The 57,671-nt window shown below is 63.4% G+C and carries 51 protein-coding genes and 1 tRNA gene (2 of these 52 cut by a window edge); 26 read left to right on the top strand and 26 right to left on the bottom strand.

The features are described from left to right. The 8 genes from F4X08_11960 to F4X08_11925 all read right to left on the bottom strand — a co-directional run. Positions 1-262, bottom strand: the 5' end (the start) of a protein-coding gene (locus F4X08_11960) for an LLM class flavin-dependent oxidoreductase (protein MYD26517.1). The gene continues 803 nt to the left of window position 1, outside the view; 262 of the gene's 1,065 nt are visible here — the first part of the coding sequence; the start codon lies at positions 260-262; the stop codon falls past the left edge of the window. 159 nt (positions 263-421) lie between these two features. Further along, positions 422-1,669, bottom strand: a complete 1,248-nt coding sequence (locus F4X08_11955; protein ID MYD26516.1) for an LLM class flavin-dependent oxidoreductase — start codon at positions 1,667-1,669, stop codon at positions 422-424. Further along, positions 1,570-2,286: a nucleoside 2-deoxyribosyltransferase gene (locus tag F4X08_11950; protein MYD26515.1), complete on the bottom strand. Its 717-nt coding sequence runs from the start codon at positions 2,284-2,286 to the stop codon at positions 1,570-1,572. Before F4X08_11950 ends, F4X08_11955 begins: the two co-directional genes overlap by 100 nt. After that, complete coding sequence (locus F4X08_11945; protein MYD26514.1) at positions 2,283-3,173, bottom strand: hypothetical protein; 891 nt, start codon at positions 3,171-3,173, stop codon at positions 2,283-2,285. The genes F4X08_11950 and F4X08_11945 overlap by 4 nt, the downstream gene beginning before the upstream one ends. Positions 3,174-3,252: 79 nt before the next feature. Beyond that, the gene (locus F4X08_11940) at positions 3,253-4,275 is read right to left on the bottom strand and encodes an Ldh family oxidoreductase (GenBank protein ID MYD26513.1); all 1,023 of its coding nucleotides are present in this window, start codon (positions 4,273-4,275) and stop codon (positions 3,253-3,255) included. Between the two features lie 117 nt (positions 4,276-4,392). Further along, positions 4,393-5,424: a hypothetical protein gene (locus F4X08_11935; protein ID MYD26512.1), complete on the bottom strand. Its 1,032-nt coding sequence runs from the start codon at positions 5,422-5,424 to the stop codon at positions 4,393-4,395. After that, positions 5,211-6,659: a DUF839 domain-containing protein gene (locus F4X08_11930; GenBank protein ID MYD26511.1), complete on the bottom strand. Its 1,449-nt coding sequence runs from the start codon at positions 6,657-6,659 to the stop codon at positions 5,211-5,213. Before F4X08_11930 ends, F4X08_11935 begins: the two co-directional genes overlap by 214 nt. Positions 6,660-6,776: 117 nt before the next feature. After that, a complete protein-coding gene (locus tag F4X08_11925) occupies positions 6,777-7,643 on the bottom strand; it encodes an EamA family transporter (GenBank protein MYD26510.1) in 867 nt (288 codons plus the stop codon). Between the two features lie 162 nt (positions 7,644-7,805). On the opposite strand from F4X08_11925, the gene F4X08_11920 reads away from it, so the two are divergent. From F4X08_11920 to F4X08_11900, 5 genes are all read left to right on the top strand, one after another. Then, complete coding sequence (locus F4X08_11920) at positions 7,806-10,232, top strand: FtsX-like permease family protein (protein MYD26509.1); 2,427 nt, start codon at positions 7,806-7,808, stop codon at positions 10,230-10,232. 25 nt (positions 10,233-10,257) lie between these two features. Then, positions 10,258-11,292, top strand: coding sequence for a Gfo/Idh/MocA family oxidoreductase (locus tag F4X08_11915; protein MYD26508.1), 1,035 nt, complete (start codon positions 10,258-10,260; stop codon positions 11,290-11,292). 37 nt (positions 11,293-11,329) lie between these two features. Next, positions 11,330-11,403 (top strand) — tRNA-Met (locus F4X08_11910). A gap of 181 nt (positions 11,404-11,584) precedes the next feature. Further along, on the top strand, positions 11,585-13,249 hold the full coding sequence (locus F4X08_11905) for a thiamine pyrophosphate-binding protein (GenBank protein MYD26507.1): 1,665 nt from the start codon (positions 11,585-11,587) through the stop codon (positions 13,247-13,249). A gap of 228 nt (positions 13,250-13,477) precedes the next feature. After that, a complete protein-coding gene (locus F4X08_11900; GenBank protein ID MYD26506.1) occupies positions 13,478-14,344 on the top strand; it encodes a hypothetical protein in 867 nt (288 codons plus the stop codon). A gap of 128 nt (positions 14,345-14,472) precedes the next feature. On the opposite strand, the gene F4X08_11895 is transcribed toward F4X08_11900, so the two are convergent. The 5 genes from F4X08_11895 to F4X08_11875 form a co-directional block, all read right to left on the bottom strand. Next, the gene (locus F4X08_11895) at positions 14,473-15,315 is read right to left on the bottom strand and encodes an SDR family oxidoreductase (protein ID MYD26505.1); all 843 of its coding nucleotides are present in this window, start codon (positions 15,313-15,315) and stop codon (positions 14,473-14,475) included. Beyond that, the gene (locus tag F4X08_11890; protein MYD26504.1) at positions 15,315-16,166 is read right to left on the bottom strand and encodes an SDR family oxidoreductase; all 852 of its coding nucleotides are present in this window, start codon (positions 16,164-16,166) and stop codon (positions 15,315-15,317) included. The genes F4X08_11895 and F4X08_11890 overlap by 1 nt, the downstream gene beginning before the upstream one ends. Before the next feature lie 19 nt (positions 16,167-16,185). Next, on the bottom strand, positions 16,186-16,473 hold the full coding sequence (locus F4X08_11885; protein ID MYD26503.1) for a putative addiction module antidote protein: 288 nt from the start codon (positions 16,471-16,473) through the stop codon (positions 16,186-16,188). Further along, positions 16,470-16,766, bottom strand: a complete 297-nt coding sequence (locus tag F4X08_11880) for a type II toxin-antitoxin system RelE/ParE family toxin (GenBank protein ID MYD26502.1) — start codon at positions 16,764-16,766, stop codon at positions 16,470-16,472. Before F4X08_11880 ends, F4X08_11885 begins: the two co-directional genes overlap by 4 nt. Before the next feature lie 141 nt (positions 16,767-16,907). After that, positions 16,908-17,795, bottom strand: coding sequence for a phytanoyl-CoA dioxygenase family protein (locus F4X08_11875; GenBank protein MYD26501.1), 888 nt, complete (start codon positions 17,793-17,795; stop codon positions 16,908-16,910). A gap of 304 nt (positions 17,796-18,099) precedes the next feature. On the opposite strand from F4X08_11875, the gene F4X08_11870 reads away from it, so the two are divergent. The 7 genes from F4X08_11870 to F4X08_11840 all read left to right on the top strand — a co-directional run bounded on the left by F4X08_11870 (position 18,100) and on the right by F4X08_11840 (position 26,250). Further along, a complete protein-coding gene (locus F4X08_11870) occupies positions 18,100-19,032 on the top strand; it encodes an FAD-dependent thymidylate synthase (protein ID MYD26500.1) in 933 nt (310 codons plus the stop codon). A 22-nt stretch (positions 19,033-19,054) separates the two neighbouring features. Beyond that, on the top strand, positions 19,055-20,032 hold the full coding sequence (rnhC, locus tag F4X08_11865) for a ribonuclease HIII (GenBank protein ID MYD26499.1): 978 nt from the start codon (positions 19,055-19,057) through the stop codon (positions 20,030-20,032). Between the two features lie 51 nt (positions 20,033-20,083). Then, entirely contained in the window at positions 20,084-21,583 is a 1,500-nt protein-coding gene (locus F4X08_11860) for an alpha-N-arabinofuranosidase (protein MYD26498.1), read from the top strand. Positions 21,584-21,607: 24 nt separating this feature from the next. After that, positions 21,608-23,008, top strand: a complete 1,401-nt coding sequence (locus F4X08_11855; GenBank protein ID MYD26497.1) for a sugar ABC transporter substrate-binding protein — start codon at positions 21,608-21,610, stop codon at positions 23,006-23,008. Between the two features lie 85 nt (positions 23,009-23,093). Then, complete coding sequence (locus F4X08_11850; protein ID MYD26496.1) at positions 23,094-24,515, top strand: sugar ABC transporter substrate-binding protein; 1,422 nt, start codon at positions 23,094-23,096, stop codon at positions 24,513-24,515. Next, positions 24,512-25,393 (top strand): sugar ABC transporter permease, encoded by an 882-nt coding sequence (locus tag F4X08_11845; GenBank protein ID MYD26495.1) that lies wholly within the window; start codon positions 24,512-24,514, stop codon positions 25,391-25,393. Before F4X08_11850 ends, F4X08_11845 begins: the two co-directional genes overlap by 4 nt. 23 nt (positions 25,394-25,416) lie before the next feature. Next, positions 25,417-26,250, top strand: a complete 834-nt coding sequence (locus F4X08_11840) for a carbohydrate ABC transporter permease (GenBank protein ID MYD26494.1) — start codon at positions 25,417-25,419, stop codon at positions 26,248-26,250. An 18-nt stretch (positions 26,251-26,268) separates the two neighbouring features. Here F4X08_11840 and F4X08_11835 read toward each other — a convergent pair whose 3' ends face one another. Both F4X08_11835 and F4X08_11830 read right to left on the bottom strand, forming a co-directional pair. Next, complete coding sequence (locus F4X08_11835) at positions 26,269-27,096, bottom strand: hypothetical protein (GenBank protein MYD26493.1); 828 nt, start codon at positions 27,094-27,096, stop codon at positions 26,269-26,271. 309 nt (positions 27,097-27,405) lie between these two features. Further along, positions 27,406-28,329, bottom strand: coding sequence for a DUF4835 family protein (locus F4X08_11830; protein ID MYD26492.1), 924 nt, complete (start codon positions 28,327-28,329; stop codon positions 27,406-27,408). A gap of 245 nt (positions 28,330-28,574) precedes the next feature. On the opposite strand from F4X08_11830, the gene F4X08_11825 reads away from it, so the two are divergent. The 4 genes from F4X08_11825 to F4X08_11810 all read left to right on the top strand — a co-directional run bounded on the left by F4X08_11825 (position 28,575) and on the right by F4X08_11810 (position 32,672). Beyond that, entirely contained in the window at positions 28,575-30,407 is a 1,833-nt protein-coding gene (locus F4X08_11825; GenBank protein MYD26491.1) for a radical SAM protein, read from the top strand. Positions 30,408-30,463: 56 nt separating this feature from the next. Next, positions 30,464-31,081, top strand: coding sequence for a peptidylprolyl isomerase (locus F4X08_11820; protein ID MYD26490.1), 618 nt, complete (start codon positions 30,464-30,466; stop codon positions 31,079-31,081). Positions 31,082-31,084: 3 nt separating this feature from the next. Beyond that, positions 31,085-31,744: a peptidylprolyl isomerase gene (locus F4X08_11815; protein ID MYD26489.1), complete on the top strand. Its 660-nt coding sequence runs from the start codon at positions 31,085-31,087 to the stop codon at positions 31,742-31,744. A 79-nt stretch (positions 31,745-31,823) separates the two neighbouring features. Continuing rightward, positions 31,824-32,672: a hypothetical protein gene (locus tag F4X08_11810; GenBank protein ID MYD26488.1), complete on the top strand. Its 849-nt coding sequence runs from the start codon at positions 31,824-31,826 to the stop codon at positions 32,670-32,672. Between the two features lie 33 nt (positions 32,673-32,705). Here F4X08_11810 and F4X08_11805 read toward each other — a convergent pair whose 3' ends face one another. After that, positions 32,706-34,022 (bottom strand): MFS transporter, encoded by a 1,317-nt coding sequence (locus F4X08_11805; protein MYD26487.1) that lies wholly within the window; start codon positions 34,020-34,022, stop codon positions 32,706-32,708. Positions 34,023-34,084: 62 nt separating this feature from the next. On the opposite strand from F4X08_11805, the gene F4X08_11800 reads away from it, so the two are divergent. Beyond that, positions 34,085-34,363 (top strand): hypothetical protein, encoded by a 279-nt coding sequence (locus F4X08_11800; GenBank protein MYD26486.1) that lies wholly within the window; start codon positions 34,085-34,087, stop codon positions 34,361-34,363. A gap of 81 nt (positions 34,364-34,444) precedes the next feature. Here the strand turns inward: F4X08_11800 and rho are convergent, their stop codons facing one another. The 3 genes from rho to F4X08_11785 form a co-directional block, all read right to left on the bottom strand. Beyond that, complete coding sequence (rho, locus tag F4X08_11795) at positions 34,445-35,695, bottom strand: transcription termination factor Rho (GenBank protein MYD26485.1); 1,251 nt, start codon at positions 35,693-35,695, stop codon at positions 34,445-34,447. 501 nt (positions 35,696-36,196) lie between these two features. Then, positions 36,197-37,156 (bottom strand): ABC transporter permease, encoded by a 960-nt coding sequence (locus F4X08_11790; protein MYD26484.1) that lies wholly within the window; start codon positions 37,154-37,156, stop codon positions 36,197-36,199. Positions 37,157-37,485: 329 nt separating this feature from the next. Continuing rightward, positions 37,486-38,466 (bottom strand): ABC transporter permease, encoded by a 981-nt coding sequence (locus tag F4X08_11785; GenBank protein MYD26483.1) that lies wholly within the window; start codon positions 38,464-38,466, stop codon positions 37,486-37,488. Positions 38,467-39,034: 568 nt separating this feature from the next. On the opposite strand from F4X08_11785, the gene F4X08_11780 reads away from it, so the two are divergent. Genes F4X08_11780 through F4X08_11760 form a run of 5 tightly spaced genes read left to right on the top strand, consistent with a single transcriptional unit; the run spans position 39,035 to position 46,992 of the window. Continuing rightward, the gene (locus F4X08_11780; GenBank protein MYD26482.1) at positions 39,035-39,727 is read left to right on the top strand and encodes an ABC transporter permease subunit; all 693 of its coding nucleotides are present in this window, start codon (positions 39,035-39,037) and stop codon (positions 39,725-39,727) included. Continuing rightward, a complete protein-coding gene (locus F4X08_11775) occupies positions 39,727-40,863 on the top strand; it encodes an ATP-binding cassette domain-containing protein (protein MYD26481.1) in 1,137 nt (378 codons plus the stop codon). The genes F4X08_11780 and F4X08_11775 overlap by 1 nt, the downstream gene beginning before the upstream one ends. A gap of 22 nt (positions 40,864-40,885) precedes the next feature. Then, on the top strand, positions 40,886-41,791 hold the full coding sequence (locus F4X08_11770; protein MYD26480.1) for a phytanoyl-CoA dioxygenase family protein: 906 nt from the start codon (positions 40,886-40,888) through the stop codon (positions 41,789-41,791). Between the two features lie 48 nt (positions 41,792-41,839). After that, positions 41,840-46,462 (top strand): FtsX-like permease family protein, encoded by a 4,623-nt coding sequence (locus tag F4X08_11765; GenBank protein ID MYD26479.1) that lies wholly within the window; start codon positions 41,840-41,842, stop codon positions 46,460-46,462. Further along, entirely contained in the window at positions 46,459-46,992 is a 534-nt protein-coding gene (locus F4X08_11760; GenBank protein MYD26478.1) for a cupin domain-containing protein, read from the top strand. The genes F4X08_11765 and F4X08_11760 overlap by 4 nt, the downstream gene beginning before the upstream one ends. A gap of 28 nt (positions 46,993-47,020) precedes the next feature. Here the strand turns inward: F4X08_11760 and F4X08_11755 are convergent, their stop codons facing one another. The 3 genes from F4X08_11755 to F4X08_11745 form a co-directional block, all read right to left on the bottom strand. Beyond that, the gene (locus F4X08_11755) at positions 47,021-47,416 is read right to left on the bottom strand and encodes a type II toxin-antitoxin system VapC family toxin (protein MYD26477.1); all 396 of its coding nucleotides are present in this window, start codon (positions 47,414-47,416) and stop codon (positions 47,021-47,023) included. Next, the gene (locus F4X08_11750; GenBank protein MYD26476.1) at positions 47,401-47,631 is read right to left on the bottom strand and encodes a prevent-host-death protein; all 231 of its coding nucleotides are present in this window, start codon (positions 47,629-47,631) and stop codon (positions 47,401-47,403) included. Before F4X08_11750 ends, F4X08_11755 begins: the two co-directional genes overlap by 16 nt. Positions 47,632-47,732: 101 nt before the next feature. Continuing rightward, a complete protein-coding gene (locus F4X08_11745; protein MYD26475.1) occupies positions 47,733-48,887 on the bottom strand; it encodes an exo-alpha-sialidase in 1,155 nt (384 codons plus the stop codon). 207 nt (positions 48,888-49,094) lie between these two features. On the opposite strand from F4X08_11745, the gene F4X08_11740 reads away from it, so the two are divergent. From F4X08_11740 to F4X08_11730, 3 genes are read left to right on the top strand one after another with little or no spacing between them, the layout of a single operon-like run. Beyond that, positions 49,095-50,276: a molybdopterin-dependent oxidoreductase gene (locus tag F4X08_11740; GenBank protein MYD26474.1), complete on the top strand. Its 1,182-nt coding sequence runs from the start codon at positions 49,095-49,097 to the stop codon at positions 50,274-50,276. Between the two features lie 18 nt (positions 50,277-50,294). Next, positions 50,295-51,425 carry an amidohydrolase gene (locus tag F4X08_11735; protein ID MYD26473.1) on the top strand — a complete coding sequence of 377 codons (1,131 nt, stop codon included), beginning with the start codon at positions 50,295-50,297 and terminating at the stop codon, positions 51,423-51,425. Between the two features lie 13 nt (positions 51,426-51,438). After that, positions 51,439-52,425 (top strand): TIM barrel protein, encoded by a 987-nt coding sequence (locus F4X08_11730; protein MYD26472.1) that lies wholly within the window; start codon positions 51,439-51,441, stop codon positions 52,423-52,425. A gap of 95 nt (positions 52,426-52,520) precedes the next feature. On the opposite strand, the gene F4X08_11725 is transcribed toward F4X08_11730, so the two are convergent. Further along, positions 52,521-54,485 (bottom strand): methyltransferase domain-containing protein, encoded by a 1,965-nt coding sequence (locus F4X08_11725; GenBank protein MYD26471.1) that lies wholly within the window; start codon positions 54,483-54,485, stop codon positions 52,521-52,523. Between F4X08_11725 and F4X08_11720 the strand changes: the two genes are divergently transcribed. Beyond that, positions 54,469-55,266 (top strand): phytanoyl-CoA dioxygenase family protein, encoded by a 798-nt coding sequence (locus tag F4X08_11720; protein MYD26470.1) that lies wholly within the window; start codon positions 54,469-54,471, stop codon positions 55,264-55,266. The genes F4X08_11725 and F4X08_11720 overlap by 17 nt on opposite strands. A gap of 74 nt (positions 55,267-55,340) precedes the next feature. On the opposite strand, the gene F4X08_11715 is transcribed toward F4X08_11720, so the two are convergent. The 3 genes in view from F4X08_11715 to F4X08_11705 are tightly spaced (at most 16 nt apart) and all read right to left on the bottom strand, a layout consistent with a single transcriptional unit that may run on beyond the window. After that, entirely contained in the window at positions 55,341-56,504 is a 1,164-nt protein-coding gene (locus F4X08_11715) for a cupin (GenBank protein ID MYD26469.1), read from the bottom strand. Positions 56,505-56,517: 13 nt separating this feature from the next. Continuing rightward, positions 56,518-57,639, bottom strand: coding sequence for a mandelate racemase/muconate lactonizing enzyme family protein (locus tag F4X08_11710; protein MYD26468.1), 1,122 nt, complete (start codon positions 57,637-57,639; stop codon positions 56,518-56,520). Between the two features lie 16 nt (positions 57,640-57,655). Further along, positions 57,656-57,671, bottom strand: partial view of a phytanoyl-CoA dioxygenase family protein gene (locus F4X08_11705; GenBank protein MYD26467.1) — the 3' portion only. Its footprint extends 788 nt past the window's final position; 16 of the gene's 804 nt are visible here — the last part of the coding sequence; its start codon lies beyond the right edge, outside the window; the stop codon is at positions 57,656-57,658.

Genomic DNA, 57,671 nt, shown 5'->3' with positions numbered 1-57,671 from the left:
TGGCCACGTGAGCGGGGTGGTGATAGGGCAGGCAGGTGGGCGCGGTGCCGAGCCGGATGGAATGGGTCATGGCCAGGGCCTTGCCGATGAAGGCCTCGGGCAGGACGATGTTCTCGTACTTCATGGTATGGTGCTCGCCGATCCAGAACTCGGTGAAACCCAGTTCCTCGCAGCGCACGATGAGCTCAAGGTCCTCGTCGTGACACTGAGCCGCAGGTTTGACCGGGTCGTGGAAGGGCATGATGAACATGCCGTAGTTCATATTGGGCTCCGTAAGGTTGTTTGATCCCCGTTGTATCTACATTGTATACACTAGCCCGCGGTAAATGCTTCGCTCGCGGTATACACTTCACCCGTGGAATACACTAACCCGAGGTATACACTGGGCTGCGCACATCCCTGCAAAAGCCGCCCGGCAAACTCAGGCGTAACCCAACGACCGGTTGAACCGCGGCATGACTTCTTTCGCGAACAGTTCCAGGCTGTTGATCCAGGCCTCCCGGTCGTCCCAGTCGTGGGCGGTCATGATGAATGTGCCGAATTCGCCCGTCTCCTCCATCATGCGGTGCAGCTGCCGCACGCACTCATCGGGATCGCCGGCGATGACCTGCTCGTCCATCATGTAGTCCAGGGTGCATTCGGAGTCGGGCATGTCCAGGTCCCTCTTCCAGAATGCCCGTCCCGGTCCCAGGTCCGTGAGCTTCATGATGTATTCCAGGCACTTGCCCAGGGAATTGTTCCGCGCCATTTCGCGGGCTTCCTTTGTCGTATCCGCCACGAAGATGTTGCGGGAGATCTTCCACTTGCGCCGGTCCGGCTCCTGTCCGGCGGATTGCGCGCCGCCGGCGTAGGTCTCCCAGTGGTTCGCCAGCACGTTCGCGGCGACCATGTGGTGACTGAAGGGAGAATAGCCCTTCTGGCCCGCGATGCGGGTCCCGGCCGAATCCCGCATGATCACGGGCACGGACAGGGGCGGGTGGGGTTTCTGCAGAGGTTTGAGGTAGACGCCGACGCCCAGGTCCTCCCGGACTTCCCGGCCCACGTGCACCTGCCAGAACCGTCCGTTGATGTCGTAGGGCGGATCGGTGGTCCAGAGGGTCATGATCATCTGGATCGCCTCGCCCACCATGGCGCCCGAGTCCTCGGGCCGGATCCCGAACATCTCCAGGTCGGTCGGGATCGCGCCTGGACCGAAGCAGATGTTCAGCCTGCCGTGGGAGAGATGATCGAGGAAGGCCAGGCGGCCGGCCACATGGGCGGGATGGTGGTAGGGCAGGCAAACGGGCGCGGCCCCGAGCCGCATGCGGCTGGTAAGCCCCAGGGCCTTGCCGATGAAGATCTCGGGCATGACGATGTTCTCGTAGCTCGACGAGTGGTGCTCGCCGATCCAGAACTCGCTGAAACCGAGTTCCTCCGATCGCACCAGCAGTTCCATGTCTTCGTCGTAGCACTGTCCCGGTGGCTTGGCCGGGTCGTGCACCGGCATGAGGAACATGCCATAGTCGATCATGTCGCGCTCCCTTTTCTTATTGGATTCCAGTCCGGGCTGGCTGCGGCTTGTTACCCGGTTTACAACAGCCCTTTGCGACGCTTTTCCTCTATGGTTTTCTCCACGAATCCGGGTCCGCACAGGGTGTCGAACCCGCTGCCCGGAAACTGCGCCGCCCATGCGTAGACTGCGCTGATCCGCGCTTCGTCGCCGCCGAAGGCGGAGGGTTCGGCCCGTACCGCGTCCAGCGTTTCGATGACGGCGTCCGCCATCCGGTTGTAGAGCCGGTCGGACCAGCCGGCCGCTTGTGCACCGTCTCCGGGACCGCTTTCCTCCGTGCCTCCGTGCCCCGTATCGCCGCCCGGGCCGCCGTCCCGGCGCGCTTCCTGGTACCACGCCATGGCGTTGAACTGGACCGTTTGCGACCGGGGATAGAAGGAACACATCAGGTTCCAGGGATCGCCTTCCCGTTCCTGGTCGCCCGACGCCCGGAAATCGGAACGGAGGAGGACGGATGGGATGTCGAGCATCTTGGCCATCATGAACTCCACCACCGTGCCCGAGTCCAGGTCCGTCCCGTCGAAGTTAAAGAGCCCGAGGTCACAGGCCATGACCTGCATGAGGTCCTGGTTCCGTATGTCGACCATGCGTTCCGACGCCTGTTCGAGGTCCTGGGGCAGGACGCAGGCGTAACGACCGGCGGACCGGTGATCGACGGCCCCGGCCAGGAGTTCGTTTCCGGCGAGGTGCTTATGGTCGAAGAGATCGCCGGCGAAGTACACGGTGTAGGTCGTCATGCGCTTCCGCTGCCCGATGGGTCTTCCGAATCGCGCCCGGTATGGCGCTTACCGATTTCGGCGGCCTCCCGGCTGCAGCCCGAGACCATTACGCCCTCGTCGATTCGGTCGGTCACGTTCTCGGGCGTCGCACCGTCCAGGAAGGCGACGCCGTTGGCCTTGCAGGCGTTCAGCACCGCGGTCCGCGCGGCGATCATCTCCGTCGGGTAGGGCGGATCGTGGCGGTCCGGGTACCCGAAGGACATTCCCATGTCGCCGGGACCCCATTCAGCGAAGGCGATGCCGGGTACGGCGAGGCTTTCGTCGACGTTGGCCAGGGCGCGCTGGTTCTCGATTTTGAGACCGAGCATCAGCTCCCCATCCGGGTTCAGGGGCCAGACGTCGGCCTGCTTCACGTAATCCGGCACGGAGAGTTCCCAGTTGCGCGCGGCAAAGCCCTGGCCCCCCGAGCCGCGCTGGCCCACTTCGAGTCCGTCGCCCACGCCCCGGGTATGGAAAGGGTATCGGGCGGCTTCCACGAAGGCCCGCACGGCGCCCGGCGTCTCCGCGTGACACAGCAGGAGTCCGTGTACGCCCAGTGCCAGGAGCTGCTTGACCATCCAGGCATTCGCCCGCATGACGGCCTCGCTGGTCCCGTTCGTGGGCAGCGTGACGATGATGCAGGGTGTCAGGTGCCCGGTAGGCGCGGGACCGCCGTCCACCAGCCCGGTCATGAAAGCCTTGAGACTCGGCAGGTCGAAGAGGCCGTGCTCCATTTCGACGACGAGGTAGTCCTCCCATCTTCCGGAGGCTTCGACACCCTTTTCATAGCTCAGTTCGCCGGCGCCGCCGTAGTAAATGGGTTGGCCCTGCTTGAGCAGCTCGACGGCACGGTTTACGGTGGGCATTTCGTAGTCCTCTCTGCCAGTCGTCTGTACGTCGATCCTGAGGACCGGCCGCGCTCATAGCTTCAACGAACGATGCGCTTCAGGGCAGGTCGAAGGGCAGACTGTCCAAAAGGCCCGTATCTTCGGCCAGGCCCTTGAGGTTCTCCGCCGCCATGCGCGTGAGCGGAACGCCTTCGCGCCGGGAAACCGCTTCGCTGTCGAGTTCCATCTCCCCGGGCACGTAGGTGCGTTGCACTCCGGCCGCTTTCGGTGCGTCCCGCATGCGGCGGATGAGTTCGTCGATGCGGTCGTAGTAGTCGTCGAGCGGCATCATGGTGCCCACGTCGATGGCCATGAAGGTGTGTCCCTCGTCGCAGGTGTCGTCGGAGACCTTGGACCAGGAAAGAATGTCCGTCGTGACCCCCGCGCCGGCCAGCACCCCGGCCAGGGATTCCACCAGTAATGCCAGGCCATAGCCCTTGTGCGCACTGAAAGGTGTCAGGGCGCCGGTGACGGTGAATACGCCGGGATCCGTTGTCGGAAGCCCTTCCGCATCGGTGAGCCATCCCTCCGGGAGCGGTTCGCCGCGGGCCTGGTACGAGGCCACCTTGCCCCCCGCCACCGTGCTCATGGCGATGTCCAGCACGATGGGCGGCTGGGACCGTGCCGGGACGGCGTAGGAGAAGGGATTGTTGCCGATGGCCGCGCCGCGTCCGCCGGGAATGTTCATGACCACGTCGGTATTGCTCATGGCGAGGCCGATCAAGGGTCGGTCTGCATTTTCTACCGCCATGACCGTGTAGGCCGATGCCGCGCCGAAATGGTTGCTCCGGCGAACCGTGGCCATGCCGATCCCACAGCGTGCGGCCTTGTCCATGGCCACCGTCATGCCATAGTGCGAGGCCACCATGCCCACGGCCCGGCGGGCGTCGATCCGCGCCCAGGCGGGACCGTCGTTCGTGACTTCCGGTACGGCGGTTACATCGATCCCGCCGTCGCGCATCAATTGTACGTATCGCCTCAACGCGACCGTGCCGTGCGTGAAGATCCCGCGCATGTCGGTGCGGATCAGGACGTCCGCCGTCAGCCTGGCGTCCACCCGTGAGAGTCCCGCCACGGCCATCGCCGCTGTACAGAAGTCCGCGAGCGGTTCGGGCGGCGTACGCAGAACGTAGAGTTGATCTTCCGATGAAGTGCGGCGGGAATCGGTAGCCAGTCCGATGCCTTTCTGAAGGCGTGCTTAACCGTCGCCGCGGACTCCGGCGGCGACCCGTTCGAAACCACTGATCAGGTAGCTGTAGTCGCAGTCAACCTGTATCCAGTCTACGCCCCGGCTGCTCCAGCGACGGCCGAAGGCGTACTGCGATCCCATGCCCATGCCGATGGAGAGGCCCGCCTCGTGCCCCACGTCGATGATCCGCTCCATGGCGGTCACGATTTCGTCGTCTTCGAGCCGCCCCAGGGTGCCCATGGAACCGCTCAGATCCACGGGCCCGATGACCAGGCTGTCCAGGCCGGATATGGCCGCGATGGCCTCCAGTTCACGGTAAGCCTCTACATGCTCGATCTGGACCGAGACGAAGAGGTCCCGGTTCATGTCGTCGACGTAGGCGTCGAAATCAGCAAACGCCCGTCCGTAGTTCGACGGGCGATGGGGTCCGAAGCCCCGGTCTCCCGAGGGCGGGTATCGACACGCGTCGACCACGCCTCGCACCTCGGCGGCGGAACGGACCTGCGGGACGACGATCCCGGGCGCGCCGGCGTCCAGGATGGGCTTGACATGCCCTATGGCGCTCGAAGGCACGCGGACCAGCGCGGCGGTGCCCCCCGCGCGCGCAGCCATCAGATGCCTCGTGACCGTCTCCAGGTTCATTGCCGTGTGCTCGGTGTCGATCCAGATGAAGTCGGCTGAATCGCACAAAGCCTCGGTCACGGCCGGATCTGTGAAGGTCACGGCGGGACCGAGACACAGTTCACCGCCGGCCAGCCGATCTCTGAATGCGTTGATTTCCCTGGAAAACAATCGTACTCCCTGGACGATGCTATGTCGCCACGGTCCTAGACCGCACCTTTCTGCCAGGGGCCCCAGATGGCGTAGGTCAGCCCGGGCCGCTGCATGTTGACGAAGAGCGTCTCGCCGTCCGGACTGAAGGTCGCCCCGGCGAATTCGCCCCGGTAGGCGATGCCGGCCACGTCCCGGGCCACGTCGAACACGCGGCCGTCGCTGGTCAGGCCCCGGATGTGCTGAATGCCGTTCCGGTTGTCCTCGCACACGATCAGGCCGCCGCGGGGACTCACGCAGACGTTGTCCGGCGCGGCCATGAGCGAGGCGTCGGGCGATTCGAACAGGAGCGTCAGCACGCCTTCGTCGTCACTATCGGGGAGGTATTCCCATACCTGGCCGAGGCCTTCGTCGCCCCCGGTAGTCGCTGTGAAGAAGATGCGTCCGTTGCCGTACCAGCACCCTTCCAGGCGGTCAAAGGCGGCGCCGCCCTTGTCGGCCCCCTCCTGGTACACCAGGTGATTGTCCAGACCTGCCCCCGCGGGATCAGGATCTTCGATCTCCACCCAGGTAACGGGCAGGGCATTGCCTATGGTCTGGCCATCGCGCGTGTCATATCCGGGCCGATCCTTGACGGCAAGCATGCGCAGGCGTCCTCCCCGGGCAAGCTCGCCGGGGTGATCGGGGATGTACTGGAAAAATCCGCTGGGATTGTTGTCTTCGGTCTCGTACACGATACCGGAGGCCGGATCGACGGCGATGGCCTCGTGGACGAACCGTCCCATCCCGGTCAGAGGCTCGGCCTCCACGCTCTCCTCGGCGTCCGCCGGCACTTCGAAGCAGTACCCGTGCTCCTTGTCGTACCCGCCCAGATACTGGAGCCAGCGCGCACTGAAGAACCGGTCCGTACCCATGGTGGTTTCTTCACAGGTGATCCAGGACCCCCAGGGCGTGGGGCCGCCCGCGCAGTTGTGGAGCGTCCCGCCCACGCTGACGAAATCGCGGACCAGTTCGCGGGTTGCGGGATCGACGATCAGCGTGGTGACGCCGCCGGGCGCCGTGGGATCGTAGGCCGCGTCCCGGTTGCCGATGGCTTCCACCGGTTTGCCCGTATTGATCTCGTGGTTTCTCAGGAGCCGAACCATCCCGTTTATGGGAAAGGCGGCCATGCCGTCGTGGGCGGGCGGCGTGGGATGGCCGTCCGACATGAGCCCGCCTTTCTTGCCGAAAACGGTATAGGAGAATCCCTGCGGCAGTTCAAGCAGGGTCTCCCCCGTGTTTTGCGAGGGCACGGGAGAAAGGGGTCCATATCCCCCTTCCCCGCGGGGCGCGACAAGGTGGGCGTACCCGTCGGACATGGCCCGGGCGCGCCGGGCGATCAGGCCCTGCAGCGCCGTGGCGCCGACGGTCAACGCGCCAACGGATATGGCGGTGTTTCGAATGAAGGAACGTCGGTTCAGACGGGACAAGTTCGCAATTCTCCTTGATTGATCATCCTGCGACAGCTGCAAAGCGCGAGGACGGATCGGGTCACGATCGGATCTCGATAGGAATCGCTAGGCAATGTAGTCATTCCTGCCCTCAAAAGCAAGGCGCGTAAATGTGGTGTTTCGCGTCATGCTTCAACCGAATTTAATGAAGACGAGACCGGCGACGATCATCAGCACCGAACCCACCTTCATCGGGGTGACGCGCTCCTTGAGAAAGACGAATCCCAGCACCGCGCCGAGCACTACGGCGAACTCCCGCAACGCGACGATATAGCCCACCTGGCCCACGGTCATGGCGAAGAGGATCATCAGGTAGGCAGCCGTGGATCCGACGCCGATCAGCGCCGCGGGCTTCCAGGTCTCCGCGAATCCGCGCCACCGGATCCCCAGGTGACGGACCGCGACGAAGGGCGTGGCGAACAGGGCGCTCAAAAAAAACATGCCGAAGATGTATACGACGGGATGGACGATACTCACGCCCACCTTGTCGACGAGGGAGTAGCTCACGATCGTGGCGCCCACCACCAGGGCGGATGCGAATCCACGGTTGACGGCCCTCGTGTGCCGGAAGACCGATACGCCCATCAGCAGAATGCCGAAGCAGATCAGGCCGATGCCGGCCACCCCCATCGGCGTCAGTTCTTCGCCCAGCAGCAGCCATCCGAGGAATCCCGTAAGCCCGATGCCCGATCCCCGGGCGATGGGGTAGACCAGGGAGATCTCTCCGTGTTCGTAGGCTCGGGCCAGGAACAGGAAGTAGAACGTATGGATGACGCCGGTGGCGAGCACGTAGAACCATCCGGCTTCCAGCATGGCCAGGAATCCCGCGGGGCCCATACCGGAGGCCACGATCGCCACGAAGGGCAGAAGGAACAGGCAGCTGATCCAGAGGGACCACCAGAAGACGGTCAGATTTCCAGAGCTGCGCCGGGCGACGAAATTCCACGTGGCGTGCAGGACGGCGGACAGCAGGACGAAGACGAAGAGGTCAGTGGGCATGGACGGGTTCTATATGGATGGAAACCGCCGGAGTGTCAAAGGATAATCCACAATCTACCTGGGCAACCCGGTCATCGGTGCCCCAAAACTATTTGAATCGCCGAATAACGTTACATACCTTAGAATCTGCACAGTTCTATCTCTCTTTTCCCAAACACCTCTATGTCTGCTTCCGGTCAACACGGCTCAGCCGATCAGTCGGATTTGACCGAGATACGCAGCGGTGGCCCCATGATTTACCACTACATCATATCCGCAATCCGGCAAATTTCGAAAAACAAAGGCGTGTTCGCCGCGAACGTCTTCGGATTCACCCTGAACTTCATCGTGGTGATTTTCGGGCTGAACTACGTCCTCTTCGAGATGTCCTACGACGGGTTTCACGAAAAGGGCGACCGGATCTACCGCGTGTTGGTGTACAATCCCCAATTCGGACAAACGAGTCCGAACAACTCCGGGCGGGTTGCCCCGACGCTCGTCGAGAACTATCCGGAAGTGGTGTCGGCCGCGCGGATCTATTACCGTTCCAGGTCATTCAGGGCATCAGCCGACGTTCATGCCGAATCCGGTGTATATAATATTGCCTTTGCGGACCCCGACGTTTTCGATGTGTTCTCCTTTGGTACGATTCCGCCGTCGACGATCGCTGAGTTCAACCGGCCGAACACGGTGTTGGTCAGCCGCACCGTGGCCAACCGGTTCTTTGGCACACAGGATCCAGTCGGAAAACTGCTGCATTCAGACGAACTGGAATCGGGACCCGTGGAAGTTATTGGCGTCGTGGATGACGTTCCCCGCAATTCCCACCTGCGGCCGGACATCTTCATTTCCTTTGCCACGTTACCCGATATGCTGGTCGGCCGGGAATCCGATCTCGGCTGGGGGATGCAACAGTTCCTTACCTATGTCTTGCTGGTCGACGACGGGGAAGATACCCTGCGCGGTTTCCTCGAGAAGCTGGAAGCATTCCCTGACACCTTTGTCCCTGACAGATATTCCCAGACATTCTCCCTCGAAGCCCTGTCCGAGATCTACTTTTCGCCATACTGGGCGCCGATGAAGGGAGATATAAACTACGTCTACTTCGCCCTCGTGTACCTGTTGCTCATTTCGTTTATGACGGTGGCGAACTACGTGAACATCAACATCGCCCATCTGATACGCCGGGTGAAAGAGATGGGCCTGCGCAAGTCCTTCGGGGCTGCCAGGACGCAGGTAATCAGCCAGATGGTCGTCGAGACGCTGATGAACTGCCTGGTCGCCGTGGCCGTCTCGGTCGCGGGGGTGCTGATGTTGCGGGCGAGCGGGATTACGCTCCTCGAGCATCTTTCCCGATCCGAAATCGGGGTGGTATACGTCGGGTTACTCGGGCTTGCCTTCCTCGTCATCGGGCTGGTAGCGGGTGTATGTCCAGCCTTCGTGTTTTACCGGATCAACCCGGTGGACATGATGGCGAACCGGGTAGGCACCAACTGGACGGCCAACACGCTGAGGAAGGGACTGCTGTTCTTCCAGCTCGCCATATCCGTCGCCTTGCTGCTGTTGACCGGCCTGGTCTACAACCAGGTTTCCTTCCTGACGGATAAGCCAATGGGGTATGAGAAGGAGAACAAGATCGTTATTCCAGTTGCCGCGGCGGCTGGATTGCAACAGCGGCTTGCCGAAGGTTTCGAAAGGAATTCCCACGTGGTCCGCGTCGGCTTCTCCAGAGGTCACCCGGGGTTCTTCCCGATCATGCAGGTCATGCAGGAGATCAGGGGAACCGAAACCCAGACTACGATCGGGATGCTGTCGGTAGGACGCGGCTTCCTGGAGACACTCAAGATCCCATTGCTTCACGGTAGAGACTTTGAAGAAAACGAGCTGCGTAACGTGGTCATGTTGAACGAAACCGCTTTCAACGTGCTCGGACTGGACGAAGACGACGTTGGGACGGTGCAGGACATCGTGGGAAGGGTGCGCGTCGTGGGCGTCGTATCCGATTTCCACGTCTGGTCGGCCCATCATGCCATCGAGCCCTTGATGTTGGCTTTTTCCAATGAGGGCTTGACCCACCTGATCGTGGATATCCAGCCGACGAACCAGGACGAGACCCTGGACTTCCTGTCGCGTACGTTCCGTGAACTGCTGCCCAACAGCAGGTTCGAATACTTCTTCCTGGATGCCAGGCTGGAAGAACAATACAGCAGCGACCGGCAGATCCTGGACACGCTCCTTCTGCTGGCGCTAGTCGCCTTCGCGCTTGCCATTGCAGGTATCTACAACTACGGGGTGTTCTTCACGCTCAACCGGATCCGGGATGTCGCCATTCGCAAGATCCACGGCGCCTCCGCGGGTGACATCGTCCGGATGAACGTCACCGCCATTTCCCGTTCCGTCGTACTTTCCCTGGTCATCGCGCTACCCGCCGTCTACTGGGTATACGGCCAGTGGATCGCTCAATACGCGTACAGGGCGGATGTTTCTCCGTTACTGGTTGCCCTGCCCGTGCTCGTCATATACGTTCTGACCTGTGCTATGGTTACCCGCGAAACGCTCAAGACCGCCGGCATGAAACCGGCCGAAGTGATCCAGAACGTTCAGCAGTGAGCCGCGTTCCTCGAAAGGAAACCCGATGTCCCTGAAATTCGCCTACCTGGGCCTCTGGCACAGCCACACCGTCATGCATATCCGCGACGCCGCGAGCCGGCCGGACGAGTTCCAGCTCGTGGGCGTCTATGAGCCGGATCCCGAGATCCGGAACGCGAAGCTGGGCGACTGGGCGTCGAATCTGCCGGACATCCCTGTTTTCGAATCGATTGAGCAGGCGTTGGACAGCGATGCGGAAGCAATCATCTGCGAGGGCCGCGTATCGGAAAACCTGGACTATGCCGAGCAAGCGCTGGCGGCGGACAAGCACGTCTTGCTCGAGAAGCCGGCGGGTGTGGACATGGCCCAACTCGAGCGGCTTCACGAAACGGCGCGGCGCAAGCACCTGCACCTGCAGATGGCCTACATGTGGCGTTACAACCCGGCGATCGCCGAAATGATCCGGCTCTGCAGGGCCAGCGCGCTGGGCGATCCCTTCTACTTCAGGGGGCACATCCCGAAGCCCATGGGTTATCACACCCGGCTGGTGGAGGAACTCGACCGGTACAAGGGTTCACTCTATTTCGAAATGGCCGGGCACCTGGTCGACATCATGGTGACGTTCATGGGCGATCCGCGGCAGGTGGACGCCACGTTCGGGCAGTTCCACGGCGAACGGAAACACGTGGACAACGCGGTGGTCGTCCACCGGTTCGACGGCGGCGGCCTCGGGACGATCGACACCGCGTCCATGCACGTGGAGAGCGGGCTGACCCGGCGCATCGAGTTGTACGGGACCCGGGGCACGGCCATCCATACCCCGATCGGTTCAAACAACCTGACACTTTCGCTGGCGGATACCTTCGAAGACTATGCGGCAGGATGGCAGGAGGTGGCCGTTCCCACGCCGCAGGGGCCGCCTTCACTGCTGACCGAACTCGCGGCCTGTATATCCGGCGCGAAGAAGCCGGACTATACCCTGGACCACGATATGGCGGTGCAGCGCACCCTCTTCGCGGGGTGCGGTATCACCGATGGTTCGGCGATGACGGACGTGCCGCATTCGGCAAAAAGCAGTTGACAGAAACCGCGAATTCCGTATATTATTGGATAGACGACGCGGGGTGGAGCAGTCTGGTAGCTCGTTGGGCTCATAACCCAAAGGTCGGAGGTTCAAATCCTCCCCCCGCTACTTCGATCGATCAGGGGCGGTTCCCGAACCGCCCCTGTTTTTATTTGTACCGATTCCGTCGGGTCCGTGCCGCAACAGGGCCACATGTGGCGAAAGATCCGCAGTGAATCTTCTCAGGCGGTGAATCACCTCCGGCCGATCATACAGTACAATATCTCACTGAGGAACCCCGATGGATGAAATGACCGGCTACCGGTACATCGCCGAGATGCTGCACGGCTATGGGATCCGGGCCGTCTTCCACGTTCCCTATGTGCTGGACGGCGCCCTCGTGGAGATGGAGAAACTGGGTATCCGGCGGATCCGGTGCCATTCCGAGAAGGCCGCGGCGTACATGGCCGACGGATACGCGCGGATCGCCCGCGGTCCCGGCATCGCCATGGCGCAGTCCGTGGGCGCGGCCAATCTCGCCGCCGGGCTCCAGGACGCCTGGCTCGCGTGTTCGCCGGTCATCGCCATTACGGGCCGCTGGATGCCCCACTACCTCTACCAACAGGCCTACCAGGAGATCGACCACCGCCCCCTCTACGATCCGGTCACCAAGTTCAATGCCTACGTGGACGGCGTGGAACAGATCGCCTTCCTGCTGCGCCAGGCCTTCCGCGAGGCCACCACGGGGGCGCCCCGTCCGGTCCACCTGGACTTCTTGGGCCTGTCCGGCGATCTCGCGGCAGGCTCTAAGCTCGACGCCGAGGTGACCGTGGAGGCGTCCTTCGCCCGGTATCCGGCCTTCCGGTCCGAACCGGAGCCGGATCGTGTCGTGGATGCGGTGCAACGCATTGCCCGGTCGGAGCGGCCGGTACTGGTCGCGGGGGGTGGGGTTACCGCATCGGGTGCGCAGGCCGAGGTGGTCCGGCTGGCGGAGAAGCTCTCCGTCCCGGTGGCGACTTCGCTAAACGCCAAGGGTACAATACTCGAGGACCACCCCCTGTCCGCGGGCGTGGTGGGCACCTACTCCCGCAAGTGCGCCAACGAGATCGTCTCGGAGGCGGACCTCGTGATCTTCGTGGGCAGCCATACCGGCGGGCAGGTCAGCCACTTCTGGCAGATACCCCGGCAAGGGACGCCGGTCATACAGATTGACGTGGACCCTACCCAGATCGGCCGCAACTATCCCGCCGAAATCGCCATCCAGGGCGACGCGAAAGCGACGCTGGAACGCCTCATCGACGCCGTGGTTCCGGTCCCGGACCGGGCGGCCTGGACGGAGCGCGTGCGCGTGCTTGTCGAACGGTGGCGGGCCGACTTCGACGGATTGCTCCGATCCGGCGCCGTACCGATTCGCCCCGAGCGGCTTTGCCGCGAAATCACCGAATTCCTCCCATCCGACGCCATCCTCCTGTCGGACACGGGCCACGCCGGCATGTGGACGGGCGCCATGATCGAGATCACGAACCCGGGACAGACCTACCTCCGCTGCGCCGGGTCCCTGGGCTGGGCCTTCCCCGCGGCCATGGGCGCCAAGTGCGCGGCGCCGGACCGTCCCGTCATCTGCTTCACCGGCGACGGCGGATTCTGGTACCATCTCGGGGAACTCGAGACGGCCGCCCGGTTCGGGATCAACACCGTCACGGTGATTAACAACAACCGGTCCTTCAACCAGTGCCGGGATGCTTTCGAAGATGCGAGCGGCGAGCGGGGCCAGGGGTCGGACGACCTGTGGGTCTTCGAGGACATCGATTTCTCCGGAGTGGCCAAGTCCTTGGGATGCAAGGGGATACGCGTGGAAGACCCGGAGCGGATCCGGCCGGCGCTCGAAGAAGCGCTTGCCGCGGACGGACCGGTTGTCGTCGACGTGGTCACCGATATCGACGCCATGGCGCCGAAAGCCTACGTACCGGAATAGAACGGGCGATCGCCTTTACCAAATCGTGGTCCATATCACGCATCGTCCACGATGGTCCGGCGGACGCCCAGTCCACGGACGCCCTCCCTCCGGGCATCCCAGCCTTCCACAGAAACTGTTTCCTGTTTATCAAATAATTAGTACATTACAATCAAACAGCGACGCTTTTTCAGTAATCACAGAATCCAATACAGACTATTCCGCGATTCCTAAGACAGGAGGTCTACTATGCGCTGTCTGGTATTCGCATTTGCCTTGGTTATCGCCGGATGCTCGTCGTACTCCCAGCTCGGTTCAGGCGGGTCCGGCGGCTCGCGCGGTTCAGGCACGTCGGACGGATCGGAAACGACGGTAGTCTGGCTGGACAGCCAGGGCGCGTTTCCATCGGTCGGGTACTTCGACGTGCAGACCATCTTCAACGTGTCTGAACTGGGGCCCGGTTCCTACATACGCGTCGCGGCCATCCACATCACGGGGACGGCGCGGGAGGCCCTCGTAAATAAGCTGCGGCTGAGCGCATCGCAGATCGGGGCGAACAGGCTGCTCATCGTCAAAGTGGAGGAGACCAAAGAGGAGGTCTCACTATATTCCGAACTCGAGAACGTGGCCCGGTTTTTCTCCGGTGAGAAAACAGACGCGGACCGGAGTAACGAAGCCTACACGCTCAGGATCGACGCGATCGCGATCCGGCAATCGGATGACCTGACAAACGTCTTAGTACCCCGTCAAGGGGAGGTATGGCCAACCGTCTATCGACCCCGTTCGTACTATGATCGGCCGACCGTTTACCGGCCCCGCCGGCCCCGCCGGTCCTATGACCGCCCGACCGTCTATAGGCCGCCTCGACGGGACTATCGGCCGACGGCGAAGCCGCCACGACGGGATGACCGGCGACCGGTGAATCCGTCGTTACCAAAGAATGAACCGCCGATCGCGGCGCCGCCCCCTCCGAAGAATGAACGGCCGCCGGACAGGACACCTTCGCCTCCGCCACCTCCGAAGGACGAACCGCCCGCCGTGAAGCCGCCGCCACCGCCTCCGGAGGAAGATCGGTCGTCCCGTAAGCAGCCCCGAATGAAGACTCATCGGCCTTGACGAGGCCCGTCGACCCGATCGCCATTGGCAACGAATCATCCCGAGGCCGGTTCTCTCCATTCAACGATCGAACAGGGAGGATCGGCTTTATGTTTTAAGGGATTTCCAAACGGGCGAAGGTTCCAGGGTCAGAAACGGGCACTTTCGGCGTCGGGGAGGATGCCGCCTTCGTCCCTGGGAAGGACCGAAAGGGGCAGCGCGATGGAGGAGCCCGCGTCGACCGGGAGCGTGATCCCCGTGATCCAGCGGGATTCGTCGCCGGCTAGGAAGACGGCCGCGTGGGCAACGTCCCATGCCGTGCCCTCGGTACCCAGCGGCGTGGAGCGCCACCGGAGTTCCCGGTGCGCGTCCGACAGCCCGGCAGTGAAGGAACCGTGCAGGTGACCGGGGGCGATGCAGTTCACGCGGATCCCGTCCCTGCCGTGCTGTACCGCCATGTTGATCGTCAGGGCGATGACCCCGCCCTTGGAAGTCTCGTAGGCGACGTTGTACGACCATCCGCTCCGGAATCCGTCGACGGACGCCACGTTAATGATGGATCCGCCCCCGGAATCCATCATCGCCGGTATGGCGAACCGGCTCGCGAGCATCATGGCCTTGAGGTTCACGGACATGATCTCGTCCCAATGTTCCTCTTGCACGTCCACCACCGTACCCGGATAGCTGAGCCCCACGTTGTTGAAGAGGATGTGCAGCCCGCCGTACCGGTCCACCGCGGTCTCGGTCATGGCCCGGCAGTCCGCCGACCGGGTCACATCCCCGGCGAAGACCGACGCCGTGCCCCCTTCTTCCTCGATGACGGCCAGCGTCTTTCCGGCGTTCTCCGCGCTTCGGTCCGCCAGCAGCACCTTCGCGCCTTCCCGGGCGAGGAGTACGGCGGTCGCCTGCCCGGTGCCCGTCACGTCGCTATGCGCGCCCGCGCCCGTCACGACGGCCACCTTGCCGTCCAGGCGGGGTTTACGAGGACTCATCAGAAGATCTCCGCGCCGCCCGCCACCACCAGGTCCACGGCCGTGAGGTAGTCCGACTCCGGTGAGGCCAGGAAGGCGACCGTTTGCGCCACGTCGTCGCCCCGGGCCACCCGTCCCAGGGGTGAAATACCGGCCTTCTCCTGGATGAACGCCCGGTGGGCTTCGCTGTTTTTCCACGATGTGCCCTGGACGACGCCGTCGGTTACGGCCTCTTCGATGAATCCGAGGCGTTCCGTATCGACCGCGGTGGGCGACACCGAGTTGACGTTGATCCCGTGGGGACCGACTTCCTGTGCCAGGGCTTGGGTGAACCGGATGATGGCCGCCTTGGACGCGCAGTAGGCCGAGAATCGCTTCCGCCCGATCCTGCCCGACGTGGAGGCGATGTTGATGATCTTACCGCCCTCACCCCGTTCGATCATGTGGCGCGCCGCGGCGCGGCACATGAGGAACACGCCCTTGGCGTTGACGTTCATCTCCTTGTCCCAGGCTTCCTCTTCCATGTCGACGACGAGCACGCGGTCCTTGCCCGGCAGGGAGCCGGCGCCGTTCACGAGGATGTCGATGCGGCCGAACCGGTCGATCCCCCCGGATACGAGCCGTTCCACCTGGCCGGCCAGCGAGACGTCGGCCAGGATGGCCTCTGCGCTGCGCCCTGCCGCCTCGATTTCTCTGACCACCGAGGGCAGTCCCTGCCATTCCGACGAGTCGCCGGGATAGGGATTTGCGACCCGGTCGCTGACGATGATGTCCGCGCCTTCCATCGCGAGCCGCGTGGCGACGGCGCGGCCGATGCCCCGTTCCCCGCCCGCGCCGGTGACCAGGGCGGTTTTGCTGTGGAGATTGTACATTATTAACCTTTTGAACTGATCACGCAGTAAACCGCACCTGGAGACCCAGGGCACGCACGATTCGAACTACCGTGGAGAATGCGGGATTGCCGTCCTCCGACAGTGCTTTGTACAACCCTTCCCGACTCATTCCAATCTCACGGGCTAGCCAGCTCATGTTCCCCGATCGGGCGATATCGTTCAGGGCGGCACGAATCAGGCTGCCATCTCCCGGATCTTCTTTCGCGCATGCTTCCAGATAGTGACGAGCGTCTTCCAAGGTGCGCAGGTGCTCCGTCACTTTCCATTTTGAAAATGAAATACTCATTTCCACCTCCATTCCCTCGCCAGCCTGAGGGCGTACGCAATATCCCGCCTTTGACTGTCTTTATCGCCGGCACAGAGTACGATCATCCTCATTCGTTCGCGAAGGACATAGATCCGATAGCCTGGTCCATGATGTAATCTTATTTCGAACAGACCGTGTCCCACGGACTTGACATCCCCTGCATTACCCAGTGAGATGTTTCGCAAACGCGCGTTGATGCGTGCAACCGCGCTACGATCAGACAGGCCACGGACCCATCGCCTGAATACGGCACTTTCAATGATCTCGATCATACGTAATGTAAACTACAGTTCACACTCTGTCAATCTGGACTTGATCGGCAGTGCGACTGAAACAGGATTTCCGCCGCCTTTATTGCAGTCTTACATTACGTGTTAGTCGTTTTTGTTGATTCTGATCTCGCCCTGCAATCCTCACTCGCCCTCTCTCCGAGGCCGCACGACGGTTTCGCCGTCGTCTTCCACGATGGGGTGGTGATAGATGTAGGGCGGTTCCAGCACGGCGCGCTGGGCCTCGGTCAGTTCCGAGGTCCATTCCGGCAGGTTGGTTTCGTAGATGCCGCCGGCGTAGTGCAGGTACTTGGGCGTGTACCGGTACAGGGCGACCCGCCGGTCGTGCTTGCCGTGCCAGGGCAGGGTGCCGTGAGCGGTGGCCTCGTTGAAGATCACCAGGTCGCCAGCCTTCTGTACGATGTGATGGACCAGGTCCTGGTTGGCCTCCCAGGTCAGGATGTCCTCCGGACAGGGGAAGTTGGCCTTGTGGCTGCCCGGGATGACGCAGAGCCCACCCGCGCCGGGGTCCACGTCCGCCAGGGTGAACTGGCATACGATCAAGCCCGAGCGCATGCGCCCGTTGTGATAGTGGTAGTACCGGGATCCGTTGAAGGTCGCGTTTCCCGATCCGTGGATCTTGAGCCCCTCGCAACCCGCTTCGGCGATCAGCACGTCGACGCCGTGGTCGAGCTTCCAGCCGCGGCCGAAGAGGGTGTTGAGATAGGGTATGATCTTCGGATGGGCCAGGAGGTCGCGGAAGGGCTGGCACCAGGGCTGCGGCCAGGTGAGCATGCCCTCGTAATGGCGAAAGGGTGCGTACTTGCCTTCGAAGGGCCTGTCCCGCCAGTCGCCGCTGAGTTCGTTGGGGCCGTCGTATGTTCCGAGCCGGTCGGGATTGGCGTCGAGGGCCGCGTTCATTGCCTGTACTTCGTCCCCGTCCAGGAAACCGCGCACGTGAAGAAAGCCCTGCAGGTCGTACAAGTACTGTTCCTCTTCGCTCATGGTGGAAAAGACCGGCGATTCGGGCATGGAGAAACCCTCCTGACGGAGTAGCAATTTTGATTTTGATTTCGGGTGCTTAAGCAACAGAAGATAGCCCGGCAGATGCGCGGCGCAACGATAAAAACATCGATCTGAATACCCGCTCCGAAGCCTACAAAATGCCTTGACAGCCATGCCCGCCCCGGTTAACGTCCCCAAGTCCATTTCCGTGGTGAATGCCGTGGTGGTGAACGTCGTTGCGCAACCCGGAACGGACGCCGGATTTCCCCTTTAAAACCACGTCCCAAAACTGCGGGATGCCGTGTCCGAAGAACCCGAAGTACCCGAACAGATCGAAGCGCAACATCTCGACCGTCCGGTAGTACCCGAACTGGACGAGATCCTGGGCGAACCCTTCAAGGTGCTCGACGACGGGTTCGTCCGCGTCGTCGACTACATGGGCAGCGATCATTCCATCGTGCAGGCCGCGCGCGTGTCCTACGGCGCCGGAACCCGGCAGGTGCACCAGGACCGGGGGCTGATCCGCTATCTCATGCGGCATCAGCACACCACCCCCTTCGAGATGTGCGACATCAAATTCCATCTCCGGGTGCCCATGGATTGCTGGCGGCAGTGGATCCGGCATCGGACGGCTTCGGTCAACGAGTACAGCACCCGCTATTCGCTGGCGATCGACGCGACACAGACGACGTCGCCCGATGCGTGGAGGTTTCAGGCGGAGGGCAACCGTCAGGGCAGTGGAGGCTTTGTCGACACGGAGCGGGGCGCCTATTTCACCGAGAAGGAACGGGAACTCCAGGAGGCCGCCCGGACCCGTTACGAAGAACGTATCGAGGCCGGAATTGCCCGCGAACAGGCCCGCAAGGACCTGCCCCTGTCCACCTACACGGAAGCCTACTGGAAGGTGAATCTCCTGAACCTGCTGCGGTTCCTCTTGCTGCGCATGGATGATCACGCGCAATGGGAGATCCGCCAGTACGCCCATCTGATCGGACACCGCATCGTGTCGGCCTGGTGTCCCATCGCATGGCAGGCCTTTCTGGACTACAGCGTGAACGCCATGCAGCTGACCCACCTCGACTGGGAAATCATCCGGGCGATCCAGGCGGGCGATAACGAAAAAATCAACGAACTACTGGTGGAATACCGGTACATTTCAAAGTCAGGCAAGCTGCGCCGCAGCCGGGAGCGGGAAGAACTCGAATCCAAGCTTCAGCAGCTGAACATGCCGGTTCCGTGGCGGTCCGGTGACGATCCCGCCTAGCACGATCGGAAAGCGGTGACCGATGAACCGAGGCAGACCGGAACCCGTATCCCGCAGATACGATATCGCCGACGCCGGCACGCGCCGCGGGATCCTCGAGGCCCTGGAAAACCTCGGCCCCACGGAACGCAGGACCGAAGACTGGTGCGACTGGGTGCTGGCCTTCGAGGACGAAGGAGAAAGACTGGTCCTCAAGCAGTACAGGAAGGGCACCCTGATGATCCAGGGCAAGGCGGATCATCTGCTCCAGGTGATCCTGCACGTGCTGTCGCCCTTCCTGGATGAGCCCGCGAAAACGGCCGGCGATGGATCCGGCAGCGCCAACGGATCCGCTGGCGCCGGGACCCGGAAGCTTCCCCTTCCCCACATCGGGACGGACGAGTCCGGCAAGGGCGATTATTTTGGTCCGCTGGTGGTGGGTGGCGTCCTGGTCGAAACCGGGACCCGGGAGCGGCTGGTCACCCTGGGCATCCGGGATTCCAAGAAGCTGGGCGACGCCACGTGCCGCAAGCTGGCGGCCGAGATCAGGCGGATCTGCGTCGGAAAATACCGCGAGGTGATCATACCGCCGGAACGATACAACACGCTGTACGAGGAATTCCGGCGGGAAGGCAGGAATCTCAACCATCTGCTGGCCTGGGGGCACGCCCGCACCATCGAAAGCCTGCTGGAAGGCGCCCCGTGTCAACTGGCCGTGACGGATCAGTTCGGCAACGAAAGCTACATTCGGTCCCGGCTCATGAAAAAGGGCCGTGAGATCGAACTGATCCAGGAACACCGGGGAGAGCGGTACCTGGCCGTCGCCGCGGCGTCCATTCTCGCCCGGGACCGGTTCCTGGAATACCTGGAAAGACTGTCGAGCGAGGCCGGCCTTACCCTGCCCAAGGGCGCGGGCGCGCCGGTCGTCGCCGCCGGACGGAAATACGTCGAACGGCATGGCGTGGACAAACTGCCTTCCGTGGCCAAGATGCACTACAAGACCACGGCCCAGGTGGTGTAGATCCAGGTGGTGTATACCCAAGTGATGTAAACCCGTAGGAACGCGGACTGTATGCGACAGACGACACTATACGCGCACACGAAATTCCAGATCGCGCCGGTCGATCCGAGGATCTTCGGCGGATTCCTGGAGCATATCGGCAGGGCCGTCTACGAGGGCGTGTTCGACCCGGATTGCAGGCACGCGGACGAGGACGGGTTCCGCACGGACGTCATGGATGCGATGAAACATCAGTCCATGACCGTCATGCGGTATCCCGGCGGCAACTTCGTGTCCGGCTACCACTGGATGGACGGCGTGGGCCCGCAGAAGCTGCGTCCCACCGTGCGCGAGCTCGCCTGGCAGAGCATCGAGCCGAACGCTTTCGGTACCGACGAGTTCATCCGGCTGTGCCGTAAAATGGACTGGCAGCCCATGCTCACGGTCAACCTCGGCACGGGCTCGCCCGAGGAAGCCCGGAACTGGGTCGAGTACTGCAACTGTCCCGCGGGCACGAACTTCGCCGACATCCGGGTGGGCAACGGGGAGGAGATGCCCTACGACGTCGCCCTGTGGTGCCTGGGCAACGAGATGGACGGCCACTGGCAGCTCGGTCATGTGCCGGCGGACCAGTACGCGATCCGGGCCCAGCAGGCCGCGAAGATGATGAAGGACGCGGACCGGCGGATCGAACTGGTCGCCTGCGGTTCCTGCTCCGTGGACATGTTCGACACCTACATGGAATGGGACCGCCAGGTCCTCGACTACCTGGGAGATTACGCCGATTATATCAGCCTGCATCGTTACGTGGGCAACCCGAAGGACGATACGCCGGACTACCTGGCGGTCACGAACTCCATCGACCGGCAGATCGAGGAGATGGACGCGGTATGCCGTTTCGTCCAGGCCAAGCGCCGGAGCAACAAGCGCACGTACCTGTGCTTCGACGAATGGAATGTCTGGTACAAGAACCGCGAAACGGACGGAGAGGGCAAGTTCGCGCCGCACCTGGTGGAAGAGGTCTACAATCTCGAAGACGCCCTCGTCGTCGCCGGGTTCCTGAACAGCTTCGTCCGCCACGCCGACTCGGTCCGCATCGCGAACATCGCCCAGATCGTCAACGTCATCGCCCCGCTGATCACCCGGGGAGACGACCTGCTCGTTCAGTCCATCTACCACCCCTTCACCATGTACGCGGGGCGGCAGGAAGGCACGTCGATCCGGACCTTCGTGGACGGCGCGGGATACATGAGTGAAAGCTACGGGCGGGTGAATTACATCGACGCCGCGATGATCCAGAACGACCGCAAACTACATGTCTTCGTCACGAACCGCAGCACGGACACCGACGTGCCCCTGCGTATCGTGCTCGAAGACCGGCCGATCGAATCGCTGGTCAGCGCCGAGATACTCACCGGTGGCCAGGACCCGAAGGCCACCAATTCGTTCGAGCATCCCGACCTGGTCGGTAAGCAGCCCTACCGGGAAATCAAGGTCGCCGGGGGCAGGTGCCAGTGTTTCCTTCCCCCGCTGTCCTTCGCGGCGATGACCTTCGAACTCGAGAAGTGGTAGGCCGCATCAACGCCCATCCATCCCATGACCGGATCAGCCAAACCCAGGAAACTGTCCCGCCGCGATGTCCTTAAAATCGGCGGCGGCGCCCTGCTCGGCGGCGGCGCTCTGCTCAGTGCCGCCGTGACCGGTTGCGGCGGAGGCGGTGACGACGGAGCGGGCCGAACCGGCCAGGCCGGCCGGACTGACCGGAAGACCGTGCGTTTCATGACGGCCCAGACGCGGGAGAAGCACCGGTCTCTGGAACCGCTCATCGCGGAGTTCATGGACATCCATCCAGGTATCCGGATCGAGCACATCAAGGTACCCTGGGACCAGGCCCATTCGAAATACCTCACCGCCATCCTGGGGGGCGCGCCGCCCGACGTCATGGCCATTCCCAGCTGGTGGGTGACCGAGTTCCGGGCCATGGGCGCCCTCGAGGACCTCGGACCCTGGGTGCGGGACTGGCCCCATCTCCAGGGCTATTCAGAACAGGTGAAAAGGCTGACCCGGGCGACCATGGCCTTCGACGGGGACCAGGTATTCGGCCTGCCCACGGAGGTGGCCGTCCGTTCCATGTTCTACCGCACCGAGTGGCTCGACGAACACGGCCTGGCGCCTGCGGAGACGCGCGAGGAGTGGCGCGCGCTGCTTGAAAAGATCACAGATCCCTCCCGCCAGCGTTACGGCTACGCGCTCCGTGGGGCCCGGGGCGGTTTCTGGTCGTGGTGGGCGATCGCCCAGGAATTCGCCGGGTCGAACGCCTGGTTCGACGAAGACCACCGGTGCATCATCAACAGTCCGGACCACGTGGCGGGCCTGTCCTACTGGAACGACCTCTATCAGGACGGCCTCGCCCCGCCCGACTCGCTGAACTGGGGTTTCAACGAACTGGTCCAGGGATTCTGGTCGGGGCTTTGCGGCACGATGGAGCAGGACCCCGAGGTCGTCCGGACCTGCCTGGAGCACGGCCTGGACGAAGACAGCCTCTCCATCACGGTCATGCCTGCCGGTCCCAGGGCCCGCGTGGCCCTGTCCGACGGGGGGTACACGTCCATGTCGTCGGCCTCTCCGCACAAGGATGAAGCATGGACGTTTCTCGGCTGGCTGATGGCGCCCGAACAGCGGCTCAGATATTGCAGGGACGTCAACATGATCCCGCCCTTCGCCGATGCGATGGAGGACCCCGCCTTCGGTCAGGGTCTCTACCGGTCCTTCGTGGAAATGGTCACGGATCCGTCCATCCTGCAGAACTGGTATCCCAACTACCTGCCGGAGATGGGGGAGTTTCTGGAGGTGCGGGTGACCGAGGAGCACCAGAAGATGCTGCTGCGAAGGCAGTCTCCCCGGGAGACGCTCGACCGGTTGGCCGACTTCATGACCCGGGCGCAGCAGAAGTACGTGGACCGGTTCGGCCCGGATACGCCGCGGCCGCCGGCATAGCGCGTCAATAGACCATGCCGTACGACTGTGCGGACAGTACATTGGACCGCCCAGGCGTCCGATTTGCTGTTGCGAAACCCACACGATGCCTCATCACACCAGATCCCTCAGGAGTATCCGTCACCTCACCCGCCGCGACATGCTGCGTCTCGGCGGAACCGCCGCCGCGGGCGCGGCCGTGCTGGGCTGCGGAGGCAGGGACGACCGCCGGACCGTCTCGGTCTTCAGCCCTATGGGCGAGGTGAAGAACCAGGCCCTGGTCCGTCAGGTAGACCGCTTCATGGCCTCGCGGGACGACCTGCGCGTGGAAGTAATGCCCGTGCCGTGGGACCAGGGCCACGCCAAGCTGCTCACCATGATCGCCGGCGGCAACCCGCCCGACGTGATTACGGCGACGGGCCAGTGGATGGCCGAGTTCCGGGCCATGGGCGCCATCGAGGACCTGACGTCCTGGCATGCGTCGTGGCCCTACCGCGACGCCTTCACGCGGACGGCGCTGCTCCGGTGCGAGAGCAGCACGGCCATCGAGGACGGCCGGGTCTACGGCCTGCCCCTGGAACTGACGACGCGGGCCATGTTCTACCGCAGACGGTGGCTGGACGAGCAGGGACTGGAACCCGCGGCGACGCGGGCCGGCTGGCGCGCATTGCTGGAGCGGATCACAGACAAGGACCGGGGCCGTTACGGCTACGCCCTGCGCGGGGCCCGCGGGGGCTTCTGGACCTGGTGGCCCATCCTGGAGGAATTCTCCGGCACAAACGAATGGTTCGACGGGGACCAGCACTGCATCATCAACAGCCCGGAACACGTGGAAGGATTGACCTACTGGAACGATATATACCAGGACGGTCTGGCGCCTACGGACGCGGTGAACTGGGGATACAACGAACTGGTGCAGGGGTTCTGGTCCGGGATCTGCGGGTGCATCGAGCAGGACCCGGAAGTGGTGCGCACCTGCCTGGATCACGGCATGGACGAATCGACCCTGGTCACGGCACCCATGCCGGCAGGACCCCGGGCCCACGTGGCCTCCAACGACATCTGGATCCTGTCGATTTCCAGGGAGGCGAAGAACCCCGACGGCGCCCTGGCGTTCTACGATTGGATGATGTCGCCGGAGCAGCTCATCGCCTACAGCAAGGACGCGAGCGTGCTGCCGACGGTAAATCAGGGCATGGACGACCCCTACTTCGGCCAGGGGTTCCTGCGGCCGTTCATGGACATGGCCACCGATACTACGCTCCTGCAGAACTGGTACCCTAGCTACCTGCCCGAAATGGGTGAATTCATCGAGGTGCTGGTCACCGAGGAACAGCAGAAGATGCTCCTTGGCCGGCAGTCGCCGCGGGAGACGCTCGACCGGCTGGCCGACTTCCTGGGCCGGGCCCAGCGGCGTTACGTGGAACGCCATGGCCCCGATACGCCCCGGCCGCCGCGTCTGTCCGAGCCGTCCGAGCCGCTGGGCATCTCGCAGCCGCCCGGCACTACGCAACCCCTCTCGCCATGAAAAAGGCCGATCCCTACCTGCTCCTGGCGCCGGCCTACCTGCTCATCGCGGGATTCCTGTTCTACCCCATGGCCACGGTGTTCCTGCTGTCGCTGCGAGAATACCAGCTGATGGATCCCCTCAATACGCCCTTCGTCGGACTGGACCAGTACGCGTTCATGCTCGGGGACGAGTATTTCTGGCGGAGCCTGTGGAACTCCGTGGTCTGGGTGGTCGTATCGCTGTTCTTCCAGTTCCTGCTTGGCTTCTGCCTGGCGCTGCTGCTCAACAGCGCGCGGTTCAGGGGCCGGGGGATCTTCCAGGCCATCGTCTTCGCGCCGTGGGCGGTTTCGGGCTTCCTGATCGCCATCATCTGGGCCTGGCTCTTGAACGGGGAATTCGGGCTGGTCAACGACATGCTCATCCGTGCCGGCCTGCTGGATCAGAAAGTCGGGTTCCTGTCCCGCGAGGAGACGGCGCTCCTCTCCTGCGTGCTCGCCAACATCTGGTTCGGAGTCACCTTCTTCGCCGTCATGCTCTTCGCCGCCCTGCAGGCCATCCCGCCGAGCCTGTACGAAGCGGCCGACATGGACGGCGCCACGGCCTGGCAGTCTTTCTGGCGCGTCACCGCGCCCATGGTGAAGCCGGCCATCGTCATCACCATTCTGCTCCGGGCGATCTGGATCTTCAACTGGGCGGACCTGATCTGGGTCATGACCGGGGGCGGTCCGGCCGGGGCTTCCCGCACGCTGGCGCTCTACGTGTTCCAGAAGGCCTTCCTGGGCCTGGATTTCGGGTATTCGGCTGCCCTGGGCGTGGCGTTGACCGTGGTCTCCCTGGCCTTCACCGCCGTATTCCTCCGCTTCACCCGGTTCTACGGCGACGAGGCCGCCATTTGAGGCAGTTATTTAAGGCAGGGACGATGATCCGTATGCATCCATTGCGCCGAGGGGTTCAGTTCACCGGACTGTGCGCGTTCTTCGTCTTCGCCGTTTTTCCCGTGTACTGGATGGTGGCTACTTCCCTTACGCCGGCACAGGACCTCTTTGTATGGCCCCTTCGGTATTTCCCGGCGGCGCCGACGCTGGAACACTACGCCGAGGTCTTCCTGCGCACCGACATCCCCCGGTTTTTCACCAACAGCCTCACGGTCGCCAGCCTGGCCTCGGCCTGCACGCTCACCGTGTCTGTGATGGGAGGCTACGCCCTGGCGCGCTACCGGTTCCGGGGACGCCAGGCCACCCTCCTGGTCTTCCTGGCGACCCAGATGATGCCCGTGGTGGTGCTCATCGTCCCGCTTTTCATCATCTTCCGGATACTCGGCCTGCTCGATACGCTCTACAGCCTGATGATCGTGTATACCGTGCTGAACATCCCCTTCTGCACGCTCATGATGCAGGGCTTCTTCGCGGGCGTCCCATCGGAACTCGAAGAGGCCGCCATGGTCGACGGGTGCAACCGCATGGGGGCGATCCTGCGCGTGGCCGTGCCGCTGGCCCGTCCCGGGCTGATCGCCACCTTTCTCTTTGCCTTTATCGGCGCCTGGAACGAACTGCTCTTCGCGGTGATGTTCCTGAACACGGAATCCACCTTCACCCTGCCCGTGGGCCTGTACAATTTCATCAGCAAGTACGACGTCCACTGGGGCCGCATGATGGCCGGCGCCACGCTGGCGCTGCTTCCCGCGCTGGCCGTGTTCGCCTTCGTTCAGCGGTACATGGTCAGGGGATTGGCCCTGGGGGCGGTGAAGGGATAGGGGTAGGGAGGCGTTAAATCAGGGCAGCAGCACCGGGCGCACCCAGACGAGGTACAGTTGATCGCCGGAGCGGATCACCTGGTTGGCGGTCAGCAGCCCGTAGGCTTCGCGAGCCGATGATCCGGTGAGCGTGCGGTATCCCCGCGGACGCTTCCCCTTCACCTCGGCCAGGTCGATCGAATCCAGCGGCCAGTCCACGGCCTCGCCGGATTGGTCCGCCATGTACCGGGGGAGATGCTGCACGGCGATCTCGACGCGGTAGGGGACGTAGGGTTCGGCCCTCGGATGGGTGAACCCGGCGAGGAAGAGGTTGAACTTGTACATGGCGTTCCACGCCGGCGCGATCACGTCGTTGACGGAACGGGCCTTGAGCAGCGCGGGCGAGTAGGTGTGCAGGCTCGGCGGGGAGTGCATGCCGATCCAGATGGTCACCTTGTCGTTGTTGTCGCGATAGGGCTCCTGTATGCTTCTGGCGTAGGTCAATTCGTTATCGAGCCATTCGTTGGTCAGGCTCGACACGCCGAAGGTAGTCTGCATGACCAGGTACAGTCCGGGCACTTCCTCATCTACCAATCGGACGTAGCGGTGCAGCGCCTGGGCATCGTCGTCCCGGAACACGACGAGGCCGTTGCCGTAGATCACGATCTGCGGCGTACGCGAAAGGAAAACATCGTGCACGGTGGTTGATGCGCGCACCATTTTGCGCCAGATCGCCGGATCGTCTTCGGATCCGTGGGCCGTGGGGGCGCCGAGGAGTGCCGCCAGTACCATCAGGAAGCCCGGAATCAGGCTATTTAGTGTGCCGGTCCTTCCGGTCCTGCCGGACCTGTCAGATACGTTATTCATAAACTGTCTTCCCAGTTTCGATACCCATGCGTTGCAATCGTTGCGACCGAAAGATGATCGAGGAAAAGCGCAGCTTTCACAAGCAGCGCAAGTGGCGGTGTCCTACCTGCGGCCGTAGCCGGTTTCAGCGGAACAGGTCACGGAGATGGTCCGCCCGGTCCGCGAAGTACCGCCGCGGGGACTGAACATTCCAGGGACGGCTCGGATCAGCGCCGTCCGACCTGGAACAGCGCCGTCCGGCCCGGAACAGCACAGCCCGGCCCGGCACGCCCGGCCCGCCGGGTCTTGCCGCCCGCCCGGTCCGCAGATTCATCTGCCCACCTGCTCCGCATGCTCTTCGTAGGTCGCCCGGTGCGTGGGATCGATCTTGATGAGCATGTCGTAGGCTTCCCTGGAAGATTCCGCATCGGGCACTTCGGTGGGTGATTCCGAGCTGAAAACATCCGCCAGCTGCAGGTAGTGGGCGTTCAGGAACTCACTCAGCCACTTGTCTCTCGGGTTCTTCTCGTGGATTTCCGCCATTAAATCCACGGCCTCGCGGCAAAGGGTGCGGGCCTCCACCAGCTTGTTATCCTTTTGCGCCGCCAGCCCCCGGTAATACCGGTTCCGGACCAGGCGGTAGGGCTTGTAGTCTTCGGCCAGAATTCCGTCGATCAGGTCCAGCCGTTCGTCCCACCCCCGCTGGAATTCGCGGCTGAACCGGCCGTCCAGCGCGATGGCATTGGCGCGCTGGAAATGGCTCTGGCCGCCGAAATCCGTGTACTTGTCCAGCGCGTGTCCGATCATGATGTGCACGTAGTAGTCGATCAGCCACGTCAAGGCGTTGAACTGCTGGTCGTCATGTTGCAGATAGTCTTCCCGTTCGTACTCGAAAAACCACCACCGGTCCAGGTATTTCAGGTCCGTTCCGCTGTACACGGTGAGGCGCGAGCCGTACTGGGTCTTTACCGCGCTGCCCATAAAGGCCAGAATGGCTTCGATGCCCACGTGTACCGGTTCGGGCAGGTCCTCTTCCAGCCAGTCCCATTCTTCGATGTAGTCGGCGAGCGTGAGGCCGAAGTCCGCCATCTGTTCGCGGTGCAGGACGGGCAGGGCTTCCAGGTGCGCCATGACGTCGGCTCTTACCTGTTGCCCGCGGGCCTCCAGCGGTGGAATCGCCAGCAGGCAGAGCGCCAGTACGCCGGCCGGTATCCACGGTCTTTTCCGGGTCTTTCGGTGGTTCATCACATCCATGCGCAGGCTCCCGGTATACGGGGTACCGCAACAGCCATCGTTTGTCGGAAAACTAACCGCGGGAACGCGGCGTGTCAAGCCTATCCCGCACCGCCGCAGCCGCGGTGCCTGCCCTGGCGCGAGCCTTGACACCCGGGTCCCGGGACTGTATTTTGGCCGTCCATAGCGGATGGTGACACGGACGATCGGTCCGGTGCGGCCAGGCAAGCGGGACCACGGGGCCGATCAGCGTTTCGGAAGGGTGCATGTTCGGACAATCCCTGGCGGAAACCCTCGCCCGCGAACGGGGGACCATTTACAAGAATCCGGGCGGCAAGGCCGTTCGAATCGCCCTGGTATACCCCAATACCTACTACCTCGGCATGTCGAACCTGGGTTTCCAGACCATCTACCGTCACCTCAACGAACGGGACGACGTCGTCTGCGAACGCGCCTTTCTCCCGGAACCTTCCGGCCTAGAAGCACTTTCCAGATCCCGCAAGCCGCTGGTTACGCTCGAATCCGGGCTGCCGCTCGGTTCGTGCGACATCGTGGCCTTCTCTATATCCTTCGAGAACGACTATCCCAACCTGGTCCGCATCCTGGAACTCGCCCGCGTTCCGGTGCTCGCAGAAAACCGGACGCGCTTCGATCCGATCGTGCTGATCGGAGGCGCAATTACCTACATCAACCCGGAGCCCCTGGCGGATTTCGCCGACGTGATGGTCATAGGCGACGGCGAAGAGGCGGCTTACGCCTACATAGACCGCTACCTCGCGGACCAGGGATTGGACCGGGAACGCCATCTCGCCCATACCATGTCGCTGGCGGGCATGTATGTGCCGTCCCTGCAGACCGCTTCCCCGGGTGAGCGGGAGGGGGCGCCGGCCGTCGGGGCGGTCACGGATGCCGGGATGGCCTCAAATGCCGATTTCGGATGCGATGACTCGGACACCGGATGCGATGCCCCGGCGGCCGAAGCGGAAAGCGCTCCCGTCGGACGGATCGCCAAGCAGCAGGTGCGCGACTTCGAGGACTATCCCGCCCATTCCGCCGTCCTCACGCCCGACACCGAGTTCGGCGACATGCTGCTTATCGAGATCTCCCGGGGGTGTCCCCGCCGGTGCCGTTTCTGCGCCGTAAGTTACGTTTATCCGAAGTTCCGCGCATTGAAGCCGGATACCATACTCGACGTCATCCGGTCGAAGAATGCGTCCCTGGCGCGCGACGGCAAGGAGGGGCTGAAAGCCGTGGGCCTGGTCAGCTCGGCCATGTGCGACTATCCCCACCTCGACGAACTCTGTGCGGGCCTGGAGGAAACCGGTCTCCGTGTGGGCGTTTCGTCGGTACGGGTCGACCTGGTCCCGGACAGCCTGCTGAGGCTGATGCTGAAGACGGGGCTGCGAACCATGACCATCGCGCCTGAAGCCGGTTCGGAAAGGCTTCGCAAGGCGATCAACAAGCCCATATCCTCGGAAGAAATCCTGACCGGCGCACGAAGGATTCTGGAGAAGGGCATCAAGCACCTCAAGGTGTACTACATGGTCGGCCTGCCGACGGAGACCGACGCGGACATCGAGGAACTCATCGAGATGACGCGCCGGCTTGCCCGCCTGCAGCGGGAGTGCGGGGAACCGGGCGGACGGCTGCGGTTGAGCATCAACCCCTTCGTGCCGAAAGCGTTGACGCCCTTCCAGTGGAGTCCCATGGCGTCTCCGAAGGAGGTCAAGCGCAAGTTGAACCGCATTCAGAAGGCTCTGCGCGGAACAGCGGGGGTGGACGTCAAGCACGAAAGCCTGAAGTCCGCCTATTTCGAGGCCATCCTGTCCCGCGGCGGCCGTGAACTGAGTGGATTCCTGATGGAAACCGCGCGGCGGGAAGGCGACTGGAAACGCGCCGCGGCGGAGCTGGGGATGGATACCTCGCAGTATCTCGGGGACATGGCGGACCTGCAGTCGCTTCCCTGGGACTTCATTTCGACGGAGAAGGAGAACCACCGGCTCCAGTGGGAGTACCGGAAGAGTCACCGACTGCCTTACCGCAAACGGCAGTCCGCGCCCAGCGCCGGCCGGCCGGAAGCGGGGCATACCGCGGTCTGACCCCTGGACGGAGAAGCCGGTGTCAGACCATCATTCCAAGTCAGTGGAGGCGAAAGATGCGCATTCCGGGCCTGTTTATGTCCGCATTACTCGTGCTGTTCCTGGCCGCGTCCTGCGGCGAGTCGTCCGACCAACCCGAAACCAGCGGAGAACCCGCAAACATGTTGATCATCGAAACCACCCTGGGCACCATAAAATGCGAATTGTACCCCGACAAGACGCCCATGACCGTGGACATCATCTCGAGCCTGGCCGAAGGCACGCGGGAGTGGATCCACCCGGTAACCAATGAGACCATGTCCGGTACGCCTTACTATGACGGCGTGATCTTTCACCGGGTCATTCCGAACTTCATGATCCAGACCGGCGATCCGGCCGGCACCGGCATGGGCAGCCCAGGATTCGTGTTCGATGACGAGTTGCGCGAGGAACTGCGTTTCGACCAGCCCGGCCGTCTGGCCATGGCGCATCGCGGCCCCAACACCAACGGCGGACAGATCTTCATCACGGTAGCGCCTACGCCCCATCTCGACATGGTGCACACCATCTTCGGCCAGGTCGTGGAAGGACAGGAAGTGGCCGACGCCATTTCGGAGGTGCCCGCGAACCAGTCGCGGCCCATTGAAGAAGTCAGCATCGTGAAAGTGACCGTGGTCAGAGGGGAGGGCGAGTAACCGATGAGAAGGATACGTATCACCGCGATAACCGCCGCGCTGGCGGGGCTCGTCGCCTGTTCCGCATGGGCCGTGGCGAATCCGCCCGTCCAGTCGAACGACGCGGCGCAGTCGGAGACCGGTGAACTGGCCTCCCAGGCCCTGGGGCCGGGTACCTACGCCGTGTTCCAGACCAACATGGGGGTTATCATCTGCAAGCTCTTCGACCGGCTGGCGCCCGCCACCGTGGATAACTTCATCGGGCTTGCCGAGGGCACCCGGGCCTTCAAGGACCCCAAAACCGGGCGGGAGGTAAAGCGTCCGTACTACGACGGGACCCTCTTTCACCGGGTCATACCCAACTTCATGATCCAGGGCGGCGACCCCACGGGCACGGGCCAGGGCGGTCCGGGATATGAAATCAAAGGCGAAATCCGGGGCTCGCTGCGTTTCGACCGCCCGGGCCGGCTGGCCATGGCCAACGCGGGATCGCCGGATACCGCGGGCAGCCAGTTCTTCATCACCCACGGTCCGAAGTCGTACCTGGACGGAGGCTATACCATCTTCGGCCAGGTCATGAAGGGCCAGGAAGTGGTAAACGCCATCGGCCGAGTGCAGACGCGGAGCGACCGACCCCTTTTCGACATCGTGCTGGAGAAACTGACCATAGAGCGGGTTCAGTAAGACCGGACCAAGCCCGGCCAAATCAGGCCAGACCAGACCAGACCAGACCGGTCGAACCACGGACTACAGGGGAATCGGCATGAGGAGCGCAATCCGTGGGTATGCAGGTTACGGCAGGGCGCTCCCGCTGGCGTGGTTATGCGCCAGGGCGCTCCCGCTGGCGTGGTTATGCGCCGCCTGGCTGGTCCTTGCTCCTCCGGGCGACCTGAAGGCCTTCGAACCGGCCACACCCCACCTGGATGCCTTCCTGGCCGAACTGGAACAGCGGGAGCCGCAGCCCGTTCCCCCGGGTCTGCGCGCCTTTGCCGGCGATTCCACGGCCCTCCGGCTGAACGCGGCGGACTTAATTGACATGTTTACCGCTGCGGAACAGGATACGCTCACGCTGTTGCGGGTCAACGTGGTGCTGGCCCGGTGGATCGCCGAACGAAACCTGCCGCTCTACGCCGGCGGGGAGGCGATCGACGAAGCGCTGACGAAGGGGTTTTCCCTGGGCCTCACCTTTCCGCTCCACCACGTTTCATACCTCTTTTTCAGCCCCGATGCCGCCCGGTCAGGCGATTTCCTGGTCCACATTCGCGCGCTCTACGACATGAACTACACGTTCCGCTTCGACCGGGACATCCTGAACGCCGACGTGATCGTCCACGGCGCCGAGACCTCGTATACCGATGACGGCGGACCCCGGACGAGCTACCTGGTGAAGCTGGCACTGCACGACGAACTGGAATGGGCGCGGTACACCGACTTCGAGGGCCTGTCTGGCCGGAAGCGGGGTGTGGCGGGGTTCTTCCAGCGTGTTTTCTTCTTCATTCCCAAGACCCTGGACGGCCTGGAACTCCGGGACGGACACCTCAAGATCAAGGCCTTCGTGGACCAGAACATCGAAGACTTCGAACGGCTGGAGCGCTACCACGTGAGGCGTTAGTCGTCCTGGCCGGGAGCGCTACCGCGTGAGGCGTTAGTCATCCTGGCCGCCGTCCTGGCCGTCTTCCTGGCCGGGATGGATTCCGCCTAAGGGAATGCGGCGGGCGAAGAGGTACCAGGCGACGACGATCACGATGCCGGCCGCTCCCGCCATGAAGGCCACCATGCGCGCCGCCAGGGCGTCCAGCAGCAGGCCGGTCCCCAGGGTCGAAATGGAGAACGCCAGGGTGAACAGGCCGTGGTCCGCGGCGAACACTCTCCCGCGGTAGTCTTCGTCCACCACGAGTTGAAGCCCCAGGGAAGAATAGACCCACATCACCATGCTGCCCGCGGCGGCGAGGATGATGCAGACCGCCGCCAGCCAGATGGACGGGGCCTGCGAGAACAGGATGAAGAAGGCGCCGTAGCCGATCAGTCCGACCAGGATACCCGTCCTCAACTGACCCAGCCGGATCGTGTCGAATAACTTGATGAACACGGCGCCCAGGAGCGTACCCAGGCCCCGGGCCGTGTAAAGGATGGCGATACCCGTGTCGCCCGCGCGGTAGACCTGTCCCCCGAACACGGCGTAGAGCAGCACGGCGCCGCCCCCGGCGAGTCCCCAGGTGGCCTTGCCCGGCAGGTAGACCCGCGTGGGCCGGTCGCGGCCGATGTACTTCAAGCCCTCGATGAAATCCGACAGGAACCGTACCGGCTGTCCCGCTCCGGACGCGGCGGGAATGGCGATCCGGGCCACGAAAACTGCCGACACCAGGAAACTGAAGGCGTTCAACTGAAAGGCGGCGGACCGGCCCAGGTGATCGGCGACCAGGCCGCCGACGGCGGAGCCGATGGTCAACATGGCGGCCCAGGTCGTACTGGACAGCGCGTTGGCCGCCAACAGCGCCTTGCCCCGGGCAATGCTCGGCAGCGCGGCCGTGCGCGTCACGTCGAAGAAGGGCTGCAGGCCGGACAGCAGCGCCATGAAGAGGTAAAGCATCCAGACGTCGTCCGCCGTTTCGACCAGCAGGAATCCCAGGGCGACGCCGGCCCGGAGGATATCGGCGGTAATCATCACCCGCTTACGGTCGTACCGTTCGGCGACGACGCCGGCGAGCGGGGTCATCAGGAAGGGCGGCAGCATCTGGCAGATCGTGACGATGCCCAGGGCGAGACCGGAACCTGTCAGGGCGAGGGTCAGGCCCAGCACGGCGATCGTATTGAACCAGTCCCCCGCGTTGGATACGACCTGCGACAGCCAGACGAACCGGTAGGTCCGGTTCTCCCTGAGCAGCCGGGTGTACGAGAGGGCCGAACCTGTTTTTGTCGTCACGGGCCAGACCTGCGGTTGACAAGGGCGGGTGGTCCGTATACCCTTCGGTTAATCACTTTGATGGTAAGACTGCGGTTGGAGATGTTACAGGAGGCATGCTGATGAGCAAGCTGAAGTCGATCATGCACAACCGGACACACGGCCACCTGGGGGAAACGCGGCGCGACTGCACCGACTGCGTCCACGTCATGCCCGGCATGCACGGGGACGATGTGACCTGCGAGATCTATACCTTCAAATTCGAGGCCTACAAGGTCCCGAGGCGAAGCTCCCTCTCGCCCTCCTTCGCGAACGACTGCGGATTCTACCAGGCCATGACGCCGGTGCAGAAGGCGGAGTCGGAACGTAAATTCAGGGAATTCTACAAGCGCCTGAAGTGAAAGGGCGGCATCCGGCGGCGATACGCCCGCCGGTACCGCGAGGGCCTGGCCGGCCCTCAACTCGAGCTGACGTGCACGCCGCTACTCGTTCATGGACTTGAGGAAATTCACGTTCGTCGGCGTCCGCGAGAGGCGCTCGGTCATCAGTTCCATGGCTTCCACGGGTCCCAGGCCGTCCAGGAATTTCCGCAGGATCTTCACCTTGCCCAGGATATCCGGTTCCAGGAGGAGTTCCGCCTTGCGGGTGGACGACGCGCTCAGGTCGATCGCCGGGAAGATCCACCGGTTCGCCAGCTTGCGGCTGAGCTCCAGTTCCATGTTGCCCGTGCCCTTGAATTCCTCGAAGATGCCTTCGTCCATCCGGCTGCCGGTCTCGATTAGCGCCGTGGCCACGATGGTCAGGCTCCCGCCTTCCTCGATGTTCCGCGCCGCGCCGAAGAAACGCCGCGGCTTCTGCAGCGCGTTGGCGTCGATACCTCCGGACAGGATCTTGCCGCTGTGGGGCGTCACCGCGTTGTGGGCCCGCGCCAGGCGCGTAATGCTGTCGAGCAGGATGACCACGTCACGGCCGTGTTCCACCAGCCGCTTGGCCTTCTCCAGGACCATGTCCGAGACCGCCACGTGACGCTCCGGCGGCTCGTCGAAGGTGGAACTGATCACCTCGCCCTGGACCGACCGTTCCATGTCGGTCACCTCTTCCGGCCGTTCGTCGATGAGCAGGACCATGAGCACCACCTCGGGGTGATTGTCCGTGATGGCGTTGGCGATCTCCTGCAGCAGCATGGTCTTCCCGGCCTTCGGCGGCGACACGATCAGTCCGCGCTGCCCCTTGCCGATTGGCGTCAGCAGGTCCATGACCCGCGTCGGCAGCTTGTCCTTCATGTATTCGAGCTGGAAGCGCTCCAGCGGGTAGATGGGCGTCAGGTTGTCGAAGAGCGTCCGTTCCTTGCTCGCTTCGGGGTTGTCGAAATTGACCGTGTCCACCCTGAGCAGCGCGAAGAAGCGCTCCCCGTCCTTGGGCGGCCGGATCTGTCCCGAGATGGTGTCCCCGGTGCGCAGGTCGAAACGCTTGACCTGGGACGGCGCCACGTAGATGTCGTCGGGGCCGTGCAGGTAGCTGTAGTCCGGCGACCGGAGAAACCCGCAGCGGTTGTCCGGCAGCACCTCGAGTACACCCTCCCCGAATATCACGCCTTCCTTCTCCGTCTGTGCCTGGAGAATGCTGAAGATCAGTTCCTGTTTCCGCAGGCCCGTGTAGCTTTGCAGGTCGAGCTCCTGGGCGATGGAATACAGGTCCGGCAGGGTCTTTGTCTTGAGTTCCAGGATGTGCATGCTTCCTTCCCTTTGTAAAAAACGTTCGGTTGTAGAAACGTTCGGTGAACTCCCTTGAACGCCCGCTGTCCGGGCGTTCCTTAAGGCGCCGATTCCCGCGACGCGTCGTGGGGAGTGTATTTGAAGTCAGACTGGGTTGTGAACATGGTGTGCGGCGGAAACGTAGGCTTGCGAACGGGTCGTTTCCGGAAGTCGGGCCCGGGCGTGCCGCGCCTGGAGACGCGCGGTCGTGCTGGTTCTGGTTATGCCATCAGGATACGGGCAAACGCAACTTGCCTTGGTGATGGGGTAATCCCGTAGAATGCGGTACCGGCCGTCATGAATCTTGATCTAAGGAAGAATCGGCTTTCCAATGAGGAATCAATCAGGGGAATGTGCAAGGTTCGGGTTGCCGCCGAGTCGGCGACACGGGTAAATATAAGGGTTTATGCCGCGCTGTCAAGTCCCAAGCCCACTTTTTTTCGTGAACGCGTACGTTGCCGGGCCCTTCCGCGGAGCGGCCTACTCGTTCATCTTGGGGTCGAGGGCGTCCCGGAGTCCGTCGCCCATCAGCTGGAATCCGAGCATGGTGAGGGCGATCATGATGGCGGGAAAAGTCGCCAGGTGCCAGTAAGACCGGATGTAGTTGGCGTTCTCGCCGACCATCTGCCCCCAGCTCGGCGTGGGCGGGCTGATGCCGATGCCGATGAAGCTCAGGCCGGCCTCCGCGAAAATGGCCGACGGGATGCCCAGGGCCAGGGCCACGATCAGCGGCGTCAGGCTGTTCGGAAGGATGTGGGTGACGACGATGCGCAGGTGGCTGCCGCCCATGGCCTTGGCCGCCCGGACGAACTCCTTTTCCTTCAAAGACAGAATCTGCCCCCTCAGGAGACGGCATACCCCTACCCATCCGGTCACCCCGATGGCGACGAAGATGTTGAAGAGCCCGGCGCCCAGCCACGACATGATCAGGATGATGAAGAGCAGACCCGGAAAGGCCGACATGATGTCGACCCCCCGCATGATGACGCTGTCCACGCGGCCACCGGCGTACCCCGCCAGGGAGCCCAGGGGTACGCCGATGGCGAAGATGATGGCCTGTACGAGGACGCCCACTGTCATGGAGATCTCCGCGCCGTAGATGACCCGGCTGAAGAGGTCGCGGCCCAGGCCGTCCGTGCCGAAGGGGAACATCCACGACGGTTCCTGCCAGGCGACCAGGAAGTTCTGCTTGGTGTAGTGCAGGGGCGCGATCCAGGGCGCGAGCAGCGCCGTGTTGCTCAGCAGCAGCACCAGGAAGAGTCCGACCAGGGAGAGCTTGTTGCGCGAGAATCGCCGCGTGGCGTCCGCCCAGAGCCCGCTGTCGTGTTTCTTGAAGTACCGGTAGGCCCGCGGCCAGAGCAGGGTGAACTCCGTGGCCAGCGCAACGCGGAAGATCTGTCCCGCCCAGGAGAAGAAGGGCTCGAGGCCGTCCCAGCTCATGGATTCCGACAGGCTTTCGGGGATGTCCTCCGTGCCGTATGGGTACTGGTCCATCCAGGGCCCGAGCAGCCACCACACCGCGAGCAGGGCGACGGCGCCCGCGGCCGCGAAGTAGGATTTGCGCTGGACCACCGTGTGGCAGAAGGACGCCCATCTTCCGGTCTCGTCCCGGTGTCCCAGGCGGTACATGCGGGGCAGGTAGAGCACCAGCTGGATCGCCAGGGCGATCCGCCCCACCTCGAGGATCATGGTGTCCCAGCTCCAACCCAGGATCGCGCCGAGGACCCATACGATGCCGACTTCGCCCGTTGTGCCGATCGGATCCATGCTCAATCCTTCCTATACCGGATGCGGGGGTCCACCAGCGCGTACATGAGGTCCGTGATGACGTAGATCACGACGATGAGCGACGACCAGAGCAGGGCCGTGGACATGATCATGGGGTAGTCCCGGGCGAACACGCTCGTGGTGAAGTACCGCCCCAGGCCCGGGATCCGGAAGATCGTCTCGATAAAGAAGGATCCCGTGATCAGGTTGGCCATCATCGGTCCCGCGATGGTCAGCAGGGGGATCAGGGCGTTCTTGAACACGTGCACCACCACGACCGAGAACTCGGTGAGGCCCTTGGCCCGGGCGGTGCGCACGTAGTCGGCCCGGATGGCCTCGATCATGTTCGACCGGGTATACCTCGCCACCACGGCCATGTCTCCGAGCGACAGGGCGATCACCGGCATGACCCAGTCCTTGGGCGAATTCCAGCCTCCCGTTTCGAAGAGGTGCAGCCACAGGGAAAAGACGACGGTCAACCCGACGGCGACGACGAAACTGGGCGTGACGATGCTGAATACCGCGGTGAGCGAGGCGACGTAATCGATCCAGGTGTTCTGGTATACCGCCGCGAGAATGCCCAGCAGCAACCCGCCGGTGAGGGCCACGATCAGGGCCATGCTGCCCAGGTGGACGGAGACGGGCCAGGCCTGGGCGATGAGCTCCTGGCAGGTCTTGCTCTGGTGCTGGAAGGAATAGCCGAAGTCGCCCCGAATGACGTTGCTCACCCAGGAGATGTACTGGATGTGCAGCGGCTGGTCGAGGTTGTACTTCCGCATCAGGTTGGCGCGGACTTCGGGCGTCAACGGAATGCCGCCGGTCTCGCCTCCCGCGTCGAAGGGACCGCCGGGTACGGCGTGCATGATGGAGAAGGTGATGACCGAGACGGCGAAGAGTACGGGGAAGATCCAGAGTATGCGGCGGACCAGGTACCTGAAGCCCAGGTTCAGTCCGAGGAGGAAAATGCTGGTGACCGCGAGCATGATCAGCGTGCGGATCAGCATGACGTTCTGGGAGTCGGTGCCCCACAGCGCCAGGCTTACGGCCGCCAGGGCGATGGCCCGCGCGGCCAGGTTCGGCACGCGAAACCGCCGCAACAGGGTGGAAGCGGCGACGAACAGGAGGAGCCAGAGCGTCGCGAGGGCGGTATTGAATACGCCGAGCTGCGGCGCCGCGACGGCCAGGGCGACGATGGTGATAAGCGTCTGGACGCCCTTGACGAACGTCGCGTCCAGTTTACGCCGGTTACCCCAGTATCCCGCGGCCAGGACGAGCAGCAGCCACAGGACGCCAATGATCCCTATAACGGGCATCCGATCGTCTGATCCTTTGCTTGTGCAGGAGAATCACTTGCGAAACCGCGATTCGAGGGATGAGGAAACTGCCTGGTGGGGCGAGCCCGTCCGACTGGCCGCGGCGCCAACGGAGTCCGGCTCCGCTGGATGCCAGACAACCTAAGGTCCACCGGTGGTTCTGTCAACGTATTTCGGTCGCTGTCACGGGGCAAAAACCTGTTGATTCGCCGGGCCGTTTTGTTGTTTCATAGGGGTTATGGAATACCTGTACAGTGGATTTCAGGAAGCGGTCCGCCTGCTGTTCACGGGCGAATCCGGCGTGTATACCATCGTCGGCGTTTCCGTGTTCGTCGCGGTGTCCGCGATCATGCTGGCCAGCGTGATGGGACTGCCCGCGGGCTACCTGCTCGCCACCCGCCGGTTCAGGGGCCAGCGGTTCGTGACCACGGTGCTCAACACGATGCTGGCCATGCCGACCGTGGTGATCGGTCTCTTCGTCTACTCCCTGATCTCCCGGCGCGGCCCGCTCGGTTTCATGGAACTGCTGTATACACCGAGTGCCATGATCATCGGCGAGACGCTCCTCGCCCTGCCCATCGTGGCCGCCTTCACCCTCTCGGCGTTCCGTGCCGTGGATTCCCGGATCACGGAGACGGCCCTTACGCTGGGCGCGACGACGGCCCAGACGGCGCGCACCCTCATTTCGGAGGCCCGGTTCGGCATCATGGCGGCGGTGGTGGCCGCCTTCGGGCGGGTCATCGCCGAGGTGGGCGCGGCCATGATGCTGGGCGGCAACATCAAGGGAAGCACGCGGACCATGACGACGGCCATCGCCCTGGAGAGCAACAAGGGGGAGTTCGGCCTCGCCATCGCCCTCGGGATCATCCTGCTGCTCACGGCGTTCGGCGCGAACATACTCTTTCACTGGCTGCAGGGGTTCGACGACTGATGGCCGATCCGATCACGGCCGATTCGAAGTCAACCGGTCCGATGACGACCGGTCCGATGACGACCGGTCCGATTATCGTGGGCGAACACCTGGCGCACCGGTACGGTTCCGGGTTTCATCTGCATGTCGAAAACCTCGCCCTGTACGCCGGTAAGACCTATGCCGTTTACGGGTCGAACGGATCGGGCAAGACCACGTTGCTGAACATACTCGCCCTGCTGACGCTGCCGCAGGAGGGCCGGATCCTCTTCGAAGGCCGGCCCATGAACGGGGCCGATCCGGGCCGCAGCCGGCAGTACCGCCGCCGCGTCACGCTGCTCATGCAGCACGTGTACCTGTTCCGGTCCACCGTATTCGATAACGTGGCGTCCGGCCTGCGGTTCCGCGGCATGGCGAAGGAGGCCATCGAAGCACGCGTGACCGGCATGCTGGACAAGGTAGGCCTTCGGCAATTCGCCCACCGGACCGCCCACAGCCTGTCGGGCGGAGAAGCGCAGCGGGCGGGACTCGCCCGGGCCCTGGTCACGGACCCCGACGTCCTGCTACTCGACGAGCCTACGGCCAGCGTGGACGCGGCGCACGGGAAGCAGATCGAGGCGATTCTCGCGGAGACGTGCCGCCAGCGGCGCATGACCGTCGTGCTCTCGACGCACCAATACGACCAGGCCTATCGCATCGCCGACGAAGTGCTGATCATGCGCGACGGGCGGATGCTCGAGAAGGGACCGGAGAACGTCTTCAAGGGCCGCATCGAGGAGACCGCCGACGGCCCGGTCGTAAAACTGGACGGCGGCATGACCCTGCGATCGGACACGACCGCGCGCGGACCGGCCCACATCGTCATTTCTTCGCAGGAAATCCGGCTGGCGAGGTCGCCGGCGAAGCCGACGCGCACGCCGGACGCCGCGAATACGCTCGTGGGCGTCGTGACCGCGGCGGCGGTGGACGGAGACCGCATACGCCTGGACGTGGACGCCGGCCCTCTCACGGACGCAGAGGGCGGCCCGCGCCCGGTTGAGGCCGCCGGCCTTCGCCTGACCGTCCACGTGGCGCGGGCGTCTTTTTCGGACATGGGCATCACCGTCGGGGACACGGTGCATGCCGCCATCGACGCCTCGGCCGTCCGGGCTTCATGAACGACCAACCACGGAGGAACCAATGACCACCCGGGAACCCTCAAGCCTGGTCATGGGCAAGGACGAATTGCTGATGGACGGGAAGTACCTGTCCACGCTCCGGGAAGCGAACGAACTGCTGGACGACGCGGAAGCGCTTCGGGAACGCATGGCCGAAGACGGCTACCTGCTCATCCGGGGCCTCCACGATCCGGATAAGGTCCGGGAAGCGCGCCGGGTCGTGCTGGAGAATCTCCAGGCAAACGAACAGATCGATCCGGACTACCCCCTCGACCTGGGCGTCGCGGCCCCCGGAAAGCGGGGCGCGTTCTTCGGCGGCGCCAAGCGGGTGACGCACACGGACGAATTCCTCGCCGTGGTCAATTCCCCCGAAATCATGGGGTTTTTCGAGCGGTTCCTGGGCGGCCCCGTCCTCACCTTCGACTACAAGTGGCTTCGGGCCGTGGGCCCGGGCCACAACACCGGGGCGCATTACGACATGGTCTACATGGGCCGGGGCACGCCGAACCTGTATACCGTGTGGACCCCCCTGGACGACGTGTCCTTCGACATGGGTCCCCTCGTCATCCTGGCCGGATCTCACCAGTTCGAGGCCGTCAAGGAAACCTACGGCCAGATGGACGTGGACCGGGACCACGTGACGGGCCACTTCACCAACGAGCCCATCGTGATGGTCGACCAGTACGGGGGCCAGTGGCAGACGAGCGAATTCAGCACGGGGGACGTGATCGTCCTCGGCATGTACACCATGCACGGCTCCATCAACAACACGTCGAACCGGTTCCGCATCAGCACCGATACCCGCTACCAGCTGGCCAGCGAGCCCGTCGACCACCGATGGGTCGGCGAAAACCCCGTCGCCCATTACGCGTGGACCGAAGGGAAGACCGTTTCCATGGAGGAGATGCGGCGGAAGTGGAAGGTCTAGCGCGGATCGAGCGGTTGTTCCGTCCCACCCAACCAGCGGAAAGACGCCTTGCACCTTAAACGAACCCTTTTCGGCCCTCTTGCCGGCCTGGTCCTGCCGCTTGCAATATTCGCGGCCTCCGCGTGCCAGACGTCGGGCGTCCGCGAGCGCGTGGCATACTTGGCCGAACCCATCGGCGACGGCCAGGTGGCCGCCGTGGTCGACTCGGCGCGAATCCGGCAGACTATTACCGACCTGGTGTCCTTCGGCTCGCGGGTAGCCGGTTACCCGGGTGCCACCGAAGCGGCGTACTACCTGGCCGATCGCATGCGGGAAATCGGCCTCGAGGACATCGAGATGGAGGAATTCGTCTCGTCCATCCCCCTGGACGAAGGCGGCGAACTGACCCTCCTGGATGCCACGACCCTGGAGGCCCGGACGATCCCCCTTTACGCCCTTTGGCCCAACCTGGTGCGCACCTCCACGACGCCGCCGGGGGGCATCACGGGGAAGCTTCACTACGTCGGCAACGGCGAGTGGGCGGACTTCAACGGCATCGATCCCGCCGGCGCCGTCTTCCTGATGGACTTCAATTCCGGCGTAAACTGGCAGCGGGCCGCCCAGCTCGGCGCCCGTGCCGTGATCTTCGCGGAACCCGACCACACCACGCGGGTCGACGGAGAGGAGAAGCACCTCCAGGTCCCCCTCGACTTCCCCCGCTTCTGGATGAAAAAGGCAGCGGCCCGGCCCCTGGTCGAATACCTCGAAACCAACGGTTCGATCAACGTCAGGGCAGAAGGACGCATGACCTGGAAACGGCGACCGGCCTACAATGTCTTCGGTAAGATCCCGGGGACGCATCCGGAGCTGAAGGAGGAGGTCATCGTCCTCAACGCCTACTACGACTCCATTTCCGCCGTACCGGCCGTATCCCCCGGCGCGAATCAGGCGTCGGGCGTGGCCGCGCTCCTTGAAATGGCCCGCTACTTCGCGGCCCATCCTCCCGCGCGCACCGTGTTGATACTCGCGACATCGGGCCACTTCATGTCGCTCAGCGGGATAAACGACTTCTCCTACCGCCACGCACGTATCTCCAGTCACTTCGCGGACGAACTTGAGGACCCCATCAACATCAAGCTCTTCGCCGGTATCGACCTGTCCAGCGCACGCGACCAGGTCGGCGTCATCTACTCCGGCGTCTTCTTCGGGGGGGATTCCTTCGAAAAACAGCGGTTCTTCACGCCATTCGGCCGGACCTTCATGGGCTACGCCGACGAAGTGATTCGGCGGGGCGCCATACCGGTCGACGCCCTGGTGAACGTGATCTCCCCCTCGCAGGGGCACCGGACCGCCGGTTTCTTTCCCGCGGGCCAGATCGGCCTCGAGGCCGAACTCATGTTCTGGATGGGAATCCCGGCCCTGTCCTTCGCCACGGTGTTCGACGTCCGCGAGTTCGTGGACACGCCCATCGACGACCTCGACCGGGTCAACTTCCGCAACGTGTATACGCAGACGCTGCTGCTGACCGAGCTCTTCGGCCGCGGCGTCAACGATCCCCGCCTGTTCCCTGATTTCAAGATGCAGCTCGAGGACCGCTTCGTGAACGGCAGGATCCGAGTCGTGGAGTTCGATCCCCGGGAGGACTACATCCCGAGCAAGCCCAAACCCGGCGCCGTGGTCCGATTCCGCCGCTACAACAAGACCATCAGCGGGGTGAAGAACGAGATCTTCGTGGTGGCGGACAGCACCGGGGTAGCCGAAAGTACCGAACTGGAGGCAGGGCGCACCTACCCCACGGAAGGTTACGTGATGGACCCGGAAACGGGGGAAATCATCTATGCGCCGGACCGCGGTCCCTACGGGGAAGGCGCCTATCCCCTCGAGATCAAGATGGATTGGGTGGACAAGGAGAAACCCACGGTGGTCTTCCGGTCCGATGCGACCAACATCTACGACCTGGTGGACCCGCGTTTCCTGACCCGGCTGAACGAGGCCGTGGTGCTCGACGAGTCGGGCAATCCGCCCCTCGAATGGGGCATGACCTTCCAGGAGGGCGGTTGGACCACGGGTTTTTCGTACGAGGAGGACACGGCCGTCCTTTTCATGCCGCCGGAAAGCCGGTTCAAGGTCACCATGTCCACCGGCCTGTTCGGCCGCCGCCTCATCCTGACCAACGCGGACGAGAACTACCCCGAGGGAATCGGGTTCGAGGCGGGTATCGACGCCATCCCCCTGACTTCCTACCAGGTGGCGAAAGACATGTGGCACCTGGACGAGGCGCGGATCGGCGCGCTCAAGTCCGTCGGCGTGAGCAACACCCGGCTGGACGACTTCCACCGGGAGGCGGGCCGCCTGCTGGACCTGGCCGAGATCGCCCGGCAGAACCTGGAGTGGGACCGGTTCATCAAGTACGCCCGGGCCGCGTGGGGATACGAGTCCCGCGCCTATCCGGACGCGACCGGGACGGCCAACGACGTCGTGAAGGGCGTACTGTTCTACATGGTGCTCGTCATCCCGTTCGCATACGCCCTGGAGCGGTTGGTCTTCGGATTCGCCAATGTGTACAAGCGGATCGCCACTACCGTCGCCATCTTCCTGGCCGCATACGGGTTGCTGCGGTTCACCCACCCGGCCTTCCAGATCACCACGGCGCCCGACATCGTGCTTCTCGCCTTCATGACCTTCGTCCTCGCCGCCGTCGTCATCTGGATCATATCCCAGCGGTTCAGCCAGACCATGCGGGAGGTCCGGCAGGACAACCGTACCGTACAGTCCACCGACGTACGGCGGTCGAGCGCCCTGGCCACGGCCTTCTCCCTGGGCATCGGCAACATGCGAAAGCGCAAGGCCCGGACCCTGCTGACGTGCGTCACCCTCGTGCTCCTTGTGTTCACCGTGCTTTCCTTCACCTCCGTGCAGACCTTCCTCCGGCTGCAGACGCTGAGCCGGGACACGGACGCCACCTATACGGGCTTCCTCGTCCGCAACCCCAACTGGGGGCCGCTGCAGAAGCAGACTTTTCAGTACGTGAAGTCCGAGTTCGGTTCGTCGGAGGCCGAAGACCGGGGCATCACCATCGTATCCCGGTCGTGGTACTCAGGGACGTTCCCCGGCGAGACGACCTTCATCCGAATGGACCGGGAGGGACCGGACGGCACGAACCATTCCACCTATGCCTCGGCCATCCTCGGCCTGTTGCCGGAAGAAGGGGAGGTGAGCGGCCTGGACCGCACGGTGAGATCAGGCCGGTGGTTCGAGCCCGGGGAGCGCGAAGTGTGCATCGTCCCGGCCGAAATGGCGGAGCTGCTCGGCTTGACCGGGGATGAAATCGTAGGATCCGAAGTCCTTGTGTTCGGTCAGCCCTTCGAGGTGATCGGCGTGTTCGACGCGGCCGATCTCGAGAGGATCACCGACCTGGACGGCGAACCGCTCACACCCGTGGACTACACGGCGACGGGCCAGGATCTGCTGACCGAACTCGCCCTGATGGACTACGACGAAGAGCCCGTGGATATGGCCGCGTTCGAGCACCTGCCGGCGGCGAACATCCTGCTGACCCCGCAGGCCTATGTGAACGATCTCGGCGGGACCCTCCGCTCCGTCGCGGTCCGGTTTCCCACGGACGAAGCGGCCGCCAACCGGATCGAACGCTTCATGCAGCGTCTCGGGATCCCGGTGGTGGCGTCCGTGGACGGAGAGGTCGCGGTATACAGCGCCATGGCGCTGAGTTCGCTGTCGGGGCTCGGCAATCTGTTCATTCCCATGGTCGTGGCCGCCCTCATCATCCTGAATACCATGATGAACGCCGTCTACGAACGCTTCAGCGAAATCGGGGTGTACAGCGCCGTGGGCCTGGCGCCGGCCCACATCGGAGCCCTGTTTATCGCCGAAGCCGCCATGTACGCCGTCATCGGCGGCATGTCCGGTTACCTGATCGGACAGACCCTGGCCCGGGGGATCACGGAGTACCAGTTGCTCGCGGGGCTGAACCTGAACTACTCGTCCCTTTCCGCCGTGGCCTCCACGTTCATGGTCATGGCGGTGGTCATGCTGTCGACGATCTACCCCGCGCGAAAGGCTTCCCAGATGGCCGTGCCGGACGTCAACCGGCAGTGGTCCTTCCCCGAGCCCGAGGGCGACGACTGGCGTTTCGAGTTCCCCTTCACCATCAGCCGCACGGAGACGCTGGGCCTCTACGCCTACCTGACGCGGTTCTTCGAATCACACGGCGAAAGCACGCTGGGTAATTTCATGACGGACGAGGTGGTCCTGACCGGGACGAATGGATCTGCTCCGGCGGCCGGGCGATCGGGCGGCCGGACGGCCAGCGCCGATCCGGGTGAGGCGCGGGCGTCCGATGCCGGTCCGGAAGCGTCCACTTATGAAATCAGCATGAAGACCTGGCTGGCGCCCTACGACACGGGGGTCAGCCAACGCGTGTCCCTCCACGCGGCCCCCGCCGAGGAAGAACACGACCTGTACGCGGTGTGGGTGCACATCTACCGCCTGAGCGGCGACGTGGATTCATGGCAGCGGCTCAACCGGCGCTTCCTGAACGTGCTGCGCAAGCAGTTCCTGGTATGGCGCACCGTGGATCAGGAGGTCAAGAAGGTCTACGCGGACGAAGGCCGGGAGATGATCGCGGCAGAGACGGGAGAAGTGGTCGCGGGAGGCACGGGACAGGTATCATGAAAGGCGATGGAAACGTTGGTCCGGGAGGCCCTGGAGGCACCGGAGGCCCCGGGGGTAACGGAGGCCCTGGAGGCAACGGTGGCCCCTGGCTCAGGACGCTCATGGGCCAGAACGTACGGGTCATGACCCCGGGTTCCGCCACGGAAGGCCGCGTCACGGTCATCGAGGCCGTCGAACCGCCCCACAGCCCGCCGCCCGTATTCACACGGCACGCCTTCATCGAAATGTTCCTGGTCGTCAAGGGCGCGCTGACCTTCCAGTTTCTCCACGAAAGTGCCTTCGTGCTCGAAGCCGGTGAGATGGTCACGGTGCCGGGATGGAAACCCCACTCCTTCTGGAACGACGGTGATGATCCCGCCCGGATCATGCTGATCTGCACACCCGCGGGACTGGACCGCTTCTTTGAGGCGTCCGACCGATTGCTGCGGCGTATGCCCGTCGAAACGTCCGATCCTGATGTACTGAAAGGGGAGATGGAACGCCTGAGGGAAGAGTTTGGGCTGGAACACGTGGCGCCGGCGCCGGGGTGACAGGGTCTGAGGCGCCAGATTTTCGGTCCTACCAGACAGCCTTCTCGTAGAAACTGCGAAGCACGTTGTCCGAAGTCACCAGCGGGCAGTTGTGCAGAGAAGCCGTGGCTACGATGGTCCGGTCCACAGGATCCCGGTGATTCCAATCCAGTTGTAGATTCCTGATCCAGGTACTCAGATCCACGGGCAGAATTTCCACACGATTGGTTTGCTCCAGGTTTTCCAGGTATTCCCCGCCGGATAGTGGTAAAACAAGCTTGCCCCGTTCAACTTTGATGCCGATCTCCCAGATCGATATCGAACTGACGCCTACGCGGTCGGCCTTTGCGATGGCTTGTTCGGCGGTCCCTGACAGGCGGCCGGGATCGAGCGTCCAGAATACCAGTGAGGACGTATCCAGTACGACCATTACACTCCATCCCATACATCGGTGGTGGGCGTGTTGATGTCCTCGTGGTAGACGACTTTCCCACGCAGTTTCTCGAACACTCTGTCAACAGGTTGCTTTGTTCCAATGGGTCGAATGCGCAGAACGGGACGCCGGTTGTGCGTCACGATCAATTCCTCGCCCGATTCCTCGATCTCCCTGAAAACCTGGAGCATGTTTGCCTTGAGCTTGCTTTTTGAGATCGTCGGCATATGGTCCTCGGGCCGTATTAAATGACTATGGTCATGTCTATGGTCATATAATACCAACCATTACGGAAATGTCAACTGTAAACTGGTGAGAATGGCAGGATCTACACGTCCACGGGCCGCAGATCCAGGGCTAGATCGCGGAAGTCCCTCACCCGGTGAAGGGTAATCAGGTTGGTGTCGTGCTGGTTCTTGCCGCCGCGGGCTGTACGGGCGACGACCAGGTGATCGTCTCCGGAGATGACCTGCGAGGCGTAGCTGAAGGACTCCATCATGCTCCTGCTCATGGCCACGCAACCGGCCTGGAACCAGTTGAGGGCGTCCACGCTGTACATGAGCATCAGGATGCGCCGCTCGTTTCCCGGGGGACCGCTGAAGCCGATGCGCCGGAGGGGTTCCCGGTCCTGCCACGGGTTGGTGGACAGGGTTACGGTGGTCCAGTACAGGCCGTCTTTTTCGTCGTGAACGATCTGGAACTTGCACTGCGCTCCCGGCATGGGGTGGAACTGGACGAACCGGTAGTCCAGGGTTTCGCCGTCGTCCTCGACCCGGCCGATGGAGGCCAGGCTCGACGTCGTGTGGCCGTCGACGATCGTACGCATGATCATCCGGATCTCGCCGTTCACCAGTACGATGTTGCCTTCCAGGAAGCTGTCGGCCGGCACCTTTTCTGTCGCACTCTCCGGGTACCTGCGTTGCGAAAGCACGTCCGGGATGCCCGGGAACCGGACGTGGTTGGACATGCGCCAGGCCCCCGGATCCAGCAGATCGCGCGAAAGGTCGCCGGCCACTACCAACGACTTCCAGTCGAAGCGGCTGGGTGCGTCGCAGGTCTCGAAAGCCCGGTAGGCGTGGCCGTTGTGGATCAACACCGGCGTCGGCGCGCAGTGGTGCCTGCCCTCGAAGAGCGTGACGGGTCCCTCCCAGTTGGTGCCGCCGTCGTGGGATCGGCCGATGACGATATCCCGGCTTCTCCGGCGGTTGCCGATGAGGTAGGCATCGTCTTCATGGGCCCAGATGGTCGCCCAGATGAAATCCAGGCGAGCTGCCAGGTTCCACGTGGCGCCGTCGTCGTCGCTGACCAGCACTTCGGTCTGATCCGGCACGGCTTCCTTGAGCGGGCTGGGGCGAAACCACTCGTAACTGGCCAGCAGGCGTCCGGAATCCATCCGGGCAATCGAGGGCGAACCGGCGTACACTGTTTCCGGTTCGGGCGATGAGGCCAAAACGAGGTAGTCTTCGGATAACATGTGGTTCATGATTCATGACCTCCGGCGATAGGGGGATGGGAATCGATACTACGCGGAAGACATGGCCTTGTCAACACAGCCCTTGATCTGAACATAGCCCTTGATCTGTTCCGCCCACCCACTGTATCATAGAACCGATCACCGCAGTCCCCATCTCGATCATCTGAATAGACCGAATCGAAGGAACTGAACCGGGTAAACCGAGAGGATACCAACATGGCCGGAAAAACCAACCTGTCCCGCAGAGACGTGCTGATCAAGGGAGGGATCGCGACAGCCGGCATGACGCTGTTGCCTTCCCACGTGCTGGCCCGGTTGGACCAACTGGCTCGGGACGAAACGCCCGTAAACTGGATCGACGAATTCGGGCCGCCCCGAAGCCCCGATTTCGTGCTGCTGGACTGGAACGGCCTGGAGTCGTGGATTACGCCCGTGGACCAGTTCTTCTCGGCCAGCCACTATCCGGAGCCGACCGTCGACGGCGATACCTACAGCCTCGAAATCACGGGCGCGGTGAGACAGAAGCTCAACCTGAGCCTGGACGAGATCAAGTCCATGCCGCGCAGAGACCTGGATTTCACCCTCGAATGCTCGGGCAACCGGGGTGTTCCCGTCTTCCGCGGCGGCGTGTTCAACGCCCGCTGGACCGGCACGCCGCTGGCGCCGATCCTGGAGCGGGCGGGGATGTGGGACAACGGCATGGAGGTGGTTTTCTTCGGGCACGACGAAGGGGAGGAGGTCATCACGCCCCGCCGCAGCGAGCCGCTGACCATGAAGCAGAACTTCGCCCGTTCGCTCACCATGGCGCAGGCCATGGACCCGGACATCCTGCTGTGTTACGAGGTGAACGGCCAGACGCTGCCGCCGAAGCACGGTTATCCCCTGCGCCTCATCGTACCCGGCTGGTACGGGATTACCCAGGTGAAATGGCTGAAGCGCATTGAAGTGCGCACGACCCGGTACATGGGGCGGTTCATCTCGCGGGATTACGTCACGATCCGCGAGGAGACCCACAACGGAGAGACGGTGTGGCGCCAGGAGTCCGTGGGCAAAGGCCGCATCAACTCCGTGACGGCGCGGGTTACCCGGGTCGGTCCCCTGCACCGGATCTACGGCGCGGTCTGGGGCGAGCCACTCAGGGAGGTGCAGGTGCGTATCGACGACGGTCCATGGCAGTCGGCGGAAATCATCGAGGGCGAGGACGCCGAGTACGCCTGGAAGTTCTGGCGCCTGGACTGGGACCGCCCGTCCCCCGGCGAGCATACGATCACGTCGCGGGGCGTGACGGCGGCCGGCACGGTGCAGCCGGCGCCGGACGACCCCTACCTGGCCGGCAAGAAGACCTACTGGGAGAGCAACGGACAGGTAACCCGTACGATACGGACCTTCGAAAGCTAGGGAACCGTTTCCCGATCCATGATCATCGATTCCCACGCGTACTGCTTTCCGCCGGGTGACGCGAAAGCCGGGTACGCCGATGCCCGGGACCACCTGCGGTGGATGCAGGCCGAGCACGCGGTCCATCACCAGCCGGCCTGGCGGGTCCGGGACCGGGCTCCCGCTTCGTCGAAGTCGATCGCGCCAGCAGCGCCCGGAGACTGGTCCACGCTCCCCGACGTGGATTTCCGCGTCGATCGAACCCACGGCCGCGTGGTGTGGACAATCGACGGCGAAGACTACACCAAGCAGTTCTACCCACCCCACCTGCGCGACCTGGAATACACCCCCGACGGCCTGATCGCCGAGATGGACTACGCGGGCGTGGATGTCGCCCTGCTCCATACCAATCCCATGCTGGGCCGCGACAGCGCCTTTCAGGCCGCGTGTGTCGAAGCCGCCCCGGGCCGCCTGTACTCCATGGCGCCCGTGGACGAGTGGCGTATCGTCGTGGAAACGGACCGGGTGATCGAAGAGACCAAGCGGGCAGTGCGGGTTCACGGCCTGCACGCCGTAAAGTTCAATGCCTCGCTGGCCTACCGCGGAAGCGAGCAGTCGTGGAGCGGCGGCGCTTACCACCCCTTCTGGGACGCCGTGGCCGCCCTGAACGTCCCGGTCTTCTTCACCCTGGGTGCCGGACCCGTCCTCGGGTACCACGCCGACCTCACGCAGGGGTACTTAGGCGAACTCGGCGTACTCATGGACTGGATGGACCGTTACCCGGACACGGTCTGCAGCATCACCCACGGTTTCCCCTGGCGTATGTTTATCGACGGAGACCGTCTCGTGTTGCCGGAAGGCCTGTGGAGACCCTTCGAAAACCCCCACCTCAGCCTGGAAGTGTGCTTTCCCGTGCGGATCGGTGATCAGTTCGACTTTCCCTACCGAGAGGTCTGGACCGCACTGGAAGAGATGGTCAACCGAATTGGAGCAGACAGGTTGCTGTGGGGCACGGACATGCCCTTCCAGAACCGGTTCTGCACCTACCGCCAATCCCGAGACTGGATCGAGAAGTACGCGGATTTTCTGAACGAGGCGGACCTGGCCGCTATCATGGGCGACACCGCCGCACGAATCCTGGGCATCGCCAGCACTCACAAGTTTACATAACACGGAGAATACCATGCACGTCGGCACCCAGCAGTTCAGCACGGCGGACGAAGACCTCGCGTATCTCGCCCGCCATGGCGTCTTCAACAAGAGCGAACTCAACATCACCTTCCACCGGGAGTACGGCTGGGACGTGGAGGAACTGGCGGCCAAAAAGGAAAGGTGCGCCCGTTTCGGGATCGAAATGGAAATGGTGGCCCTGCCCATCGCCGACCTGAACGTGGACGGTGGCCAGGTACCCAACTACATGCTGGGCGACTACGAAGAGGGCGACAAGGAAATCGAACTGGTCTGCAACATGGTGCGCCAGGCCTCGGAGGCGGGCATCCCCGCGATCAAGTACTACCTGTGCGAGATGGAGAACCAGCGCACCGAGAGCGATCCGCCCGGCCGCGGAGGTTCGATCTACAGCACCTGGGACCTGGAGAAGGCCAAGGACCGGCCGGCCAGGTACAACGAACCCGTGCCCGCCGAGATGAACTGGGCCCGCATCACCTACTTCCTGGAGCGGGTGATCCCCGTGGCCACGGAATGCAAGGTTCGCATGGCCTGCCATCCCTGCGACCCCTGGCTTCCCCCCGGGTACCGCTGCGTGGACCGCGTGCTCGGCGGCTTCGATGGTTTCAAGCAGTTCATCGAGATCTGCCCCAGCCCCTATCACGGCGTCAACCTCTGCCTGGGCTGCATGGCGGAGAGTTCCCTCGATCCCCTCAACGAGGTGCCGGACATCATCCGCTACCTCGGCTCGCGCAAGAAGATCTTCCTCTGCCACTTCCGCAACATCGTGGGCGGGCGCAACAAGTTCCAGGAGGTCTGGCCCGACGAGGGTGTCATGAACATGCACCGCAACATGCAGGCGCTCAAGGAGGTCGGCTACCCGCACATGTGCGTGCCCGACCACGCGCCGGGCCACAAGGAACCGGACAGCTACCGGCAGGCCTTCGCCTACGAGTTCGGCTACATCCAGGCCATGATCCAGGCGGTGATGGACGAGGGGTAGGGTGGTGGTTGGTGCGGCGGTCCCGTCTTCGACATGCCGCGGTCAGGTCAGTCACTCGATCAGTTCGGCCGCTGCTGTCAGTTCGGCCGCCGCGATCAGGTCGGCCACTCGATCAGTTGCTGGTCCTGTTTCAGGCGCGCGCGCTGGTGCTGGGCGGCGGTGAAGATGTCTTCCAGCCCGGGCGTGTCGACGTCGAGCCCCGGCAGGGAGTACCGCGCTTCCATGAAAAACCGGTCCTCCTCGGGCGATTGAACCCACGCGTGCCGCCACCATTCCAGCATGCGGTCCCGGGCGTCGGCCATGGCGCTGGAGGAGGGCAGCCGGTCGCTCTTTCTGAGGTTGATGGTGCTGTGGGCCGGCAGCAGGTTCCAGAGATCGTTGTTTCGCCAGCGCGCCCACGGGAAACAGTGGTCGATGTGCGGAGCGTTTCGAATTCGCGTAGCGGACCAGACACAGGTGAGCGCGAATCCGTCATCGCGCAACTGCTTCGCCCGTTCGTGGGCGATGCCTGTGTCGTAACGGCTTTCGGTCCATTCGTAGGGGTCGTTCGTTGCTAAGTCGGCCCCGTATTCCCGCACCAGGGCGGACTGGCTGTCGGACTGGCCGGCGGATCGGTCCGCGGATTGGCCGACGGATTGGTCGGTTCGGACCGCCCACCGCGCGTCATTGCGCTGGTTTCCCGGGCCAACCCAATTCGAAGTCAGCTGCCGCCATTCCCCTACGATAACCGGATCCAGCCAGCAGGCGAACTGACCGAGCGCCTGCCAAAGCAGCGCGGGTATCCTGAAGCGGCCGAACCGCGCCAGGTATTCGCGCGACAGGACGATGGGCTGCGACGACGCCCGCGTACTGGAAAACCCGGATTCGAACAATTGCCGGTCGTCGGAACCGGGAAACGTGATGTAGCGTACCGGCATCCGCTGGATATTCTCGCAGGCGTCGTTTATGGCGCGGGTAATGAGGACGGCCCGGTCAGAATCAAACCGGGCACCGAGCCGAAGGTCGGAAGGCGAAACGTCTTGCAATTGGTAGAACGCTTCCTTGGCCCAGCCATATCCGCCCGGCCCCTGAGGGCGTTGCGGCTGCCTATGATGCAGGACCAGGGGCAGGTATTGCTTCAGCCAGTACAGACCGACGGCACCAAAGGGAATCTCCACGTAATCGTCCGTGCGATCGATGACCAGTCCCGGTGCCGTTTCGGCGAGTCGCACCAGGGTACGGAGCAGCCCCAGCTTGTAGGTCGAAGACTTGTTGTCGTTCACGATCACGTGGCGCAGCAGGGGCAGGCTGCCGGTGCCATCGTCCGGCATGGCGAAGACCAGCGTCTCCCAGTCTATGCCGGAGCGCGTCAGGTCCGGTTGCGTCGAGTGGCTGCGCAGCGCGATGGCTCGCCGGTTGGCAAACCCGACAATCTCCTCTGCTGAAGTGTCATGGAATCCCCGGGCGGCGTTTTCCGTGGCGTCACCGCCGCGCCTTAGCGTAATCACCAGCAGTCCGGATGGATTGAGCAGTTCGGAGAGGATGCGGAACGCCCGTTCCCGAACTTTCGGCGCCAGGTGCATCCACACGGCACTCAGCAGAATCAGGTCGAACCGCCGGCCGAGCGCGCGCAAAACCCGCAGGTCCGGTAGCGCATCGTCCATCCAGACCACGCGTGGATGGGCGCGTTCCGCGGCGAGTGTGCGCAATGCGCTCGGTTCCACCGCCACGACTTCCCACCCCCTGGCCGCAAGCCAGTTGGCGTCGCGTCCCGAACCGGCGCCGATGTCGCAGGCGAATCCGGGCTCTTCACGAAGGTGGACCGGCGCCCAGTCGGCATGGACGTCGGCGGGATCGACTCCGTCATACCGGGCGGCGAGGGCGTCGGCGTTGAGGTCGTAGTAGCTGGTGCTGCTCATGTGGTAAGGCGAGACGGTCGCGGGAAATCGGTTGAATATCCAATGTCGAAACCTTAATCTATGATCTTGCCATAGTAGCCCGAAGGCGCGAGATGTCAAGCAATCCAATGCGTTTATCATCCCCGACGGCCGACAGGAGATTCCCGTGATTTCTAAACGCATTCTGCCCGGCGAGCGTCTCGACGACGCCCCGATGCAAGCGATACTCGAGGACTTTTACAGGAATGGTGTCACCCTCATCCCCGGGGTACTGTCGCGGGATGAAATCGATGTCCTCCGCGAGGTCACGGACCGCTGTTTCAACGATCCCGTGCTGGCCGGCACCGATTACTTGAGCGGCCAGGGAGACGGATTCGTGCTGCGCAACACGCTGGAGCTGGACGCGGTGTTTGTGGACATGCTGATCCGGGAACCCATCCTGAGCCTGGCCGAGGCGGTCGTGGGGGAGGACTGCAAGTTCTGCGGCCAGAACGTGATCCGCAATGCGCCGGGCCAGGCGATCGATCTGTGGCACGTGGACGACCGGGTGGAGTTTCCGCTTCCGGACGACGTGCCCCGCCACGACTCCCGCATCCGTATGCCGGTCCAGTGGTTCACCATCCAGATGGCGCTCACCGACATCGACACGGACGAGGACGGCCCGACGCAGTTCGTCCCGGGCAGCCACTATTCAGGCAGGGATCCCAACAGCCAGGAAAACCCCGAGTTCGAAGGACGGGGGCCGGTATCGGTGTTTTGCAAGGCGGGAGACGTCTATCTGCAGAACAACCAGTGCTGGCACCGGGGTGCGCCGGTCACGTCGGACCGAATACGCTACGTCTTTCAGTCCCAGTACGCCGCATTTTGGGCATACCGGCGGTTCAGTACGTATAACCACGTACCTGTACCGCCCACGGTGCTGTCCCGGGCGTCCGATCGGTTGCGCGGCGTGCTGGGCGTGTGACGTAACGGAAGGGTTGTTGGGTCGAACGTGCGGGCTCGTGCCCGTTGAGTTGCGGAAAAGGAATGGCCGCCGCCTCAGGCCAGGTTTACGTCCCCGTGCACGATGGTGTCGAACCGAGCGGGAAGCGCTACCTCGAGGAGTTCGAGGTCGTCCGAGCGGTCCGTGAGCGACGTCTTCGTGTGGGGCGGAATGACGTAGGCGTCCCCCGCCTCCAGCTTGTGGGAGACCTGGTTTTCCCCGTTCAGCGTCACCTCCCCTTCCATGACGAAAGTAAAGAGGATATCGCCCGTGTGGCTCGTGACCAGTTCGCCGCTGGCAGTGGAGCGGCCGTCCGCGCCATCCGTCACCCGCGCGACCTGCACCGAGGCCACGCCGCCCGTTGCCTCGCCGATTCCCGTTTCCCTCGCCTCGAATCCGTCCAGTCTCCAAGGTTCCCACACCGCGTCCTTGAGCTCGGAGCGGCAGAAAGTCTGACCGCCGAAGACGCGATCGGGATTCAGTACCCCGGTGGGCAACTCGACCACGTGATCGATGGTGGTCACGTGGTCGGCCGGGACGCCGATCTCAATCACCTGGAGGTTCTCGGACGATTCGAGCACGCGGTGCCGGATCTCCGGGGGCTGGATCACGCAGTCGCCCGCCTTGAGCATGAAGGGCGGTCCCTGGTCCTCGTAGACGAGTTTCACCTCGCCCCGATAGGCGAAGATCAGCTGGAATCCCACGGTGTGGTAGTGCACGACGTCGGGAACGGGACCCGCGTCGGGGATCCGGATATGCGAGGCGATAATGCTGCCACCCAGGCGGCCGGGCACCAGGTCGCGGTAGTGCATGCCCGCGCGGCCGATCACCCAGGGTGTGTTGTCCTTAAGGCGCCGCACGAGGAAGGCATGTTGCGTCTCGGGTATTTCCAGCGGCGGATCGGCTTGCACGATCTCGATTCGGGTGCCGTTCGGCGCGGTGAGTTCAGTCTGTCCGCCAGCGAGGGCCGCCGGATCGCGGCACAGGATCCGCAGCGTGCCCGGCGGTTCGGAGGCATCCTGCTCCAGCCGGATGGTGAGTCCGTGGCCGGAGAGGACGGAGACCGTCGGGTAGTCGGCGGGGTAGATCTTGTCCATGCGGAACCCGAGGGTCTTCATGAAGAAGCCCAGGTCCGCGGTCAGGTCCTCGGACGGCAGCCGGATCTCGGCGCCCTGGATGTTGTCCGCGCGGTTGGCCTGTTTGTCGTCATGCAGTTGCATATCGCCTGCTCCTTCAACCTTTGAATCGATACTTCTCCACGACGTCCATGTTCAGCTCTGTCCCCAGCCCGGGTTTCTCGGGAAGCCGGAAGTAGCCGCTTTCCACGACCGGCGGATCGGTCAGCAGGTCGTCGCGCCAGGGAGCGTCCCACTTTTCGTCCACGAACTCGAGCACCAGGGCGTTCGGGATGTTGGCCATGACGTGCAGGCTTGCCGTCGTCGACAGGGCGCTGTTCGGATTATGGGGCGAGACCTGCATGTAGTAGCTTTCGGCCATGGCGGCGATCTTCTTGGTCTCCATAATGCCGCCCGTGCGCACTACGTCCGGCATGATCATGTCGACGGCCTGGGCGGCGATCAGGTCCCGGAAGCCGAAGCGCGTGTACCGGCGCTCGCCCACGCATACGGGCACGTTGACCGACGCCGTCACCCGGGCCAGGGCGTCGATGTTCTCCGGGTGGACGGGCTCCTCGTAGAACAGCAGGCCGATCTCCTCCAGCCGGTTGCCGATGCGGATCGCGGCGCTCGTGGTGTACCGGCATCCCACGTCGGTGCAGAGGTCCACCTCGTCGCCCACGGCCTCACGGCACCGGCGCATGTGTTCCAGGGCGAGCTTCTCTTCCCGCAGCGTAACGGACCGGGGTGAGTCAATTCGTTCACCTTTGACCATCGGATCGGCGGGGAAGTACGCCTTGATGGCGGTAACGCCCTTCTCGGCCAGCGCCGCGCATTCCTCCGGGTTGGACGCGTGGCTGTAGAACCGGATGCGGTCCCGGCACGGTCCGCCGATGAGATTGTAGATGGGCTGCCCGGTGACCTTGCCCACGATGTCCCACAGGGCGATCTCGATGCCGCTGACGGCCGCGATGACCGCGCCGGTCTGCCCGATCTGCTCCAGCGCGTAGTACATGCGATGGTACAGGTACTCGATGTGGAAGGGATCCTCACCGATGATGAGCTTGCCCAGTTCCTCCACGGATTGGGCGATGATCGTACCGCCCGGCCAGTTGGTGGCGTCCCCCAGGCCTACGACGCCCTCGTCGGTGTGGACCTGGACGAAGATCCACGGCGATCCTATGTCCCTGGTTTTGCGCCAGGACTCCACCAGGTGCACTTTCACGTCGGTGATTTTCAAGGGTTTGCTCCGGGTATCAGTCCCGCCGCAGG

This window comes from Gemmatimonadota bacterium, assembly GCA_009841265.1.
In the GTDB taxonomy this organism is placed as follows: Bacteria; JAAXHH01; JAAXHH01; order JAAXHH01; family JAAXHH01; genus JAAXHH01.
The sequence above is the reverse complement of the archived record's forward strand: the minus strand, read 5'-3'. Positions and strand labels throughout refer to the sequence as shown.

Excerpts from the sequence above, each read along its gene's own strand:
- F4X08_11955 (MYD26516.1), bottom strand. The coding sequence starts at position 1,669 with ATGGGCGGCGCAGTTTCCGGGCAGCGGGTTCGACACCCTGTGCGGACC.
- F4X08_11950 (MYD26515.1), bottom strand. The coding sequence starts at position 2,286 with ATGACGACCTACACCGTGTACTTCGCCGGCGATCTCTTCGACCATAAG.
- F4X08_11945 (MYD26514.1), bottom strand. The coding sequence starts at position 3,173 with ATGCCCACCGTAAACCGTGCCGTCGAGCTGCTCAAGCAGGGCCAACCC.
- F4X08_11940 (MYD26513.1), bottom strand. The coding sequence starts at position 4,275 with ATGGCCGTGGCGGGACTCTCACGGGTGGACGCCAGGCTGACGGCGGAC.
- F4X08_11925 (MYD26510.1), bottom strand. The coding sequence starts at position 7,643 with ATGCCCACTGACCTCTTCGTCTTCGTCCTGCTGTCCGCCGTCCTGCAC.
- F4X08_11920 (MYD26509.1), top strand. The coding sequence starts at position 7,806 with ATGTCTGCTTCCGGTCAACACGGCTCAGCCGATCAGTCGGATTTGACC.
- F4X08_11915 (MYD26508.1), top strand. The coding sequence starts at position 10,258 with ATGTCCCTGAAATTCGCCTACCTGGGCCTCTGGCACAGCCACACCGTC.
- F4X08_11905 (MYD26507.1), top strand. The coding sequence starts at position 11,585 with ATGACCGGCTACCGGTACATCGCCGAGATGCTGCACGGCTATGGGATC.
- F4X08_11900 (MYD26506.1), top strand. The coding sequence starts at position 13,478 with ATGCGCTGTCTGGTATTCGCATTTGCCTTGGTTATCGCCGGATGCTCG.
- F4X08_11895 (MYD26505.1), bottom strand. The coding sequence starts at position 15,315 with ATGAGTCCTCGTAAACCCCGCCTGGACGGCAAGGTGGCCGTCGTGACG.
- F4X08_11890 (MYD26504.1), bottom strand. The coding sequence starts at position 16,166 with ATGTACAATCTCCACAGCAAAACCGCCCTGGTCACCGGCGCGGGCGGG.
- F4X08_11885 (MYD26503.1), bottom strand. The coding sequence starts at position 16,473 with ATGAGTATTTCATTTTCAAAATGGAAAGTGACGGAGCACCTGCGCACC.
- F4X08_11880 (MYD26502.1), bottom strand. The coding sequence starts at position 16,766 with ATGATCGAGATCATTGAAAGTGCCGTATTCAGGCGATGGGTCCGTGGC.
- F4X08_11875 (MYD26501.1), bottom strand. The coding sequence starts at position 17,795 with ATGCCCGAATCGCCGGTCTTTTCCACCATGAGCGAAGAGGAACAGTAC.
- rnhC (MYD26499.1), top strand. The coding sequence starts at position 19,055 with ATGAACCGAGGCAGACCGGAACCCGTATCCCGCAGATACGATATCGCC.
- F4X08_11860 (MYD26498.1), top strand. The coding sequence starts at position 20,084 with ATGCGACAGACGACACTATACGCGCACACGAAATTCCAGATCGCGCCG.
- F4X08_11855 (MYD26497.1), top strand. The coding sequence starts at position 21,608 with ATGACCGGATCAGCCAAACCCAGGAAACTGTCCCGCCGCGATGTCCTT.
- F4X08_11850 (MYD26496.1), top strand. The coding sequence starts at position 23,094 with ATGCCTCATCACACCAGATCCCTCAGGAGTATCCGTCACCTCACCCGC.
- F4X08_11845 (MYD26495.1), top strand. The coding sequence starts at position 24,512 with ATGAAAAAGGCCGATCCCTACCTGCTCCTGGCGCCGGCCTACCTGCTC.
- F4X08_11840 (MYD26494.1), top strand. The coding sequence starts at position 25,417 with ATGATCCGTATGCATCCATTGCGCCGAGGGGTTCAGTTCACCGGACTG.
- F4X08_11835 (MYD26493.1), bottom strand. The coding sequence starts at position 27,096 with ATGAATAACGTATCTGACAGGTCCGGCAGGACCGGAAGGACCGGCACA.
- F4X08_11830 (MYD26492.1), bottom strand. The coding sequence starts at position 28,329 with ATGGATGTGATGAACCACCGAAAGACCCGGAAAAGACCGTGGATACCG.
- F4X08_11825 (MYD26491.1), top strand. The coding sequence starts at position 28,575 with ATGTTCGGACAATCCCTGGCGGAAACCCTCGCCCGCGAACGGGGGACC.
- F4X08_11820 (MYD26490.1), top strand. The coding sequence starts at position 30,464 with ATGCGCATTCCGGGCCTGTTTATGTCCGCATTACTCGTGCTGTTCCTG.
- F4X08_11815 (MYD26489.1), top strand. The coding sequence starts at position 31,085 with ATGAGAAGGATACGTATCACCGCGATAACCGCCGCGCTGGCGGGGCTC.
- F4X08_11810 (MYD26488.1), top strand. The coding sequence starts at position 31,824 with ATGAGGAGCGCAATCCGTGGGTATGCAGGTTACGGCAGGGCGCTCCCG.
- F4X08_11800 (MYD26486.1), top strand. The coding sequence starts at position 34,085 with ATGAGCAAGCTGAAGTCGATCATGCACAACCGGACACACGGCCACCTG.
- rho (MYD26485.1), bottom strand. The coding sequence starts at position 35,695 with ATGCACATCCTGGAACTCAAGACAAAGACCCTGCCGGACCTGTATTCC.
- F4X08_11790 (MYD26484.1), bottom strand. The coding sequence starts at position 37,156 with ATGAGCTGGGACGGCCTCGAGCCCTTCTTCTCCTGGGCGGGACAGATC.
- F4X08_11785 (MYD26483.1), bottom strand. The coding sequence starts at position 38,466 with ATGCTCGCGGTCACCAGCATTTTCCTCCTCGGACTGAACCTGGGCTTC.
- F4X08_11780 (MYD26482.1), top strand. The coding sequence starts at position 39,035 with ATGGAATACCTGTACAGTGGATTTCAGGAAGCGGTCCGCCTGCTGTTC.
- F4X08_11775 (MYD26481.1), top strand. The coding sequence starts at position 39,727 with ATGGCCGATCCGATCACGGCCGATTCGAAGTCAACCGGTCCGATGACG.
- F4X08_11770 (MYD26480.1), top strand. The coding sequence starts at position 40,886 with ATGACCACCCGGGAACCCTCAAGCCTGGTCATGGGCAAGGACGAATTG.
- F4X08_11760 (MYD26478.1), top strand. The coding sequence starts at position 46,459 with ATGAAAGGCGATGGAAACGTTGGTCCGGGAGGCCCTGGAGGCACCGGA.
- F4X08_11755 (MYD26477.1), bottom strand. The coding sequence starts at position 47,416 with ATGGGATGGAGTGTAATGGTCGTACTGGATACGTCCTCACTGGTATTC.
- F4X08_11750 (MYD26476.1), bottom strand. The coding sequence starts at position 47,631 with ATGCCGACGATCTCAAAAAGCAAGCTCAAGGCAAACATGCTCCAGGTT.
- F4X08_11745 (MYD26475.1), bottom strand. The coding sequence starts at position 48,887 with ATGAACCACATGTTATCCGAAGACTACCTCGTTTTGGCCTCATCGCCC.
- F4X08_11740 (MYD26474.1), top strand. The coding sequence starts at position 49,095 with ATGGCCGGAAAAACCAACCTGTCCCGCAGAGACGTGCTGATCAAGGGA.
- F4X08_11735 (MYD26473.1), top strand. The coding sequence starts at position 50,295 with ATGATCATCGATTCCCACGCGTACTGCTTTCCGCCGGGTGACGCGAAA.
- F4X08_11730 (MYD26472.1), top strand. The coding sequence starts at position 51,439 with ATGCACGTCGGCACCCAGCAGTTCAGCACGGCGGACGAAGACCTCGCG.
- F4X08_11725 (MYD26471.1), bottom strand. The coding sequence starts at position 54,485 with ATGCGTTTAGAAATCACGGGAATCTCCTGTCGGCCGTCGGGGATGATA.
- F4X08_11715 (MYD26469.1), bottom strand. The coding sequence starts at position 56,504 with ATGCAACTGCATGACGACAAACAGGCCAACCGCGCGGACAACATCCAG.